Source organism: Bradyrhizobium ferriligni (genome assembly GCF_056837965.1).
The window spans coordinates 171,778-224,794 of sequence record NZ_JBXEJO010000001.1 but is presented as its reverse complement, the minus strand read 5'-3'; the positions used below and the strand labels follow the sequence as shown (position 1 = coordinate 224,794).

Sequence of the window (53,017 nt, the reverse complement as noted above, 5' to 3'; positions counted from 1 at the left end):
GGGGGCTCTCCCCGCGAGTCACGCTGGAGAGAGCCCCCACCCGGATCGCATCATTCGATGCGATCCGACCTCCCCCGCAAGCAGGAGAGGTGAAGCAAGTCAGGAGAAGCCTCATGGACCAGTCGATCGGCGCGCAGGAGCAGCCCCGCTACATCAAGCTCAACGAGCGCGACAATGTCGCGATCGTCGTGAATGATTTCGGCCTGCCCGCCGGCTCCCGCTTCGCCTCGGGCCTGACGCTGCGCGCCTTCGTGCCGCAGGGCCACAAGACCGCGCTGGAAGACATCGCCGAGGGCGCACCCATTATCCGCTATGGCGAGGTGATCGGCACGGCGCTGTTGCCGATCCTGGCCGGCGAATGGGTCGACGAGGCACGCATCCGCATGCCCGACGCGCCGCCGCTCGATCAGCTCGAGATCGCGACCGCGGTGCCGCCGGCGCTGCCGCCGCTCGAAGGTTTTACCTTCGAGGGCTATCGCAATCCCGACGGCTCGGTCGGCACCAAGAACATCCTCGGCATCTCCTCCTCCGTGCAATGCGTCAAGGGCACGATGGAATACGCGGTCAAGCGCATCCGCGCCGAGCTCTTGCCGAAATATCCCAATGTCGACGACGTCGTGCCGCTGACCCACGCCTACGGCTGCGGCGTCGCGATCACGGCGCCCGACGCCGTGGTGCCGATCCGCACCCTGCAGAATCTCGCGCTCAATCCGAATTTCGGCGGCGAGATCCTCGTCGTCGGCCTCGGCTGCGAGAAGCTCGCGCCGGAACGGCTGGTGCCGGAAGGCGTCGGCGATGCCATCGTGCGGATGCAGGACGAAGCCTTTGACGGCTTCGGCGCCATCGTCGACGCCATCATGACCCAGGCCGAAGCCCGGCTGAAGGTGCTCAACACCCGCAAGCGCGAGACCTGCCCGGCCGCCGACCTTGTGATCGGCCTGCAATGCGGCGGCAGCGACGCGTTCTCCGGCGTGACCGCGAACCCCGCGGTGGGCTTTGCCGCCGACCTGCTGGTGCGCGCCGGCGCGACCGTGATGTTCTCGGAAGTGACCGAGGTGCGCGACGCGATCCAGCTGCTGACCCGCCGCGCCGTCAACGAGGATGTCGGCCGCGCGCTGATCCGCGAGATGGAATGGTACGACGCTTATCTTGCCCGCGGCGGCGCCGACCGCAGCGCCAACACCACGCCGGGCAACAAGAAGGGTGGTCTCGCCAACATCGTCGAGAAGTCGCTCGGCTCGATCGTCAAGTCCGGCTCAGGTCCGATCGCGGGCGTGCTGTCGCCGGGCGAGAAGGCGCGGCAGAAGGGCATGCTGTTTGCCGCGACGCCGGCGAGCGACTTCATCTGCGGCACGCTGCAGCTCGCCTCCGGCATGACCTTGCAGGTGTTCACCACCGGCCGCGGCACGCCCTATGGCCTGGCCGCCGCGCCCGTCATCAAGGTCGCGACCCGCAGCGAGCTGGCACGACGCTGGAAGGACCTAATCGATTTCGACGCCGGCTGCATCGCCACCGGCGAGAAGACAATCGAGGAAACCGGCTGGGACCTGTTCCGCCTGATCCTCGACGTCGCGAGCGGGCGCACCAAGCCGTGGTCGGATCGCTGGGGCATCCACAACGATCTGACGCTGTTCAACCCGGCGCCGGTGACCTGAGCATTCGCGCCTCCTTAACCACCCGTTAGCCACGTCCTGATCGGCCGGGGAACGTCGCAATTCGATTCAAATTGTCCGGGCATGGAGGCACACATGACCCGGACCATCAATGAGCTCAGAGATCAGGCCGACCGCGCCGAGCGGCTGGCACGCACCGGCATGGACTCGTTGACGGCCGAGCGCCTGCGTGCCTACGCGGAGGAATGTCGCAGCCAGATCGCAGCCGCTGAGCGGGAGAGGCAATCGGGGGCATCACCAGCGGTATAGATGTCCGGGGGTTCGCCGCCACACGCTCATCAAAATTTCTCGAGTCCTCGCACTTCCCTGGCGGCGATCTTGATCAGCGGCTTGACCGCCTGTTCCTCGCGGCCGAGCACAACGCCCGAGGCAAAGGCGCTGGCGCGCTCCTTCCGATGCGGGGCCTTCAGCGCCGCATCGACCGCCAGCTTGCGGTGCGCGACAAAATCGTTGAGCGAGCCGAGCGCATCCTGGACCCGCTTCAGGTGCCTGGACAGCCGCGCGAGTTGCCCGCGCTCACCCTTGCGCGGAAACAGGCTTTCGAAAAAATCGATCGCGTATCTGAGCTTCTTGGCCTTGATGCGCACCTTGTGCCGCCGCCGGGCCGACAGCTCGTCGAGACGCCGGCCATCCTTGCGCAGCTTCCTGATGCGGCGATGCAGCAGCGCGGCCGCGAATTCCTCGATCGGACCGCCTTCGTCCTCCGCGGCAATGGTCTGCTTTGCCTCGATCCATTGCAATGTGTCGATCAGCATGGACCGATAGCGCCGCGAATTGACCGCCTGCCGCGCGCCGGCAAAGGCGCGGTCGCGGCGGTCGGAGAATTCCTGCCGGATCGCTTTGCCGCCTCGCCGCAGCAGCGCGTCATGCGATGCAGGCTCGATATCTTCCCTGACGAATACATCAAGCTCGCGCGCCGGCGCGAGCGCGTTGGTGAGCCACTTCAGCTGGGTCTTGATGTCTTCCGTCGGGGCTACGATGAGGATCTTCGAGAACAGCGAGATCGCGGCGCGCAGCCGCCGCAACCCGACCCGCATCTGGTGAATGCCTTCCGCCTCACCCTCGCGGACGGCATCGGCATTCGACGAGAAGTGACGAAGCGCGGCGCGCGCGATCACCCGGAACGCCGCGCCGGCGGTAAGCCCGGCGTCGAGCACGATGTTCCCGGCGGAGACGACGACATGCTCCTCGCCATCGGCAAGTTCATAGCCATGTTCGGCTTTCGAGCGCAGATCGAGCTCCGCCGCCGCCTTCCGCTCCAGCGCCCTGGCAACCCGGAACAGGTCGAGCCGGCGGCCGCTCTTGAGTTCGAGTTCGACCTCGTCGATTCGGCGCGAACGGTGCCCGGCCGTGGTGTAGCCGCGATCGATCGCGAGCTCGATCTCGCTGCGTTTCGTCCGCAGCGGCACGGTGATACGCCGGACCGACGTCGCGAACATCGGCTTCAGCTTGTGACGCAGCCTGTCGGACGCGAGCTTTTCGAGCGGTGTACCTTCGGCCTTGTCGAGGTCGAGGTGTCCATCCGCAAGGTCGGTCTCCCATTCGCCCCGTTCAAACTGTGGCCCCGCCCCGGACTTGATCGTCTGAACATAGCTGGCGCCATCCCGCCGCACGCGCAACGTCAGTCCGTGCCGCTTCAGCTTGTGCTTCGCGGTGTCGAAATAGGTCGAGACGAGATCGCTCTCGGACGGCGCTCCGCTTTTGCTGCCGGCGATCCGCGGTTTCTTCAGTCCCTTGAGCTTGCGCGCGGGAACGCGGAATTTGAGCTCCGTCTCGGCCGCCATCGTCGCTCCGTGGCCTGGGGCACCAAGCAAACGTCCGCCGTGACGAGGTCAGCGACGGACTTTCATGTTAACACAAGATCGCTTGAAGTTGGCGTCAATCGTCGTCGTTATGGATGACGGTCTTGCTGCGATTGCCGAATTCGTCCCGCTTCTTGATGACCGTGGTCCGGTCACGGCGCGGCTCACGCTCCCTGATCACGGTGGTGCGATCACGATCGCGGTCGCGATACTCGGGCGCCCGACCAACCGTTACGCCCGCGCCGACGGGACCTGCGCGGACACCGATATCATCGGCGAACACGGGCGATGCGATCGCGGTCACCATGGCCGCAGCCAACAGATACGTCCTCATGCCGTCTCTCCTCCTCCAGTTGCGATGTGAAGGAGGAACGTCGAGTGCGACGGACCGTTCCTGTATCGAACGTGCTGCATTTGCTCACGCGCCGGTGCGAAACATCGCGCGGGAACTCGCTGAACAGGCATTCATCTGTGTGGCGAAATACCCATGTTCCACGCGTTGAATAGCCTGAATTGATGTCCCACGTCCTTAACTAACAGGAGGACGTTCCATGAAACAGTCACAGCACTTCCTCGACAATGCGGAGAACTGCGCGCAGCTTGCCGAGCGTGCCGACGACGAGCCGACCCACAAGCGCTTCAAGCGAATGGAAGCGGCCTGGCGCGCTCTGGCAAAGGAACAGGATTGGCTCGACGGCGAGACTTCGCCAGCGGAAAATGCAGCCTAGATCCAGCCCGGCCGTGGCGACAAATGCGACATCGCCACGGCCCGCGGCCTACTCGGCGCCGCGCTGCCGCTGCCAGCGCAACAGATAGGCCTGCAGCCGCCAGATGATCGCCGACAGCACCACGCCGACCAGCATCAGCACCACGACAGCAACCATCATGCCCGAGGCCTCGCCGCGCGCCTCCGATTCGATGATGAGGCGGCCGATGCCGCGCTCGGCGCCGATGAACTCGCCGACGATCACGCCGATCAGTGCGAAGGAGATCGCAGGCGTCAGCGAGGCGAACACCCAGGCCATCGTCGAGGGGATCACCACCGTCCGGGTGATCTGCCATTCGCTGGCGCCGAGCAGCCGCGCGGCATTGGTGAAGCCCTCGTCGATCGAGCGCGCGCCCTCGAAAGTGTTGAAGAACACCAGGAACACGACGACGATCCAGGACGTCACGATCTTCGACATGTCGCCGATCCCGAATGCCAGCACGATGATCGGCGCCAGCGCGATCCGCGGGATCGAATTGACAGCGGTGATGAAGGGCTGAAAGATCGCGCTCAGGCCGTCGGATCGTCCCAGGATCAGCCCCGCGACGAAGCCGCTGACCACGCCGGTGACGAAGCCGAAGAAGGTATTCTTCAGGGTGATGGCGGTCGCGGCCCAGAGGTTGTTCTCGTTGCGCGCCAGGCACTTTCCGAAGTCGCCGTTGAACCAGCTGTTGAAGACGCCGAGCTTCGAGGTCAGGCAGCTCTGGATCAGGAAGTTGTCGAAGATCATCGACGGCTTCGAGATGAAGTAGGGATCGAGCAGGTCGGGCACCAGCCAAGGCAGTCTGGTGCGGAGGTCGTAGCCCCATTGCCAGACCGACAGCACGATGGCGCAGATCAGGACCTGCCAGCCGACCGTGCCGAGCGTGCCGTACCTCTTCATGCGCTGCGGCCCTTGACGAATTCCTCGCCGAGCGAATGCCAGATGTGCTGGAACAGCTCGGCATAATGCGGGGTCTCGCGCACCTTCACCGCGTCGCGCGGGCGCACGAAGTCGACCTCGAACATGTCCTTGATGCGGCCCGGCCGCGCCGAGAACAGGATGATGCGGTCGGCGAGCGTCAGTGCCTCGCCGAGGTCGTGGGTCACGAACAGCACGGTCTGCTGCTCGCGTTCCCAGATCCGCAGCAGCACCTCGTGCATGTCGATCTTGGTGTGGGTGTCGAGCGCGCCGAACGGCTCGTCCATCAGGAGAATCTGCGGCTCGACGATCAAAGTGCGCATCAACGCCGCGCGCTGCCGCATGCCGCCCGACAGCGCCGATGGATAGGCGTTCTCGAATCCCTTCAGGCCCGCTTGCGCGACGCATTCCGCGATGCGCTCTTTCCGTTCGCCGACGGGAACGCCTGACAGCTCCAGCCCGTAGCCGATATTGTCGCCGACGGTCCGCCATGGAAACAGCGTGTCGCGCTGGAAGACGTAGCCGACATTGGGCGTCGCCTTGCCGGCGACGACGCGCTTGCCGTCGATCAGGATCTCGCCGCCGGTCGGGCGGATCAGCGAGGCGATCATGTTGAGCACCGTGCTCTTGCCGGAGCCCGACGGCCCGAGCAACGCGACGAACTCGCCGCGGCGGACGTCGAAGGTCACGTCGCGGACCGCCTCGATCGTGGTCCTGGCAAGCTGGAACGACTTGCTCAAACCCTTGACCTCGACGCGACGATCGGCCGAGGCGCGCGGCGACACGGTTGCGCTTGTCTCGAGCGCACTCAACCCGGATAGGCCTTTCGCGCCGCTTCGATCAGGTTGGAATTGACCACGTCGGCGATCTTGAGCGGCTTGATGCCGGTCATCTCGCGGAACCAGACTTTCTCGCCGCGCGCGAAGCTCGCGGCGTCGATCGAGCCCTCATAATCCGCGACCTTCTGGATCGACGTGATCTCCAGCAGATTGGCCTCGCGCGAGGTGCTGCCGACATAGGGCTCGATGGCGTCGTAGACCTCGGTCGGCTTGTGGGTCTTGATCCATTGCGACGCCCGCCACAGCGCGGTGACGTAGGCCTGCATCTTGGCCGGGTCCTTGTCGATGGTGGCTTGCAGTGTGAAATGCGCGGTCACCGGCACCTTGCCGCCGATATGCTTGTTCCAGATCGCCTCATCGGTACCGTCGAACAGCAACTCGCCCCAGCCCTGCTGCTGTGCCTCGTTCAACAGCGACAGCGAGCTGACGAGGATATCGACCTGCTTCGACTTCAGCGATCCCAGCATGGTATCGACATTGCCGGTGCCGATCCAGGTCACTTTGTCATCGAGCCCCATGGTTTCCATATAGTATGACGACCAGACATGGTTGGTGCCGCCGAGCGAGGAGACCGAGACGATCGGCTTGCGGCCGTCGGGCCGCTTCCATTGCGCGAAGGCCTCCAGCGAGTTGATGCCCTGGTCCTTCAAATCCTTGCGGATAATGAACATCACCGAGTTCGATCGCGTGTCGACCGGCAACAGCACGCGCGCGGCACGGCCGTGGTTGGTCAGCTGCATCGGATGGGTGACGTCGCCGATGCCGATATCGCCCTGCGACGAGGCGATGATCTCGCGGGTCTTCACGCCGCTGCCGCCCTGCACCAGCTTGCAGTCGAGCCCGGCCTCCTTGAAGTAGCCGATACGGTCGGCGACGAACTGCGTCTGATAGACCGGCACCGCGACCGGATAGATTGCGCGACCCGCGGCCGCCTGCGCCCACGCACGCCCGGTCGCCAGCGCGGCGCCGCCGGCGGCGATGACCGTCAGGGCCGATCTCCTTGAAATGTGGGGCACGGCGAGGCGCGCCATCACGCGTGCTCCTTCGCGGAAATCTTGTCGAGCGCGCCGAGCACCGCATCGCCCATCTGCACGGTCGACAGCTTTTTCGCCCCGGCCTCGGCGATATCGGCCGTGCGCGCGCCGGAGGCCAGCGCGGTCTGCACCGCTTTCTCCAGCAGGTCGGCGTCCTCAGGCCGGTTCAGCGTCAGGCGCAGCAGCATCGCGACGCTGAGGATCGAACCGAGCGGATTGGCGATGCCCTTGCCCGCGATATCGGGCGCGCTGCCATGCACCGGCTCATAGAGCGCCTTGCGCCGGCCGAAGCGATCGACCGGGCCGAGCGAGGCCGACGGCAGCATGCCGAGCGAACCCGAAGCCATCGCCGCGCAGTCGGACAGGATGTCGCCGAAGATATTGCCGGTCACCATCACGTCGAACTGCCGCGGCTCGCGCACGATCTGCATCGCGGCGTTGTCGACATAGAGATGGGTCAGCTCGACATCGGAGAACTCCTCCTTGTGCAGCTTGATCATCTCCTCGCGCCAGACCACGCTGGTCTCGAGCACATTGGCCTTGTCGACCGAGCAGACCTTGTTGCGCCGGGTCCGCGCCAGCTCGAAGGCCGAGCGCGCGACGCGGCGGATCTGGTTCGTGGTGTATTGCTCGGTGTTGAAGCCGCGGCGCTGGCCGTCGGGCAGCGTCTCGATGCCGCGCGGCTCGCCGAAATAGATGCCGCTGGTCAGTTCGCGAATGATGACGAAGTCGACGCCGTCGAGCACCTCGGGCTTGAGCGGCGCGGACGCCGACAGCGCCGGGCTCGCCACGATCGGCCGCAAATTGGCGTAGAGATCGTATTTGCTGCGCAGGCCCAGCAGACTGCCGGCCTTGCGTGCCGCGGCCGGCACCTCGGTGGTCTCCGGCCCACCGGTCGCACCCCACAGGATGGCGTCAGCCTCGTCCATCGCCTCGGCGGTATCCTCGGGCAGCACCTTGCCGGTCGCCAGATACGGGATCAGGCCGTATTGCGCCTCGCGCAGCGTCATCGGCACGTTACGCTTCGCCGCGAACCAGTCGAGCACGCGGCGCGACTGCGCGGTGACCTCGGGGCCGATGCCCTCGCCGCCGACGACGGCAACCTTGACCATGTTGGATTGCGTGCTCATGCGGATGTCCTTGAAGCGGGTGTCCTAGTCGAATGAATCCATGGCCGCGCCGCGCGGTCGGAAGCCTGGAAAGCGAGGATCTCGTCGTCGCGCCGCAGCGTCAGTGCCACCTCGTCGAGGCCCTTCAGCAGCCCCTCGCGCCGCCGCGGATCGATCTCGAAGGAATGCCGCGCGCCCGACGGCGAGACGATGGTCTGGGCCTCGAGGTCGATCGAGACCTTGCCCGCGCCTTGCGTCGCCTCGATGTCGGCGGCAAGCTGATCGACCACCACCTTGTCGACGATGACGGGAAGGATTCCGTTCTGGAAGCAGTTGGCGAAGAAGATGTCGCCGAAGCCGGACCCGATGATGGCGCGGATGCCGCGCTCCTGCAGCGACCACACCGCGCCCTCACGCGAGGAGCCGCAGCCGAAATTCGGCCCGGTCACCAGGATCTCCGCCTCGCGATACGGCTCGCGGTTCAGGATGAATTCCGGATTTTCCGAGCCGTCGGGCAGATAGCGCAGCGAGCCGAACGCCCATTTGCCGAGCGTGCCGCGGATCGAATTGCCCACCAGCCGCTCGATGCGGATGATGACATCGGTATCGATATTGCCGCGCATGATCGGCGCAGCGGTTGCGGTGAGCTTGTCGAACGGTTTTGGCATGCTCTAGCGTCCCATCATCCTGACATCGGCGATCGCGCCGGCAATGGCGGATGCTGCGGCACTCGCGGGGCTCGCCAGATGCGTCCGCGCGCGCGGCCCTTGCCGGCCGACGAAATTGCGGTTCGAGGTCGAGACCGAGCGCTGCCCGGGCGCCACCACCTCGCCATTGGCGGCAAGGCACATCGAGCAGCCCGGCTCGCGCCACTCGAAGCCGGCGTCGATGAAGATCTTGTCGAGCCCTTCGGCGACCGCCTCGCGCTTGACGTTCTCCGAGCCCGGCACCACCCAGGCGCGGACCCCGGCCGCGACCTTGCGGCCGCGGGCGACCTCGGCCGCGGCGCGCAAATCGCTGAGCCGGCTGTTGGTGCAGGAGCCGATGAACACCCAATCGACCGGCGTGCCCGCGATCGGCGCCCCGCCTTGCAGGCCCATATACTCCAGCGCGGTCTCGATCGCGGCGCGCCGCAAGGGATCGTCGACCGCCTTCGGATCGGGAATCACGCCGTCGACGCCGACGACGTGCTCGGGGCTGATGCCCCAGGTCACTTGCGGAATGATCTTCTCGACGTCGATCACGACCTCGCGGTCGAACACCGCGTCGGGATCGCTCGGCAGTTCGCGCCACGCTTTCACTGCGAGATCCCACATCTCGCCTTGCGGCGCGTAGGGACGGCCGCGGAGGAATTCGAACGTCTTCTCGTCCGGCGCAATCATGCCCATCTTGGCACCGAGCTCGATCGAGAGATTGCAGATCGTCAGCCGGCCCTCGATCGGCAGCGCGCGGATCGCACTGCCGGCATATTCGACCGCATAGCCGGTGCCGCCGGCAGCGCCGATATGGCCGATCAGCGCCAGGATCATGTCCTTGGCGGTGACGCCGAGCGGCAGCTTGCCCTCGAAGCGCGCGCGCATCGTCTTCGGACGGCGCTGGATCAGCGCCTGCGTCGCCAGCACATGGGTGAGCTCGCTCGATCCGATGCCGAAGGCGAGCGCCCCCAAGCCGCCATGGGTGCAGGTGTGGCTGTCGCCGCAAACGATGGTCGCGCCCGGCAGGCTCAAGCCGAGTTCCGGACCGATGACGTGGACGATACCCTGGCCGGGCTGATCGACATCGAACAGGGTGATGCCGCTCGCCGCCGTCTCGACTCGCAGCGCAGCCAGCAATTCCATGCCGATCTTGCTGGTTCCGGCGCGGCCGGGCGCTGTCGACAGCGCGTGATCCGGCGTCGCGAAGGTCAGTTCGGGATTGTGGACCTTGAGGCCCCTGCTCTTGAGATCGAGCAGGCCGCGCGACCCGCCGAGATCGTGCAGCAGATGGCGGTCGATATGAAGGAGGTCAGTGTCCTCGCTGAGGCGCGCAATGACATGCTGGTCCCAGATCTTCTCGAGCAAACTTCGGCCGGGCATCCGCCTTCCCCTGCTCTCTGCGTTTCCATGGCTTGGTCTTGTTGGGCGCCAATCTGTGCCAAACTTGTCGTCAAGTGAAGCAGTTTTGCCCTAACATCACATATGTGATGGAGGTGCGGTACTTGACCCGCCGAGGAGCCAGCCATGCCGAATCCGAATAAGACGGCCATCGTCAAATCGGCCATGCGGACGTTTGCAGTTCTGGAGTTCTTCCGGAAAACCAAGCGGGCTGCTTCCGTGACTGAAATATCGTCCGCGTTGGAGATGCCGCAATCGAGCACGTCGGTGTTGCTTCGATGTCTCGTCGAATTGAACTACCTGGAATACGAGCGAAAGACCCGGCTTTTCATCCCGAGCTACCGGGTCAATCTGCTCGGTGACTGGATTCGTCGTTCCCCGTTCCGTGATACCAAGCTCACCGATCTGATGGAGGAACTCTGGACCGCGACGGGCGGCGAAACCGTCATGCTCGGACAACAGGCCGGCGCCGCCGGGATGCAGTATCTGCACGTTGTCCCCGGCGGCTCTCAGCTTCAGTACACGGCACAAGCCGGTCAAATACGACCGATGGTGCGGACCGCGCTCGGACATGTGCTGCTGAGCCAAATGCCGAACACCAAAATTCGCGGCATTATCCGCCGCAACAATGCCGAGGAGCCGAGTCAATCGGCGCGCGTTCGCGAATCCGCCTTTCTCGAGGAGGTCGAGCGCATTCGCCGCCGCGGCTATTCCGAGTCAGGCGGCCGCACGACGCCGGGCGCAAACACGATAGGCATGCTCATTCCCCGACCAAGGCGACGCGCTCCGCTCGCGATCGGCATCGGCGGACCGATCGAACGCATCGCGGCAAAGCGCGCGCACATCATCGAGGTGATGCAGAGCCGGCTGAAAGAACTGACAAGTGAAGCGCCGTAGCCCGGATGAAGCGAAGCGAAATTCGGGGGGCAGTCTCCCTCCACGGAGAGATCAGCCCCGGATTTCGCTTCGCTTCATCCGGGCTACGGATACTGAATGTCTGTCTTCTCCTTCCCCCTGGAAGGGGGAAGGTCGGGATGGGGGTCCGCCACAGGCGGCGCTCTATGTGGAGAGAGCAGATCCCCACCCGCTTTGCTCTGGCGAGCAAAGCGACCTCCCCTTTTCAAGGGGAGGTTGGACCCGCTGCAATTAGAGCTTTCGGATTTCGCCTTACGACGCCAGTGCTTCCTCCGGCATCACGGATGACAGATGCTGGCTCTCGGCGACGGCGCGGTTGGTGATGCGGCCGCGATGCACGTTAAGGCCTGCGCGCAGATGCGGATCCTCGACCAGCGCGCGCAGCCCCTTCGCGGCCAGCGCCAGGCCGAACGGCAAGGTGGCATGATTGAGCGCGTGGCTCGAGGTGACCGGCACCGCGCCCGGCATGTTGGCGACGCAATAATGCACGATGTCGTCGACCAGATAGGTCGGCGCCTGATGCGTGGTCGGCTTCGAGGTCTCGAAGCAGCCGCCCTGGTCGATCGCGACGTCGACCAGCACCGCGCGGCGTTTCATGCCTGCAAGCTGCGCGCGCGACACCAGCTTTGGCGCGCTGGCGCCCGGCACCAGCACCGCGCCGATCACAACGTCGGCCGCGAAGACCTCCTGCTCGATCGCTTCCAGCGTCGCGTAACGGGTGCGGACGCGGCCGAGGAAGAGATCGTCGAGCGCGCGCAGCCGCGGCAATGAGCGGTCGAGAATGGTGACGTCGCTGCCGAGGCCTGCGGCCATCCGCGCCGCATGAGTGCCGACCACACCGCCGCCGATGATCGCAACCCGCGCCGGCGGAACGCCGGGCACGCCACCGAGCAGCTTGCCCATGCCGTCGGCAGATTTGCGCAGCGCGGCGCCCGCGGCCTCGATCGCGAGCCGGCCGGCGACTTCGCTCATCGGCGCCAGCAATGGCAGTCCGCCATGCACATCCGTGACGGTCTCATAGGCCACCGCCGTGCAGCCGGAAGCGATCAGCCCCGCGGTCTGCGGCACGTCGGGCGCGAGATGCAGATAGGTGAACAGGATCTGTCCCTCGCGCAGCCTGATCCATTCGGACGGCTGCGGCTCCTTCACCTTCACGATCATCTCGGCGACGGAGAACACCTCTTCGGCGGTGTCGGCGATCCGGGCGCCGGCCTGGCTGTAGACGTCATCGCCGGCACCGATGCCGTCACCGGCGCCGCGCTGGACCACGACCTCGTGGCCGTGCGCCGCATATTCCCGCACCGAGGCAGGCGTCAGCCCGACCCGATATTCCTCGACCTTGATTTCCTTGGGCACGCCGATGCGCATGGTCCGCTCCTTGAAGGATTCGTTTCCGCCACCATCAAGGCTATGCCCCGTCACACGGCGTTTCTCAGCGATTTCCGGCTTGCTCACAGCCAAATACGCCCATATCCTTCGCTTTCAGCTCAGCTCTTGAAGGAAATCTGCGTGGACGGTCTCGATCGTATCGACCTCAGAATCCTCGCCGAGCTGGTCGCTGATGCCCGCGCGAGCCAGATCGAGCTTGCCGAGAAGGTCGGGCTATCGCCGACCGCCTGCGCGCGGCGCATCCGCCATCTCGAGGAGATCGGCGTGATCCGCGGCTACCGCGTCGACCTCGAACCATCAGCGCTCGGCCTCGTGACGACCGTCGTCGTCACCATCACGCTGGAGAAGCAGAGCGAGGATTATCTCGCAGCCTTCGAGGCCGCGATCGCGCGCTGCCCCGACGTCGTGTCCTGCCATCTGATGTCGGGCAGCGACGATTATCATCTGCAGGTGATCGCCCGCGACATCGCCGACTTCGAGCGCATCCACAAGCAGCATCTGTCGCGGATGCCGGGCGTCGCTCGCATCCATTCCAGCTTCGCGATGCGCGAGGTGGTCCGCCGCACCATTCCCGAGACTGCGCTGCGCGGCTGACGGTCACGCACCACCGCGCACTGTCACAATCGCACACTGTCACAATCTGGCGCTGTCATAATCGGGCACTGTCACAATCGGATCTGCCCGGCTCGCTCCCACACGCAATTTTTAGTTCGTGATTCGCTGCCTTCTATGACAGAATTGCTACAGTTCAATATCAATTCGGTTACACGCGGAGCGGTGAATGAGCATGGAGTGGCGGGCACGGCCGGTTTCGCTGGCTTGGTCAAATCCAGTGGTCCGGTGGTGGGGCTTCCTGAGCCTCGTCAGCGCCGCCAACATCGCGGTCTGGTTCGCGCTTTACCGCCAGTTCAATGAACAGGCCAATGGCAGCTTCAGCAACACCTCGGGCATCGGCCTGATGATGCTGCTGTGCGCGGCCTATGTGTTCGGCTGCGCCTTCCGCTCGGTCCTGCCGCGCGCCGACGTGCAGCGCATCTGCCTGTTCGACACCTGGCTGTCGAGCGTCATAGTCGGCCGCACCGTCGCCACCGTCGCCGAGGTCTGCTTCGCCGCGCAATGGGCGATCATCCTGCATCAACTCGGCACCATGACCGGCGCCGAGACCACCGTGACCATCGCCTGGATCATCGTGCCGCTGATCGTGATCGCGGAATGCTTTTCCTGGTATGCGGTGCTGACCACCCATTATCTCTGCAACGCGATCGAGAACTCGATCTGGGCCGTGGTGTTCTTCCTGGTCGGGATTGCGCTGTGCCGGCTGCTGCCGGAGTTTCATGGCCCGGTGCGCTGGGCCTTCATCGTCGCGATCGTCGGCATCGCCGCCTTCCTTGCCTTCCTGATGACCGTCGACGTCCCGATGTATCTGAATCGCTGGCGCGCCAACCTCGCCGCCGGCGGCACGCTGCTGCATCCGCTGGAAGGCCTGCGCGATGTCAGCCGGCGCTGGGTCGTGACCCATGACATCGCGGAATGGCGCGAGGAGATCGCCTGGATGTCGCTGTATTTCAGCATGGCGGTCTGGTCGAGCCTCGCGCTCTGCGTCGGCTATTCGCTCGAGGATCAGCTGCCGCGCTACCGCACCGAGCCTGCGATCGTTGCAACGACGCCGGCGCCGACAGCGCAGCACACCGCCACGATCGACGCGGCGGCGCCGTCGCGGAATTGACCGGCGACCGCCGCGCGCGGCTTGTCGCCGCCGGTGCTTTCGGAGTAAAGGCTGAGACGCCCCGCTCATCCGTCAGCGTTCCATGCCCCGCATCACCATCATCGAAACCGGGCTCGTCAGTCCGCAATTCCGCGATCGCCACGGCAGCTATCCGCAGATGTTTCAGCGGATGGTAGCCACCGCCGATCCGTCTGTTGCCTGCGACGTCGTCAGCCTCGCCAATGGCGAGACACTGCCGGATCCGGTGACATTGGATGCGATCCTGATCACGGGATCGGCCGCGGGCGTCTACGACGACGTCGCGTGGATCGCGCCGCTCGAAGCCTTCGTGCGCACGGCCCATGACAAGCACATTCCAACCGTCGGCGTCTGCTTCGGCCATCAGCTGATCGCGCAAGCGCTCGGCGGCACGGTGCGCAAATCCGAGAAAGGCTGGGGCATCGGGCGTCATGTCTATCGGATCGCGCCGGACAACGGGCTGATCGACGGCGAGACGATCGCCGTCGCCTGCTCGCATCAGGACCAGGTGATCACCCCGCCCGCCTCCGCACGCACCATCCTGTCGTCCGGGTTCACGCCGCATGCCGGCCTGCTCTATGCCAACGGCACGACGCTGTCGGTGCAGCCGCATCCGGAATTCACCGCCGACTATGCCGGCGCGCTGTGCGACCTGCGCCGCGGCCTCGCGCCCGATAGCGTGGTCGAGACCGCCAAGACTTCGCTCGCCGAGCCGCTCGACCACGCCACGCTTGGCGGCGTGGTCACGCGCTTCCTCACGCACAGGTGCAGCTAGCCCTTGCGCCACTGCGCGGCGGCGTCGCGGGCGAAGTCGCGATAGGCCCGCGGCGCGCGGCCGAGCAGCTTCGTCAGGCGTGCCAGCTCGTCGGCCGTCGCGACCGCGCCGTCGCTCTGGTACCGGCCAAACATGAGGCGCATGTCGAGCGCGAGCCATGCCGGCATCGCCGCCTTGAAACGCTGCTCCATCGCCGCGAGATCGTCGCCGCCATAGCTGACCGCGCGGCCAAGTTCATCGCGCCAGATCGCAGCCGCGCCCGCACCGGTCACGACGTCGGGGCCGACCAGCGCGTAAGTCTCGCGGCCCAGCGGGGCGGACGCGCGCTCGCGGCGCAGCAGCTCGATCGCGGCCGCCTCGCCGATGTCGCGGATGTCGACCATCGAGATGCCCTTCGCGCCGATCGGCATGCCGTAAGCGCCGAAGTTCAGCAGCGGCTCCTTCAGCCGAAGATCGTTCTGGATGAAATAGGCCGGACGCAGGATGGTCGCGGGAAGATCGAGCGCCTCGATCATCCGCTCGACCGTGTGCTTGCCGGCGAAATGCGGCACGTCGGCGTAGGCCTCGCCCTTGAACACCGACAGATAGACGATGCCCTTGACGCCGGCCTCGCGTGCGGCGGTCAGCGTCAGCATCGCCTGGGTCAGTTCGTCGGCGGCGTTCGGCACCAGCAGGAACAGCGTGCTGACGCCAATGAGCGCCGCGCGAGCCGAATCCACGTCAGCAAGATCGCCGCGAACGGCCGTCACGTGCTGCGGAAATTGAGCCTTGCCGGGCGAGCGCGTCAGGGCGCGAACCTCGACGCCGTGACCGGCGAGATGGTTCAGAACCTGGGTCCCGATGGTGCCTGTGCTGCCTGTCACCAGAATAGCCATGTCGAATACTCCTTCACTTCGGCAGACCGTCTGCCGCCGCCGAGAAGCTATCCGTTCCAATTCCTCTTTGGAGATGCCATTATTTGGACATACCGTCTCGAATATGGAACAGAACCGATGGACCTTCAGGCGCTCACCGATTTCAACCTGGTGGCCGCGCATGGCGGGTTCGGGCGCGCCAGCCGCGCCTCCGGACGGGCCAAGGCGACGCTGTCCCGCCGTGTCGCCGAACTCGAACAGAGTCTCGGCGTCCGCTTGATCGAGCGGGGTTCGCAGAGTCTGCGATTGACCGATGAGGGCCGCGCGCTGCACGAGCGCACCAGCGGTCCGCTGTCCGACATCGCCGAGGCCGGCGAAGCCGTGGTGCTCGGCGCGTCGACGCCGCGCGGCCGCTTGCGGGTCAGTGCGCCGGTCTTGCTCGCCCATGTCGCGTTCGGCCGGATCGGTGCGCGCTTTGCGCACGCCTATCCCGACGTCCAGCTCGAGATCGTCGCCGAGGATCGCCTGGTCGATCCGGTGGAAGACGGCTATGACCTTGTCATCCGCATCAACCCGTCACCGGATGAACGTCTCGTCGGCCGCCGCTTCCTGCATGACGAGCTGCTGGTCGTGGCGCATCCCGATCGGCAACGACCGGCGACCTCCGCGCGCGATCCGGATGGCGTCTCCGTCGATGCCGTTGTGATGTCGCCGACGCCACCGGACACGGTCTGGCGCATCCGACATGAACGCGAAGAGATTACACTCAGGCCGCGGCCAATGCTGCGTCTCTCATCGATGCTGATGATGCGCGATGCGGTGCTCGCAGGCGCCGGCGCGGCCCTGCTGCCCAAGCTGCTGGTCGACGACGACATTGCCGCGGGGCGGCTTGCCTATTGGGGAACGGATGCGCGACCTCCGGTCGAGATCTGGGCGCTGCAGAGCTCGCGACGGCTGGTCGGCGCAAAGGTTCGCGCGTTTCTCGACGTCGTCGAGCAGGCGTTCCCGAACCGGGTCTTCGTTCCGCCGGCCTGAGTTGCGGCCCGGACGATGCGCCTCAGGTCATGCTGCCCGGCATGAAGCAGCGCACGCGCGGATGGCCGTCGATATAGTGCTTCCACACCATGGTGCGCCCGACCTTGTTCGGCTCGGTGATCACGGCCTCGTTCGGCACGACAACCCATTCATTGTCGATAAGCACGCGATAGTGGCCGTGATCCGACCCCCAGTCGGGATCGGCGACCACATAGCCGTCGGCATCCGAGCAGCATTGTCCATAGCCGCTGCGCAGGCTCTCGAACCAGGGCTTTAGCGGTGAATTGGCGTAGCGGCCGTCGTCGCGCGCCAGGGCCGGTGATGCGAGCCAAATCGTCCCAAGCAGCAGTGCCGCACGTGTGATGACGTGCATGTCGTCTCGTCTCCGCAGATTTTGATCCAGCTGCGGGCGCGCGTCACGCATTGTTCGCCCGCGACATGGCCGTCGCGGGCGAGAACACGGCACAACCGCGCCCCAGCACCTGACGCTGAACGATGCAAGAGCAAGGCCAGACTGGATGCCGGAAGACTACGGCCGACGAAAGTATAGGGCGTGCAGCACGATCAACGACTCACTGCTGCGACCTCGGGGACGAGTGGCGGTGCGCTGCGCGACGCCGCCTGCAGCGCGCATTCGACGAACCGGCGCGGCAGCAGCGAGGCGTTGGAGCGCATCGCCACCAGCATGCGGCTCTCCGCATCCGGCGTGTCCAGCGGCTTCGCCACCACATTCATCACGCCGGCCTGCTGGTAGCACGACGGCAGGATCGAAAGCCCGATCCCGGCCGCAACGAGGCTGAGCACGGTGCGCAGCTCATGCGCCTCCTGCACCACGCGCGGGGCAAAGCCCGCCCGCCGGCACAGCATCGCGGCCTGATCGCCGACGCCGCAGCCACTCTCGGCCATGCCGACGAATTCGTGCTCGGCAAGGTCGGCCATCTCGAGCGCACCCTTCGCGCCGGCCAACGGATGATCCAGCGGCAGGAACACCATCAGCCGGTCGCGCCACACCACATGCACCTGCAGATCGGCCGCCGGCCTGAAATCGAGTGGCGGGCGCATGATCGCAACATCGAGTTCGGCGTCGGCGAGCGCGCGCAGCTGCGTTGCCGTCGACATGTGCCGGAGCTCGATCTTCACCCGCGGATAGCTGGCGCGAAAGCTGCGGAACAGCTCGGCGAACATGTCGAGCATCGGGACCGAGCCGGTGAAGCCGACGCGGATCATGCCGGCCTCGCCGCGTGCCGCACGGCGCACCGTTTCCGACGCCAGATCAAGCTCGCTGACCGCGCGCCGCGCATGTTCCAGCAGCAATTGTCCGGCCTGCGTGAGTTCCACCGCGCGCCGCGTCCGCGCCAACAGGCGCGTGCCGAGTTCTTCCTCCATCGCCTTGATCTGCGTGCTCAGCGGCGGCTGGCTGACATGCAAACGTTTCGCTGCGCGGCTGAAGCTGAGCTCTTCGGCCACCGCGATGAAATAACGAAGTTGCCTGTAATCCATCGCTTATTCCGATTCCCTATAAGTCGGGGGTCAACAAGGTATTTGACCTCACGGGGCCGTTTCCCGATCTTCGCGCGAAATCACCTGTCCTCCAAGGGAGAAGAAGGGAGAAGCGCGCGAAATGCGTCAGGTTCAGGCAGAATGGCGCGGCGCGCGCAGCGGGTCAGCCATGCAATATCGCAGCGGACGATAGAAGATGACCGCTCCGTTTCGCGTTCTGGTCACCGGCGACAGCCTCGCGCCGGCCGCCGTCAATGTCCTCAGCGAGATCGGTGCAGATGTCGTGCTGATGCGCGATGCCGTCACGCCCGAACGTCTCACGCACGAGATGGCGCGGGCGCCGACGCAGGCGATCCTGATGCGCGGCAATCCGGTGTTCTCCGCCGCCACCATCGCCGGCAATCCGCATTTGCGCGTGATCGCAAAGCACGGCGCCGGCGTCGACAGCGTCGATATCGATGCCGCAACCGTGAGGCGCGTGCTGGTGATGGTCGCGGGCGACGCGAATGCGCCTGCGGTTGCCGAGCACACCATCGCGCTGATCCTCGCGCTCGGGCGCGACGTCGTCAGCCTGAACGCGCGAACCCATTCCGGCGCCTGGGACCGTGCCACCTATCGCGGCCGCGAAATCCGCGGCCGCACAATCGGCCTGGTCGGCTTCGGCCGCATCGCCCGGCATGTCGCGCGCGCGGCGGCCGCGCTCGGCATGAGCGTCGTCGCGTTCGGCCGGAGCAAGGGCCGCGTCGATCCGGCACTCGCGCGCGAAGCCGCCGATCTCGCCGAGCTGCTCGCGGTCTCCGACATCGTCAGCCTGCACGCACCGCTGACCGATGCGACGCGCGGCATGATCGATGCCGGGCGGCTCGACGCCATGAAGCCCGGCTCCCTCCTGATCAACACCGCGCGCGGCGCGCTGGTCGACGAGGACGCGCTGTGCGCGGCGCTGAGTAGCGGCCATCTCGCCGGCGCCGGCCTCGACACGCTGGCGGAGGAGCCGCCGGCCAAGGACCGGCCGATCCTGCAGGCGCCGAACCTGATCGTGACGCCGCATATCGCAGCCCAAACCGGCGCATCGATCACGCGGACCGGCGTCGAGGCCGCGCGCAACATCGTAGCGGTCCTCACGCAACGCGACATCGATCGCGCCAATGTGGTCAATCCGGCCGCGCTGGACCCGCCTTAAGGCTCACGGAAACGGCCCGGCAAGAGGCCTCGATCAACAGGGGAAACGAACATGAATCTGGGGTGGCTGTCCAAGCTGTCCGCCGTCGAACGCAAGACCTTCTTCGCCGCCTTCGGCGGCCTTGCGCTCGATTCGATGGACACGACGATCTACGCGCTGGTCACGCCGGCGCTGATCGCAACGCTGAGCCTGTCGCGGCCTGACGCGGGCATTCTGGCTTCCAGCTCGTTGATCGGCACCGCGCTGGGCGGCTGGGTCGCCGGAATTGCCGCGGACCGGTTCGGCCGGGTGCGCGTGCTGCAATTCACCATCCTCTTGGTCGCGGTCTCGACCTTTGCCGCCGCCTTTGCCGACGGCTTCTGGTATCTCTTGGTCGCACGCGCCGTCCAGGGCATGGGCTATGGCGGCGAGGCCGCGGTCGGCGCCGTGCTGGTCGCCGAAGTGGTTTCAGCCGGCATGCGCGGCCGCGTCGCCGCAGCGATCCAGAGCGGATACGCTGTCGGCAATGCGCTATCGGTGGCGCTGTTTCCCGTCATCTTCGGCTGGCTGTCGCAGGACATGGCCTGGCGCGTGTTCTTCGCGATCGGAATCCTCCCCGCGCTGCTGGTGTTCTTCGTCCGCCGCTTCGTGCCGGAATCCGCGATCTTCGTCGAGGAGAAGGCACAGCGCGCCGCCTCGGCGGCGCACAGCTTCTGGACCATCTTCACCGGCGAGCATCTGTTCAAGACGCTGGTCGCGACCTTCTTCACCACGGGCACGCTCGGCGCGGCCTATGTGATGATCACCTGGCTGCCGACCTATCTGCAAACCGGGCTGCATCTGCCGGTCACGCACACCGCCGGCTATCTCGCCGTCAACATCTTCGGATCGTTCGTCGGACCGATCGCCTTCGGCCTGATCGCCGACCGCATCGGCCGCCGCAAGGGTTTCATGCTGTTCCTGGTCTGCCAGGCGCTGAATGTCGTCGTCTACACCCAGGCGCCGATCGGCCAGGGCATCACCGTCATCCTCGGATTCTTCCTCGGCGCGCTGCAGGCCGGGCTCGCCTCCGGCCTGATGCCGACCTTTGCCGAGCTGTTTCCGACCAGCATCCGCGCCAACGGCGCCGGCTTTGCGCTGAGCGCTGGGCGCGGCCTTGGCTCGATCGTGCCGGCGACCGTCGGCATTCTCTCGACGCGGATGCATCTCGGCGACGCAATGGCGATCTGCGCGATCTGCGGTTACACCGCCGCCTTCTGCGCGGCATTGCTGCTGCCCGAGCAGCAGGGCATCGACCTCAGAACGATGGCGACAGGCGCAGCTTCGGACGGCGCCGAACGGCTGCCTGCCGAACGAGAGGTGGAGCACCCCAACAACATCCGAAATGGCGTCGCGACCCAATGAACGCCATCACAATGAACGGGAGGATTGCAATGACTGGTGCGTCCGTCACTGAGCTCGAACAGCAGACCATCCGCCGCGTCTATTGGCGGCTGATCCCGATCCTGTTCGTGATGATGCTTTTCAACTATCTCGACCGCATCAATCTCGGCTATGCCGGGTTGACGATGAACCAGGACCTCGGCCTCAGCCCCGCGATCTTCGGCTTCGCGGCCAGCATCTTCTTCCTCGGCTACATGGTGCTCGAGGTGCCGAGCAACCTGATGCTGCACCTGCTCGGGGCGCGGATCTGGCTGGCGCGGATCCTGATCACCTGGGGCCTCGTCGCCGCGCTGACAGCCTTTGTCTGGAATCCGCTCAGCCTCTACGTCATGCGGTTCGGCCTCGGCGTCGCGGAGGCCGGCTTCATGCCCGGCGTGGTGCTTTACCTCACCTACTGGTTCCCGGCGCGCTATCGCGCCCGCGCGGTGGCGGGATACATCATCGCCGGCTCGTTCTCGGCGGTTTTGGGCGGGCCGATCTCGACCAGCATCATGACCCGGTTCGATGGCACTGCCGGTCTCCACGGCTGGCAATGGATGTTCCTCGCCGAGGGTGTGCCGACCATTCTGCTCGGCCTGTTCACGCTCTATTATCTCACCGACCGCCCGGCCAAGGCGAGCTGGCTCACCAAGGAACAGGCGGCCTGGCTGGAAGGCGAACTTGCCGCCGAGCGGGCCGAGATCGAACAACAGGGGCAGCACAGGTTGATCGAATGCGTGCTCGATATCCGGGTCTGGCTGCTGGCGGCGCTGTTCGGCTGCGCATTGGTCGGGATCTACGGCCTCTTGCTGTGGCTGCCGCAGATCATCAAGGGCATGGGCAATCTCAGCAACATCCAGGTCGGCTTCCTCTCGGCGATCCCGCCGCTGCTCGGCGTCATCGGCACCATCGTGGTCAGCCGCAGCTCGGACAAGACCGGCGATCGCAAGTTTCATCTCGCGGCGGTCTATCTGCTGGCCGCCGTTGCGATGCTCGGCAGCGCCTATGTCGCGAGCCCGGTGCTGGCCTTCGTGTTCCTCTGCATCGTCGGCTTCAGCCTCAATGCCGGCAACCCGCTGTTCTGGAGCATCAACGCCTCGCTGCTGACCGGCGCGGCCGGTGCCGCCTCGATCGCGCTGGTCAACACGCTGGCGCAGTTCGGCGGGCTGATCGGGCCGTGGTGCATCGGGCTGATCAAGGACTCCACCGGAAGCTTCTCCTGGGCTCTGGTCGGCATCGCCGGCTTCCTGCTCGCCGCCTCCGCCATCGCCGCCACCATGCGCGTCAAGCCGCGCGAGACGGAATTGACGGGCGCGATCCCGTCATCCGTCGCCCACTGATACCCCTGCCAAGGAAGCAACCATGATCATCGATTGTCACGGCCATTACACCACCGAGCCGGCCAAGCTGCAGATCTTCCGCGACAAGCAGCTCGCCGGCCTCGCCGACAAGTCGCGCCGTCCGCTCACCACCAATCTCGGAATCACCGATGACGAGATCCGCTCCAGCGTCGAGGGCGCGCAGCTCCGCCTGCAAAGGGAGCGCGGCACCGACGTCACCATCTTCTCGCCGCGCGCCGCCGGCATGGCGCATCACGTCGGCAAGGAAGCGACCAGCCGCGAATGGACCACGATCTGCAACGACCTCGTGCACCGGGTCTGCACGCTGTTCCCGCAGAACTTCGTCCCCGTCTGCCAGCTGCCGCAGAGCCCGGGCGTCAAGCCCGCGAACTGCATCGAGGAGCTGGAGCGCTGCGTGACGCAGCTCGGCTTCGTCGGCTGCAACCTCAACCCCGATCCCGCCGGCGGCTACTGGTGCGATCCGCCGCTGACCGACGAATGGTGGTATCCGCTGTATGAGAAGATGGTCGAGCTCGACGTGCCGGCGATGGTCCATGTCTCCTCGTCCTGCAATCCCTGCTTCCACGGCACCGGCGCGCATTACCTCAACGGCGACACCACCGCCTTCATGCAGTTCCTGACCTCGGATCTGTTCAAGCGATTCCCGACCCTGCGGTTCATCATCCCGCATGGCGGCGGCGCCGTGCCCTACCACTGGGGCCGCTACCGCGGCTTGGCGCAGGACATGAAGCTGCCGCCGCTGTCGGAGCATCTCTTGAAGAACGTGTTCTTCGACACCTGCGTGTATCATCTGCCCGGCATCGAGCTGCTGACCAGGGTGATCCCGGTCGAGAACATCCTGTTCGCGTCCGAGATGGTCGGCGCGGTGCGCGGCATCGACCCTGAAACGGGTCATCACTTCGACGACACTCGCCGCTACATCGACGCGCTGCCGCTGAGCGCTGCGGACAAGGCCAAGATCTTTGAAGGCAATGCCCGCCGCGTCTATCCTCGCCTCAGCGCCCATCTCGACCGCCGCGCGCATTGAACGTTGCCGAGACAACCACTCCAACTCCTCATCCTGAGGAGCCCGCGAAGCGGGCGTCTCGAAGGATGCAGGCCCCAACCGGGCCACATGGTTCGAGACGCGCGTTCCGCGCTCCTCACCATGAGGGTCCAACCAAGCAGCAAGACCGACAATCGACTTCAACCAATCAATCTCGGAGAAACCGATGGCCATAGGATTTGCTATTCACAAGGCGAAGCGGAAAGTGTCGCCCGATCTGGTCGCGCGCTACCGTACCCTGCCGGTCGCCAATATCAGCGATTCGATGTCGCGGATCGCGGGCACCAACCGGCTGCGGCCAATGCACGCGGGCGGCTGGCTCGGCGGCCCGGCGCTGACGGTCAAGACCCGGCCCGGCGACAATCTGATGGTCCACAAGGCGATCGACCTGGCCCAGCCCGGCGACGTCATCGTGGTCGATGCCGGCGGCGTCCTCGTCAACGCCATCATCGGCGAGATCATGTCGACCTTGGCCGAGAAGAAGGGCGTCGCGGGCTTCGTGATCGACGGCTCGATCCGCGATGCCGGCGCCATCCGCGCCGGATCATTCCCGGTGTTCGCCGCCGGCGTTGCCCATCGCGGCCCCTACAAGGACGGCCCGGGCGAGATCAATAGCGCCATCTCGATCGACGGCATGATCGTCGAGCCCGGCGATCTCATCGTGGCCGACGACGACGGCGTGCTTTGCGTGCCCTATGACGACGCCGAGGCGATCTGCAAGCTGACCGAGGCCAAGAAGGCCACCGAGGAAAAGGCGATCCAGCAAATCCTCGCCGGCACCAGCGACCGCCGCTGGGTCGACGAGGCGCTGCAGCGCCTCGGCTGCGAGTTCAAGGACTGAGAGGGACGCTGATGCGGGACGCTGCTCCGGCGTCCCGCAACCGAATGCGACAAGCGCAGTCGAGATCGCGCATCGTGCCATGCCGGTTCCCTGCCGGATCGGTTCCCGGCGAACGGCCAGCCTCTCCTGACAATCCCCTCACACCGTAATATCCTTCCGGTTTGCGGGAGAATGAGGTGGCTCGATGGAAGATATCGAAGCCTTTCTCGCGGTCATCGAGGCCGGCAGCCAGACGGCGGCCGCACGTCGGCTGGGCCGCTCATTGCAATCGGTCAATCGATCGCTGATGACGCTCGAACGCAGCGTCGGCGTCGAGTTGGTGCGACGTACAACCCGGCAGTCGTTCCCGACCGAAGCGGGATTGGCGTTCTATCGGCGCGTCAAGCCTGCCGTTGCGGAGATCAGCGAGGCACGTCTCGAAGCGGCAAGCCAGCGCGCCGAGCCGTCGGGCCTGCTTCGCATCGCCGCGCCGGTCCAGTTCGCCTCCGCGTTTATCGTGCCCGTCATCGCGGACTTCATTGCCCGCTACCCCCTGATCAAGGCTGAACTCAAGGCCTCGGATCGAGCCATCGATGTTGTCGGCGACGGCTTCGACATCGCCATCCGGATCAGGGAGCTGCCGGATTCGTCGCTCAAGGCCCGACGGCTTGGTGAGATTCGTACCGTGGTCTACGGCGCGCCGCGCTACTTCGCCCGTTACGGACGCCCGGATCATCCCGACGATCTCTCCCGGCATCAATGCGTCCTGCGCACCACCAGCGAGGGCGAGCCCGCGATATGGCGGTTTCAGATCGATGGCGGCATCAGGACGGTCCGGGTGAATGGCTGCTTCGAGACCGACAACACCGCGGCGCTCTGCACAGCGGCACGTGACGGCCTCGGCCTCGGATACGGGCCGTTCTGGCAGATCCGTGATCTCGTCAACGATGGCGCGATCGAAATTGTACTTGAGGAGTTCGAAGCACCGCGGATGCCGATCCATGCGGTGTTCCCGCCAAGCGGCATGCCGGCGGCAAAGACGCGCCTGTTCGCCGATAGCCTGGTCGATCGACTGAAGCACGAGCAGCTTTAGACACTGGCGCGCGCCATCGCCATTCTCTCGGCAAACGGGAAGGTGCTTCCCGCCAGGCGCTGATTGTCCGGCAAGCGGGCCGAACCCATTGTGCGGGTGAGCGGCAACGAAGCCTGCCGCATCATGCAGTTGAGGAGGCCCCATGACCAACAGGCGTACCCTGCTCGGCGCAGGATTTTGCGTGGCCGCAACGTTGGCGTCTCGCGCCACCCACGCGACGACGCTCGCGCAGGCCCAGGGCTGCGACGGGTCCGCGGCCGACGGCGAGCTCAGCCAATATGCGTGCGACCTGCTCCCGGCGGCTGTTGCGCTCAGCGACGACAACAACGACCGCGCCGCCGCTTCCCGCGATTTCGGCAACATCGTTCAAGGCCAACCTCGTGCGGTGCTGAAGCCCGCCTCCGCCACCGATGTCGCCCGCCTGGTTCGTTGGGCCGGCAAGTCAGGGCACAAGATAGCGGCACGCGGGCAGGGCCATTCGACCTATGGCCGCGCGCTGACAGAAGGTGGGGTCGTCATCGAGATGACCTCGCTCAACGCGATCCACCACATTGCGGCCGATCGTATCGTCGTCGATGCCGGCACGACGTGGGAACGCGTCCTCGAAGCGACGCTGGCGCAAGGCCTCACGCCCCCGGTGCTCACCAACTATCTCGGCCTTTCCGTCGGCGGCACGATCTCTGTCGGCGGAATCGGCGGCAGCTCGTCGCGCCATGGCATGCAGACAGACCATGTTCTCGCGCTGGACATGGTTACGGGAACCGGCGAGCAATTGACCTGTTCGCCGCAGTCGCACGCCGATCTGTTCGACGCCGCCCGGGCCGGGCTTGCACAGTGCGGTCTGATCACGCGGGCCACCCTGAAGCTGGTGCGCGCGCCCGAGCGAGTCCGCCGATACCAGCTTTTGTACCGGGACCTTGCCTCGCTGGCCGCGGATCAGCGCCGCGCGCTTCAAGACGATCGCTTCGATCAATTGCAGGGCGCCATTCTCCCGGCCGGCCCCGGACGCTGGCGCTACCAGCTCGAAGGCGCCGTATTCTACGACAAGGGTTCGCCGCCAAACGACGGCGCCGTGCTTGGATCGCTGTCCCACGACCGCAATACGGCAGTCATCACCGATCTTGCCTATCACGACGACGCGCTTGCCTTCGCGAAATTGGAAGCGCTGCTCAGGTCGAAGGGGCTGTGGTCGAGCCCGCACCCCTGGTTGTTCACGTTTCTGCCCGACGGCAACGCCGAGCATCAGGCCGACGAGATGATCGGCCGCCTCTCGGTTGAGGAGATCGGACCGCTCGGGCGAGTGACCTTTTATCCCCTGAACACGCGCGCGTCGGGCACGCCGCTGGTGCGATGGCCCGATGGCAACATCGCCTTCTGCTTCAACATCGTTCACATGCCGGCGTCGGCAGATGCGGCAGGGGTTGGTCTGACGCTGTCGAAGAACCGCCTGCTTTACGAGCAGATCCGCGGTGCGGGCGGCGTCCAATATCCCGTCAGCGCGCTGCCCATGGCGCCGGAGGATTGGGAACGTCACTTTGGCTCGGCCTGGCCGAAGCTGCGCGACGCCAAGCGGCGTTACGATCCGGCCAATCTGCTGACCCCCGGCTACAATCTGTTCTGATCCCGGCGCCGCGTGAACAGAAGCAGCACGCCCGACCGAAACCGGCCGGCGTGCAGCCGGCTGGCCCCGCGAGGGACGGAATCGGGAATTTTTCCCGATTCCAGATGGAAAAGAATCCCGGTCCCCCGGGATTGATCTTGTTTGCCAAAGCCACGCCCCTCCCGCAGTCTCCGAGCCAGGGTTCGTCGGGGATCAAGCCGAACCGCGGCTTGGGGGTGGGCGTCATGGCTGGTGCGTTGTTGCGTACGGCAACACGTTTTTTGTCTTCTTCGGTCTATACGCACGGCGCTGCGGCCGTGCTGGCTGTGATTGGCTGTGCACTGCCATCGACTGTCCTGCACGCTCAGACGGCCGATCCGGCCCCCACTGAACTGCCGCCCGTCAATGTGATTGCGCCCACACCTCTGGCCGGCACCCGCAGCGCAAGGCCGGCGGCACGGCCGGTGGTTCGGACCACGCGAACCGCGCGAACCCGAACCGGACCTGTTACTCCGGCAGCGGGACCCGATGTCGGCACCGCTGCACCCGGCCCCTCCGACCGCGACTCCACCCTGATTGATCGCGACAAGGTCCCGTCCAACACCGCGGTGATGACGACGCAGGATTTCAGCCACAACTACTCGACCAACTTCCTCGATGCTGTGAACCGCAAGCTGCCCGGCGTCACGCTCGGCGACCAGACCGGCAATCCGTTCCAGCGCAATCTCGACTACCGCGGCTTTACCGCCTCGCCGGTCCAGGGCACGCCGCAGGGCATCGCGGTCTATCAGAACGGCGTGCGCATCAACGAATCCTGGGGCGACGTGGTCAACTGGGATTTCATCCCGGAAAAGGCCATCGACAGCGTCGCATTGTTTCCCAACAATCCGGTGTTCGGCCTCAACGCGATCGGCGGCGCGCTGAGCATCCAGATGAAGAACGGCTTCACCTATCAGGGCTCCGAGGCTGAACTGTTCGGCGGCTCTTACGGGCGCGTGCAGGGCAGCGTGCAGGCCGGCGGCCACAGGGACAACATCTCCGCCTACGCTGCGTTCGAATCCGCGTATGATCGCGGCTGGCGCGACTACGCCAATTCGTCGCACATCAACCGCATGTATGTGGACGTTGGCGCACGCAACGACGACACCGAATTTCACGTCAATTTCACCGGCGCCAGCAACCTGCTCGGCAATGTCGCGGCAACGCCGGTGCAGATGCTCAATCAGCGCTGGTCGAGCGTCTACACCTGGCCGCAGACGACGCTGCTTCAGCTCGCCTTCGTCAACGCGACGCTGAACCACAATTTCTCCGACACCTGGTCCTTCCAGGGCAATGCCTATTTCCGCGGCTTCCGGCAGACCCATGTCGACGGCAACGGCACCGACGTGCATGCCTGCGACGGGGGAGACAGTTTGTGCATCGGCGACGACCTGCCGATTTTCGGTCCGGCGGGAGGTCCCTCGGTTCCGAACACGCTTGGCAACGCCTTCCTTGGCGAAGTCGACCGCAACCGGGCCGCGACCAACAGCTTCGGCGGCACGGCCCAGCTGACCAATTCGGACAAGCTGTTCGGGCACGACAACCACGTCGTGATGGGCGTCAGCGTCGACCACGGCAACACGAAATTCACGGCGACCAGCGAGCTCGGAACGATCGATCCGAACAACCTGTTCGTGACCGGCACCGGCATCTTCATCAACCAGCCCGATGCCGGTCTCGCGCCGGTCGACCTGCGCGCCACCAACACCTACACCGGCGTCTATCTCACCGATACCTTCGACGTGACGAACAGGTTCTCGGTCACTGCTGGTGGACGATTCAACTATGCCCAGATCGATCTGCAGGACCAGACCGGGACAAATGACCAGCTCAACAGCAACAACCGATTCCAGCGCCTCAACCCGGTGATCGGCGGCACCTACAAGATCACCCCGAACCTCACCTTCTATGCCGGCTATTCAGAGGCCAACCGCGCGCCGACGCCGCTCGAGCTCGGCTGCTCCGATCCGGCCCGCCCCTGCGTCATCGATTCCTTCCTGGTGTCCGATCCGCCGCTCAAGCAGGTGGTGTCGCACACCGTCGAGGCCGGCTTCCGCGGCACCTGGGGCAACGACGCCAGGACCGGCGTGCTGAGCTGGGGCCTCGGCGCGTTCTACACTCTGTCCGACGACGACATCATCCGGGTGCAGAGCCCGATCGGCACAGGCAATTTCGGCTATTTCCAGAATGCGGGGCAGACCCTGCGGCAGGGCATCGAAGCCAAGCTCGATTACCGCGTCAATCGCTGGAACGCCTATGCCAACTACACCTTCATCGACGCGACCTATCGAAGCGCAAATACGTTGCCGGCTCCCGACAACCCGAACGCCCTGACCGACCCGAACAACGATGACGTCCGGTTCATCAACGTCAAGCCGGGCGACCATATCCCGGGCATTCCGGCGCACCGCTTCAAGGCCGGTGTCGAGTACCTCGCCACCGACGCATGGAAGATCGGCGCCGACGTCAACGTGGTCGGCAGTCAATGGCTGATCGGCGACGACACCAACCAGAGCCAGAAGGTCCCGGCCTACGCGGTCGTGAACCTGCACACCTCCTACAAGATCACGCCGAATATCGAGGTGTTCGGCCTGATCAACAACGTCTTCAACCAGCATTATTATCTCGGCGGCGCGTTCTACGAGACCGGCGGCTTTGCCAGCGCCGGAGCTGCGCCCAACCTGATGGCCCAGCTGACCGATCCGCGCACCTTCGTCCCCGGCATGCCGCTCGCGGCCTATGCGGGCATCAGGGCGAAGTTCTGAAGTGCGAAGAAGTCAGGTTGAAGCGGCCCGCCGACGCGAACGGGCTGCCCCCCTCCCGCTTGGGGTAGAGCAAACGCATATGCGTCTTCGCCGGCCGCGCAGCGGCTTGGCCTCGTGGTTCGAGACGCGCCGCAAGCGGCGCTCCTCACCATGAGGGTTTAGAGTTTAGCCGCGAAACAAGACGCCATCCCGAGCCCGCGAACGCCGGGCGTCTCGAAGGATGGCCACAGGGACGTGACGCGCCAGGGTTTTCCCGCATGTGATGCGACCTCCCCTGCAAGCGCAGGGCGATAGCCCCGTGGCGAGGGGCGTCTGCACGATTTCTGAATAATGGAAGAATGCCGCTGATTTGCCCGACGAGTCAAGTGGCCATGTCAGCCGGCAGCCGCCGGCTACTTTGCATGGGGTTGTTTTCGATATTTTGGCAGTGCGCCCCTGCGATGCCAGGCTATAGCATCCGGCTAGGCCTCAGTTCATCAGCGCCTTACGCCACCGTCCCGCCGTCGACCGGCATCGCGATGCCGGTGACGAACGACGCCTTGTCCGACAGCAGGAACACCGCGACCTCCGCGATCTCCTCGGGGCGCGCCGCGCGGCCCATCGGATTGCGGGTGACCGCGGCCTTGATCAGCTCCTCCGGATCGGCCTCGTTGTGGCCGGGCTGGTCCGGCCGGTTGACGAACACCCGCAGCATCGGGGTGTCGATCGCACCGGGGCAGATCGCGTTGACGCGGACGCCGTCCTTGGCGTGGCGCTTGGCGAGCGCGCGCGCAAGACCAATCACGCCGGCCTTGGCCGCGGAATAGGTCGGGCTCCACGGCGAGCCGACCAGGCCCGAGGTCGATGCGGTGAACAGGATGCTGCCCTGGCGCCGCGCGGTCATCTGGCCGAGCGCGGCGTTGGTGGTGATCAGCTGCGAGCGCAGATTGAGATCGACGCTGAGATCCCAGCCTTCCAGATCGTCGATCACGGACGGACCGGGAATGCCGAGATGATTCCACACGCAGTCGAGCGCGCCGAATTCCTTCACCGTCGCAGTGACGATATCGCGCGCGAAGCCGTCGTCGCGCAGATCGCCGGTCAGCGCCAGCGCGCGTCCGCCGCCCTTTTTGATCTCGTCGACCACCGCCTTCGCGCCGGCCTCGTTCTGGTCGACCACCGCGACCGCCGCGCCCTCGCGCGCGAGGATACGTGCCCCGGCGCGGCCGGCGCCCGATGCCGCCGCGGTGACGAGTGCGATCTTGCCCTGCATGTCCATGTTTCGATCCTGATTGTGCCCGTGACTTCGAGCCTTCTTGGGTTCTGAAGTTTTGGTTGAATCAGGACCGCAGCGCTGCCGTCTTGCGCTGACGCGCTAAACCATGATCCGGAAAAGTGCGAAGCGGTTTTCCCTCGCGACAAACGCGGGACGCGTTTGCGCGGAGATCATGCTCAAACAAAGAGCTAAAGCGCGATGACGATTCTCATCGCGCTTTACCGGCCGCCGAACAGGACCGGAGACTGGCCGGGCAGCAGCTGCGAATGGATGTCGCTGTCCATGCGCTCCGCCCCTTGCTGGGTAAAGCTCGCGCCGAATGACAGGCTGAGATTCGAAGTCGGCCGGAACTCGAGGCCCGCGCGCGCCGAATAGCCGGCGTTGACGCCGGGATTGCCGCTGAACGGCGCCAGCGGTCCGCCGGCCCCGGGCGGATTGTATTTCAGGGTGTCGAAGCCGGCGAAGAAGGTCACGGGCGTATTGCCGACGCCCCTGAAATTGTAGCCGAACTGCGCGCCCTGATATTCCAGCGAGCCGAACGCCGCCGATTGGCCGAGCGCGTTCCAGCCGACGCGACCGCCTTCGCTGTCGGCGAACCAGCCGTCGGGCCGGCCGTTCAGGTATGAAAAGTCGCCGCCTTGCGCGCCGGCGGCGTCAAAGCTCGGAAAGTTTCCGTAGGTATCCGCCTTCTGGCCGTCGGCAAGACTGCTGCCGAAGCCGAACAGCGAGCCCGGCGTCCAGTAGCGCACCGGGCCGGCCTGGGCACTGGCCTGCTGGCCGCTCATGCACAGCGCCAACACTGCGATTGCGAGGCCGAGTTTACTTACCAAGGTGGTCATCAGGTTACCGTCACGAGCGCCCGGATTATACGTCCCACCGACCGGGAACGCCAGCCTGTGCCCCTACTCCGCCGCGAGCAGCTTCTGCTTCAGCAAATCCGTCAGCCAGTCGGCAAACACCTGCAGCCGCCGCGACAGATGCTGACGGTGCGGATAGAGCAAGGTCATCGGCATCGGCGCGGCGCGGTGCCGCGGCATCAGCTCAACGAGCTCCCCTGCATCGATATGCCGCTTCACGTCGTAGGCGGGAATCTGGATCAGGCCGAGGCCGGCGAGGCAGCAGGCGATATAGGCCTCGGCGCTGTTGACGGTGACGCGGCCGCGCATCGCGATGCTGCGCGACGCGCCCTGCTCGCTCCACTCCCACTCCTCGACGCGGCCGGTGGAGGGCGAGGCGTAGTTGACCGCCCAATGCGCGCCGAGATCGTCGGGCATGCGCGGCGTGCCGTGGCGCGCGAGATATCCGGGGCTTGCGACATTGATCAGCGTCAGATTGCCGAGCGGCCGCGCGATCAGACCGGAATCGCTGAGCGGGCCGACGCGCACGACGCAATCGGCGGAATCTTCGATCAGGTTGATGGCGCGGTCGGTGACACCGAGATCGATGTCGATCTGCGGATAACGATCAAGGAGAGCCGGCAACGCCGGCGCGATGATCAGGCGGCCGATCCGCCCGGGCACGTCGACCCTGAGCCTGCCCGACGGTTCGGCGGCGGCGTGGCGGAACAGGGTCTCGGCCTCCTCGACATCGGCGACGACTCGCAAGGCTCGTTCGTAGAAGGCCGCGCCGTCATGCGTGGGCGACACCTTTCGCGTCGTGCGATGCAGCAGCCGCGCGCCGACGCGCTGCTCCAATTCCGCGACCGCTGAGGAGACCGACGAGCGCGGCAGGCCCAGCGTGTCGGCCGCCCGCGTAAAACTCGCGCACTCGACGACGCGGGCGAAAATGCGGAACAGGTCGATGCGGTCCAATATCGTCCCCGATTGTTCGCCATTCCCGACAAGTGAGATCAGAATGCATGGCTTTATCGGCAAATCCTAGACGATATCGTCGTCTCCAGAAAGCGGCCGCAGGGCGCGGCCGCGAGACCTGGAGAGGCGAATGCCATGACCGACCACAGCATCAAGGACAAGACCGTCATCATCGCCGGCGGCGCCAAGAATCTCGGCGGCCTGATCGCGCGCGATCTCGCCGCCCACGGCGCGAAGGCAATCGCGATCCACTACAACAGCGCGGCCACCAAGGCCGATGCCGACGCGACGGTGGCGGCGCTGCAGGCCGCAGGCAGCAAGGCGGTCGCCTTCCAGGCCAACCTCACGACATCGGGCGCGATGGAAAAGCTGTTCACCGACGCGGTCGCCGCGATCGGCCGTCCCGACATCGCGATCAACACCGTCGGCAAGGTGCTGAAGAAGCCGATGGTCGAGATCTCGGAGGCCGAATATGACGCGATGAGCGCGGTCAACGCCAAGTCCGCGTTCTTCTTCCTCAAGGAGGCCGGCCGCCACGTCAACGACAACGGCAAGATCTGCACGCTGGTGACCTCGCTGCTCGGCGCCTACACGCCGTTCTATGCGGCCTATGCCGGCACCAAGGCGCCGGTCGAGCACTTCACCCGTGCGGCATCGAAGGAGTTCGGCGCGCGCGGCATCTCGGTCACCGCGATCGGCCCGGGTCCGATGGACACGCCGTTCTTCTATCCGGCCGAAGGCGCGGACGCGGTCGCCTATCACAAATCGGCGGCGGCGCTGTCGGGCTTCTCCAGGACCGGGCTCACTGACATCAAGGACATCGTGCCGTGGATCCGCCTGCTGGTGTCGGACGGCTGGTGGATGACCGGCCAGACCATCCTGGTCAACGGCGGCTACACCACGAAGTGAGGCGCGATCTCGGTCGCCCTTACCATTCGAATCGCGTGCCGACTCCGACGGATGTCGAGCCTTTCGCATCGACATCCGACTCGACGCGGATATGGCGCGTCACGTCGACATTGGCCGACACTCCTGACTGGCTGGCGCTCGCGCCCGTCCGCACGCCTACGCTCAGCCTGTCGCCGATCGCGCGCGAGGCACCGACCATCGGCCCCCCCGCCCCGGCGCCGACGTCCAGATTGTCGACCCCGAGCGAACGGCGCATGCGGTCCACCGTTCCCTCGCCACCGCTTGCGAACTGAGCGGCGGCCCCTGCGAGTTGCACGGCCTGCGAGGTCGTCAGGCTGCCCGAAGCTTTCTGAAAGAGAATGCGCGACAGGATCTCGTCCTGCGGCAACTCGGGCTGCGAGTGGAAGGCGAAGACCGGCGCGGCCGCCGCGCCCGAGATACCGACCTGCGCGGTGATGTCGGAGGCCTGTATCTCTGCCGCGAAATCGAGCTCGGGCGCGAGATCGCCATTGAAGGAGAGATTGCCCTTGGTGAAGGTCAGCGTCTTTCCGAGCACCACCAGCTTGCCCTGGTAGAGCGAGAAGGCTCCCTTCGGAACCGGCGCGTTGCTCGTGCCGCCGACATGAACGGAGCCGCCGAGTTCCGCGGTTACCCCGCGGCCATGGATGAAGACGTGGTTCGGCGCCGAAACTGTCACGTCGAGCGCGGCGTTGAAGAGCGCCGGACGCTTTTTGCTGCCTTTCGGCGTCTCGGCCTTGCGCGCAGCTGCGAGCCGTGCAGCGGCCTGTCCCGAGGCGTTCACATGGTTGATGCCCTCGATCGGCTTCAGCGTCGACGGCAGGCGATCCGGAATGTCGACGTTGACGCGGGTCAAGTCGACGCGACCGACGATCCGCGGATCGCGTGCCAGGGCGCCTGTGACGTCAATGGCGAGATTGGCCTGCGCGGTCGCCAGCGCGCTGGAGGCAAGCGTCGCCTGCTGACCGCGAATCGAGACCGTGCCTGGAAAGCCTGCATCCGGGGCGACCCGTACCTGACCGGAGCCGGACAAGGTGCCGCCGTTGGGCGTCACCGCGGCTAGGCGCTCCACCACGATGCGCTCTCCTTCGGCGGTGATTTTCGCCTCGACGGCATCGAGGCGCGTGCCGAGCATGCTGTCGCGGAAGGTACCCCCGCTCATGGTCGCGACACCGCCGATCTGGGGCCTGGTGCGCGTGCCGCTGACATGCGCATCGAGCGCGACGCTGCCGGATACGGTACGACCGGAAGCGGAAAGCGTGGCATTGGCGATGGCGGCATCGAGGCGGCCCTTCGCGGACAGCGCGATCGGACCTGTGGCGTCGAGCGGCACCGTGCCCGACGCCGTGATCGCGCCGGCTCTTCCCGCGGCAATTGTGGTATTCAGGCTCGCGCGGCTGCCATCGAGTCGTCCGTCCGCAGCAACGTCGACCGGCGGCAGGCCGGCGCTTCTGGTCTGCGGAGCGGTGAGCTGCTTGACCGCGACCTTGTACTGGCCGATCGGCGCGCTCATGGAGCCCGCAATCGCGGCTGACGCGTCGAGGGTCCCGCTCAGGCCCAAACCGGGTATCGCGACATCGGCTTCGCCGAGCGGGATCGCGCTTGCCACGGCCTTGAGGTCGAGCACCTGGCCGGCTTTGCCGTCCACCGTGAAGCGGCCACGTCCAATCGCGAGCGCCAGATGCTCGATCAGCACCGTGCCATCGTCGAGCGTGAAGCCCGCGGGACCCTGCAGCGCGATTCCCTTGGCGCCACGCCGCGCGGTGAAGCGCTTGAGATCGAACCGCACCCGCTCCCTGGTGGTCAGTGCACCCGCGGCATCGAGATCGAATCCGGCAGCCTTGGCGGACAAGCCGATCGTGCTCGCATCGGCATTGCCCGTGGCCGCTAGCGTGACGTTGGAGACTGTCTGACCGCTGAACTCGGCACCGTTGACCTGCGCATCAGCATTGAGCACCGGATGGCCGTAGAGATCGGCGCCATCGGCGCGCAGATCGAAACTGCGGATCGCCGCACCCGCGGCGCGGATTCCGGCGCCCTTGCCGGCAAGCCGGACCGACTGCTGGCCGCCATCGGCCGAAGCGGCAAGGTCGAGTGAAGCCGAACCGGCGAGCTCTGTGAGGGCAAGCGGCGAGAGATCGGCGAGCGCCCCGGCTGCGAAGCGAATCTGCCCGCTGGCGAATCTCTGTGCGTCGATCGTTGCTGCACCCTTCAGGGATACCGATCCGATCGCGATGTCGATGGTCTTTGCGCGCCATCCCGCAAAGGCGGGAGCTGCGCGATCGTCGGGCTCCGACGATCGACGGCTCACCTGAACAATCCCGCGCGCTGGCTTGCCGTCGACGGAGCCGTCGAGCCTGGCCTCGACAGCACAGACTCCGTTGATGTCATTGACCGTCGCGACGAGCGCCAGATGCGGAATCGGGCGCCGCATGGCGGTGGCGCGATCCACCGAGGCCGCGAACGAAACGCCGGGATGCGCGAGCCCGCCGGTCAGGCCGACGTCGAGAACTCCCGCACCGGTGAGGCGCGCATCGGCTGCCGAGAGATCCGGCAGATCCACGCGCGCCGACAGGTTGCTCGAGTCGCGCGTCACTGTTCCTTTGGCGCGAACCGCAACATGGGCTCCGTCGATCGACGCGCCGCGGACCGTGTAAGTGTCGCGGCCATCGCCAGAGATGTCGGCTGCGAGTGCGAGCCGCGCCCCCGCGAGCCCGTCGAGCGCCGCAAGTCCCGTCGCAAGCTTCTCGCCGGCCCCTGACATCCTGATATCAAAGCTGCCACGCTGGAGGTCCGAATCGAGGTCGAGGCCGAACGCCGCCGAGCCCGCAAGCCTCAGCCCGGCAAGGTCGGCAAAGGCGCCGAGGTCGGGCACCGTTCCGGTTGCCCGGCCATTCAGGCGATCGGCGCTGACATCACCTGCATAGGTTGCCTGAACCGTTGATGTGCCGATCTCGAGACGCTCGATCCTGGCGCGGCCGCCGAGGTCCGTATCGCCGTGGAGCACGAGCGACGCGGTATTGCCGATCGCGGCCGCCAAACTGGCATCGCGTGGCGCGATGCCGGAAGCGCGCAGGTTCGCGTCAAGGATGATGCGCGTTGCGGGATCGCCGGCCTCGGCACGAGGAACGGCCGTGATCGAAGCATCAAGCGTCTCGACGTCCCCGTCCGGCAGATGAGCGCCGGACAGCGCGAGCTTGACCGATGCTGTGGGAGCCTTGATTGGGCCGTTGACGCGGCTGTCGAAGACGAGACTGCGGATCGAGCCTTGGTCAGTCTCGGTCACGTCGCCGTTGCTTGGCAAGGCACGGATGGAAGCCGCGAAATCCACGACCTTGTCCGCTCCGAGCAGACCTTTCGCATCGAGCCGCGCGAGACGGCTCGTAAGCGTCAGCACGTCCAGGGCGACGCTGCCGTCGTCACCAAAATGCGTCGTACTGTCGAGATTGGTTTCACCGGCGAAGACCGGCGCGGCGATCGCCGGCAACAACGGTTCGAGATGGCTGGCAAGGCGCGTTGCGAGCACTCGGCCCGCCCCGTTTCGGTCAAGCGTAATCGTGCCGGTCGCATCGATCGTGGGGCCGGCCTGCAACTTCAGGGCACCACGAAAGCTGTCGAGCGTGCCCTTGCCGCCCAATGCGAATGTGACGGGCGGCTCGCCCGGCAGATGGCCGAGCTTCGACATGAGTCCGTGGGCCGGCTCGTCGAGCGTGACGTCGAGGGTAAGCGCATTTCCCTGCGGAACGTAGACGAGAGCAGCCTTGAAGTGGCCCGGGAAATCCTTGCGGGTGGCATCAAGATTGAAGACGAGCCCTTCCGAGGGCGAACCGAGCTCGGTATTGCCGGTCGCCGCGACACTCAAGGCTTCACCCAGAATCGACTGTCCCAGCGTCAGGGCCCGCAGGTCGAAAGCCTTCACCTGCACCTTCACTGGAAGGTCGGGCAGGATCGGCTGATCGGACTCGGCGGCAGGCTGGTCGGACGGAAGCGGTTTTCGCTTGATCTCAAGCGTGCCGATCTCGAGGCGGTCGATTTCCAGCCGCCCCAGCAACAGTGCGCTGCGTCGCCAGACGAGGCGCGCCTTGTCGAGCGTCAGCCAGACGCCGTCCTTGTCGGTGATGCTAACGTCGCGAACCGTGGCATCCGAGGACAGCACACCATCGACGGCGCCGACATGGACCTGGGTCGCCGGCGTCGAGAGCGTCCGCGAGACAAGACTGGCCAGCACATCCTGCTGGTTCTCGCCGCTCCCGCCCGCCATTCCGTAGAGAACGGCACCGAGCACCGCGGCAGCGATGAGGCCCAAGGCCGCGACGGCAGAACCGATAATGAACAGCCGTCGGACGCGCATCAGAAGGCCTGCCCAATGCTGACATAGATCGCGTAACGGCTGTCGCCGGGGCGAGGATTCAGCGGTGTCGCAACGTCAAGGCGGATCGGGCCGACTGGCGTGAGATAACGCAAGCCGAGTCCCGCGCCGTAGCCCACATAGTCGTCGAAGCCCGGCAGGGATGATCGGGAGGCGGTGCCAAAGTCGAAGAATGGCACGAGACCGATGGTGGGGGTGATCCTGACCCGCACCTCGGCGGAGCCCTCGATCAGGCCGCGACCACCGGTGATTTGGCCGAACATCATCGGCGAAATGGTGTTGAAGCCGTAACCGCGCACGGATCCGCCGCCGCCGGCGAAGAAGCGATGTGCATCCGGAATCTGGTCGAGTGGCGCGCCCGCAAGCGAGCCTGCGGCCAACCGACCCGCCAGCACGTAGTCGGCCTGCTCATCGAGCGCATAGTAGGCCGAGCCCGCAACCCGCGCTTCGAACAGATCGATCGTGGAACCCATCAGCTTCGGATAGGCATTGACGGTCGCCGAGAGGCGCACACCGCGCGTCGGGTCGAGCGGATTGTCTGTCGTGTCGTAGCGACCGGTCGCCGTGAAGCCGATCAATGTCGCATCGACCCGCCCCAGCACGTCCTGCGATTTCGATTGCTCGACCTGGAGACCGGCCTGCAGCGAAGCCGCTTCCGAAAAGCGATGGATCACGCCGAACGTGCCGCGCACCGTGTCGTCAGTGTAACCGCCAAGGTCGTTGTTGCCGACACGCTCGCGGAACGCAGTGGCCTCGATCAGAAGATCGTTGGCGGTACCGAACAAGCCTGGCTTGATGAAGGTGCCGGTAAACCGTGCGCCGAAATCCGAGGCGCTCAGATTATTGAAGCCGGTGAAGGACGTGCCGTCGATCCGTTGCAGGAGCGAGGCGGATGCTTCGAGCCTCAGGCGCTCGCCGCCGCCGAATATGTTCCGATCCTCGTAATAGCCAGCAATGCCGGGACCATCGACGGTGGAATATTTTGCCGAGAGGCCCACCGCGTGCCTGGGCCTCTCCGTCAAATCGATGAAGACCGGCAGGTTGCCGTTGCCATCGAGCTTGTCGGCCTCGCGGACGCGAATTCCCCCGATGGCCGGGATCTTTGCGATCGAGGTTTTCGCCAAGGCGAGCCGCTCTGGCGAATAGGGCTCGCCTTCCCTCAGGTAGACGTGCGTGGCCACCACTCGCGGATCGACGTCTCCGCCCGAGATCGTCACGGCGCCGATGCCGGCCTTGGGGCCCGCTTCGACCCGCAACCGGAGGTCCATCGCGGCGGCGGCATGATCGACGGTGGCCTTGACGTCGGCGACCTTCGCCAGCGGATGTCCGTTGCTGCGGAACCAGTCGACGAGTTTCACCTGCGCGGCACGTAGGTCGGCAGAGATCGCGGGATCGCCGGACTTCAGCGCAAACGCGCGGCGCGGCAATCCCTGCGGCGCTTGGTCGCGCGGATAGTCTACATCAACGGCGCGCAGCTTGAACAACGGACCAAGTCGCACGATGACCTTGACGGGCACGACGGTCCGATTGCGAAAGCTGTCGGCCCGTCGCGCCGCCGCGGCAAGCCCAGTCTCGTCGAGGGAGATTGGAACTCCATCTATCGTCACATCGATCTGGGCGTTGTAGCGGCCAAGCCCCCAGAGGGCATCGAGCAGCGGATTGATATCCGCCTGCAGCCGGCGCGCGAGACCTTCCCCGTCCGGCGGCGGTTCCTGTCGAAGGCGATAGGTGCCGGCGGCATCGCGCAATGCCTGTTCGGCGTCGCTATCGTTCCTGCCCTCCGGCGTCTTGGCTTCGATCTCCAACCGATAGGACAACGTCGTGGCGCTGACCGGCGGCGGATCGTCGGAGCCGAACAGACCAAAGAAGTCTAGCGCGTGAGCCTGCTCGCACAGCGAGCAACCGACGACAGCGACGCACGCCGAACGCAGAACGCGTCGCGCTGCAGCGATGAAATACCTTCGCCTTGCCCGCCCCGGCAAGGACGGCAGGCATCGTCGCACCACGATTTGCTTGATTGTTCCGCTCCGCCTGCCTGTTGACACGACCCGAGTCTGTGCACCTCGGGTTCCGGCGATCCCCTGTCTCCGCATTCAACAGGCACCACACGCGAAGTTGATAGACTCATGATGGACAATGTTTGGCAAACGCAAGGGAACCTCGATGTTCGTCGCAGTTATCCAATCTCCGGTGCGCGCCACCGTCGGTTCCGGAAACCACATCTTGCGAGCAATCCGCCACACGCGTCATCAGGATTGCGTGGCGCTGATGCTAGTCAAAAGCAGAACGCAAGCTCGGCCGATCCAGTCCGCAACTGCAGAGGAACAGGTTCTGGCCGAGCCAGCAGGTTGCTGCCGCGGCCGATCAACGCAGAGCTCGTCATCGGGCAACGCGTTGCGCAGGCGCATTAGCCAATCCGGGCCCTGCCACTGATTTGCCCGACGGCGTAAGTCCCCGCAGCTGTGGTCCTACCTCCCGCGTTTTTTATTACGCGGGACCCATGGGTGCGATCGGCACCCGGTTTTCTCTGCGCCCTCTGTTAACGGAGAGGCGAAACGAAGAGCAGAGCTCGAACAAATCATGTCGCGAGAACGCGCATGTATGACTCAGCGGATGTATGACCCAAAAATCGAGCCACACACTCAGTGTCGTCCCGGGCTTGACCCGGGACCCATAACCACAAATGACAGCAGTTGCGCGACGCTGGGGCCGCAGCACCCTTCAACAACACAACCCTGGGGTCCCTGCTTTCGCAGGGACGACGGGTGGAGGGGGCGCCCCTACCAACCCCATCACCGTCATTCCAAGGTGCGAGCGGAGCGAGCCTCGGGATGACGGAGCCAAGAGCAGCGCGTACTGAACGAGAACAAATCACATCATCCCTGCTCCCGTGCACAATCACGCACAAGGCAGGGACGACATCAACATATCAATCGCCTCACTCTCTTCCCCGGTGCAGCTCCGCGGCATTGCGCCGCGAGCCGCGCTGCGGCGCAACAATCAAAATGAGACTGCCCGTTAAGCCGGCCGGCGCTGACGACATCCGCGCCGCGCCCGCCTTCGGCTAGCTTTGCCGGCAACAACCGGACGCCCATCAGCCTTCGCACGCCAAGTGGACGCCGGCGACAACACAGAGGGAGGAGCGCGATGTTGAAAGGCAGTTTGGGACTGATTGCGTTGAGCAGCCTGTTGCTTTCGGGCACGGCGTTCGCTCAGGAGAAGATCAAGGTCGGCGTCACCGCGACGCTCGAGGGCACCTACACGGTGCTCGGCGAGGACGGCATGCGCGGCTTCCAGACGGCGCTCAATGTGCTCGGCAAGAAGATCGGCGACAAGGAGCTCGAATTCGTCGTCGCCTCGACCGACGCGACGCCCGACTCCGCGGTGCGCGCGGTGCGCAAGCTGATCGAACAGGACAAGGTGCAGATCCTGCTGTCGCCGCTGTCCGGGGACGAAGGCATCGCGGTCAAGAACTTCGCCAAGACCCATCCGGAGCTGACCTTCGTCAACGCCGCCTCCGGCGCGCAGGAGACGACCTATGTCGATCCGGCGCCGAACTTCTTCCGCTACAATATGGACGGCGCGCAGTGGCAGGTCGGCCTCGGCAAATACGCCTACGAGACCAAAGGCTATCGCAAGATCGCGACCGTCGGCGAGGACTACTCCTTCATCTACACCCAGGTGTTTGGCCTAGTGCTCGAGTTCTGCGGCGCCGGCGGCCAGGTCACCAACCGGCAATGGGTGCCGCTCGGCACCAAGGACTTTGCCTCGGTGATCGCCGCGCTGCCTGACGATGTCGACGCGATCTATCTCGGCCTCGGCGGCGCCGATGCCGTCAACTTCCTCAACCAGTATCAGCAGGCCGGCGGCAAGGCGCATCTGATGGGCGGCTCGATCATGATCGACCAGACCATCCTGTCGTCGAAGGGCAATGCCAAGAACGCGCTGATCGGCACCATCGCCGCGAGCGGCCAGGCCGATACCTGGGAGGATCCGGGCTGGCAGAAATTCGTGAAGGCCTATCAGGATGCCTTCCCGCCGGCCAAACGCTTCCCGAGCCCGTCGCTGCTCGCGACCAACTATTACGGCTCGACCATGGCGCTGATCCTGGCGCTGCGCCAGGTCAATGGCGACCTCTCCAACAACCAGGCCAAGCTCAAGGACGCGCTGGCCAAGATCGAGATCGACGCGCCGAACGGCAAGATCAAGCTCGATTCCAACCGCCAGGCGATCGGCACCAATTTCGTCACCGAGGTGGTCGATGACGGCAAGGGCGCGCTGTTCAGCAAGGTCGTGAAGGTGATCCCGAACGTCAACCAGACGCTGGGCTACGATCCGGCGGTGTTCGCCAAGATCGGCTTGCCGAGCCGCACGGTCCCGGAGTGCAAGAAGTACTGACGTATTTGTTGCAGTGCAGGCACGGCGGCCGTGACGAGGCGCGCGGTTGCATGATGTGCCCTGCTCGCCCTTGCTTTCCGCGGGCGGATGTTGAACGCTTGTCGAAAAGACAAGAACATCCCGCGGGAGGGGAGGCATGAGCAGGGCGCTTGCCGTCTTCCACGGCCGGTTCGGTCGCGCGACGGTCTATCAGTTGAACCGTCCCTTCAACGTGCATGCGCACCGCGAAGGGCATCTGATCTTTCATGTCGGCGGAACGCCGGCGCAGATAGACGTCTCGGAGCAGCGGCTGCTGCTCAAGGACGATACCGTGGTCGCGGTCAACCCGTGGGAACCGCACAATTTTCTGCCGACCGACATGGACCACGGCGCGATCTTCTTCGTGCTCTATGTCAACGCCGAATGGTTCGCGCCGCAGCCCGCGACGGCACAGGGCCTGCGGTTCGGCCGCACCTTCTTTCCGCGCACCGAAGCGCTCGACCGGCTCATCCGCCGCACCGCAGCACTGGTATGCGGCGCGCCGTCGCTGCGCAGCCTCGATTGCGAACTCCGGCAGCTGATCGACTCCTGCTACGAGGAGAGCTGGCAGGCGGCGAAGGACGCGCGCGCGGCGGCCGCGGTGACCGATTTCCGGGTGCGCAAATCGATCAAGCTGATGTCGGAAAGCCCCGGCGCCGAGATCGAGCTCGATGCGATCGCGCGCGAGGCCGGGCTGTCGCGGCCGCATTTCTACCGGCTGTTCCGCACCCAGACCGGCGTCACCCCTCACCTCTACATGAACACGCTGATCATGGAGCAGGCGCTGGATGCGCTGGTGGCGACCGAGACGCCGATCGCCGATATCGGCTTCGACCTCGGCTTCTCCTCGCAGAGCGGCTTCACCCGCTTCTTCGCCGCCAATGTCGGCATGGCGCCGACCGACTATCGCCGCGCCGCCAAGGTGTTGCGGCCGTGAAGCAGTTCCGGAGCACACGATAAAAGATACTGTCGATCAAATCCCGAGCTTCCGCCCTCGGTAGGATATTGGACACGCGGCCCGGCAGACGGTCGCGACCACTGAGGGAACGCGACGGAGATGGCCAGGTTCATCGAACGCCATCCGGCCTGGGCGCTGATCGTGATCATCGCGGTCGCGATGCTCGCGTGGCTGGTGTTCGCGATCTGGCCGCCTGGGCTGGAGGCCGCGATCGGCCGCAAGCGCGTGTTCCTCAACGCGGTGCTGAACGGCATCACGCTCGGCGGGCTGTATTTCCTCGTGGCCAGCGGCTTCACGCTGATCTTCGGCCTGATGCGCAACGTCAACCTCGCGCACGGCTCGCTCTATCTGTTCGGCGGCTATGTCGGCTACGCGATCAGCAGCTGGACCGGATCGTGGCTCCTCAGCTTCATCATCGCCTTCGTCGCGGTGGCGCTGGTCGGCGTGATCCTGCAGCTCGTGGTGTTCCGGCGCATGGAGGGTCAGGACCTCAGGCAGACCATGGTGACGATCGGGCTCTCGATCGTGTTCGCCGACCTGATGCTCTGGGTGTTCGGCGGCGACTTCTACCAGGTCCAGACCCCGAGCTGGCTGATCGGCCCGATCCAACTGCCGCTGCTGACCGCGATCAAATCATCGGGCGAGCCGGTCTATCTGCAATACCCGCTGGTGCGGCTGGTGATCTTCGCGGCCTCCGTCGTGATCGGAATCGCGATGTGGCTGGCGCTCAACCGCACGCGGATCGGCATGATCGTGCGCGCCGGCGTCGACGACCGCGACATCCTGGCCGCGACCGGGGTGCGGATCCAGCTGGTGTTCGTCCTGGTGTTCGCGCTCGGCGCGGGCCTTGCCGGCATTGCCGGCGTGGTCGGCGGCACCTTCCAGTCGCTGTCGCCGGGCGAGGATACGCGGTTCCTGCTCGCTTCCCTCGTGGTCGTGATTGTCGGCGGCATGGGCTCGATCCCGGGAGCGGCGCTCGGCGCCGTCATCATCGGCCTCGCCGAGCAGCTCGGCTCGGTCTACATCCCGACCTACGCCATCGTCGTCACCTTCCTGATCATGGTGCTGGTGCTGGCGCTGCGGCCGCAGGGCCTGCTCGCGAGGCGATGACCGATGTCGCTGCTCCAGAGCACCCAGTTCCGCCCCGATCCATCCGCCAACGCGACCCGCCGCGCCTTTGTCCGCGCCTGGCCGGAATTCCAGAATCCGGCGGCCTGGCTGGTCGCGCTGATCCTCGTGATCATGCCGCTGATCGCCAACGGCTTCTTCCTGATCGAGATCTTCGCCACCACGCTGATCCTCGGCATCATCGCGCTCAGCCTGATGTTCCTCGCCGGCTATGGCGGCATGGTCAGCCTGATGCAGCTCACCATTGCGGGCTTCGCCGGCTATATGGTCGCGGTGTTCGGCATGAGCGGCAACGCCAATATCAGCCTCGGCTGGCCGTGGTGGCTGGCAACCCCGATGGCGCTGGCGCTGGCGACGCTGTTCGGCACGCTCGGCGGCGCGCTCGCGGTGCGCACCGAGGGCATCTACACCATCATGATTACGCTCGCGATCGGCGCCGCGTTCTACTACTTCACCAACCAGAACTGGGCGATCTTCAACGGCCATACCGGCATCAACACCGTCGCGACGCCGCATTTCTGGAGCGTCGACTGGCGCGCCGATATCGCCTTCTATTATGTCACGCTCGGTGTCGCCGCGATCTGCTACTTCGCCGTCCAGTATGTCTCGCGCGCGCCGTTCGGCCTCGCACTGCAGGGTGTCCGCGACAATTCCCGCCGCATGGCGGCGCTCGGCTTCAACCCCAATGCACACCGCATCGCGGCCTACGCCTTCGCCGCCTTCATCGCCGCACTCGGCGGCGTGCTGCAGGTCTGGAACTACCGGCAGATCTCGCCCGGCTCGGTCAGCGTCGGCGCCTGCATCGACGTCCTGATCATCGCCGTGGTCGGCGGCATCACGCGGCCGATCGGCCCGTTCATCGGCGCGCTGATCTTCGTGCTGCTGCGCACCTTCGCGCTCGACGTACTGATCAAGTTCGGCCTCGACGGCAACCGCTTCCGGCTTCTGATCGGGCTCGGCTTCCTCGCCATCGTGTTCTGGTCGTCCGACGGCGTGATCGGCCTGTGGGAACGCTGGCGGCGGCGCAATGCATCCTCGACGCAACGTTCAGGCGGAGGCCGCCATGGATAGCGTCGCGCAGCGGCTGTCCGTGGTCGGCGCCGGCGCGGCGCTCGAGCTGCGCGGCGTGACGCGGCTGTTCGGCGCGCTGGCGGCGCTGACCGACGTCACCATCACGGTGCGGCCCGGCGAACGCCGCGCGGTGCTCGGCTCGAACGGCGCCGGCAAGACGACGCTGTTCAACTGCATCACCGGCGACTTTCCGCCCTCCTCCGGCACGATCCGCTTCTTCGGCGAGGACATCACCCAATTCCCACCCTATGAGCGCATCCGCCGGGGCTTACGCCGCACCTACCAGATCTCGGCACTGTTCCCCGGCCTGACCGTGCAGGACAATGTCTACCTCGCCTGTCGCGGCGTCTCGCGCGGCCGGTTCTCGTTCCTGCGCCCGGGGCAGAACGATGCGCTGATGCACGCGACCGAAACGCTGGTCCAGGCCGTGCACCTCGCGAACGTGAAGGACCAGCGCGTCGCCGAGCTCGCGCATGGCCAGCAGCGCCAGCTCGAGATCGCGCTGGCGCTCGCCGGCGCGCCGCGCTTCATCCTGTTCGACGAGCCGGCGGCCGGACTGTCGCCGACCGAGCGGCACGAGCTGATCGAGATCCTGACCTCGCTGCCGGCCCATATCGGCTACATCATCATCGAGCACGACATGGACGTCGCGCTGCGCGTCGTCGAGAGCGTGACGATGATGCACAACGGTCGCATCTTCAAGGAAGGCCTGCCGCGCGAGATCGAATCCGATCCCGAGGTGCAGGAGCTTTATCTCGGAGGCGGCCATGAATGACCGCCGTGCCGTGCCCGCACTCGAGGTGAAGGGCCTCGACGTCTATTATGGCCATTCGCATGCGCTGCAGGGCGTCGATCTCACGCTCGAGTCCGGCGTGTTCTCGGTGGTCGGCCGCAACGGCATGGGCAAGACCACGCTGTGCAAAGCGATCATGGGCCTCGTGCGTGCCAGCGGCGGCTCGATCCGGATCCGCGGCGAGGAGGTCACGCGGCTCAATCCGGCGCGGATCGCGCGGCTCGGCGTCGGCTATGTGCCGCAAGGCCGCCGCCTGTGGCGCTCGCTGACCGTCGACGAGCACCTGGCGCTTGCCGGCGGCCTGCGGCGCGGCGCCTGGACCATCGAGCGGATCTACGACACCTTCCCGCGCCTCGCCGAGCGCAAGAACAACGGCGGCAACCAGCTGTCCGGCGGCGAGCAGCAGATGCTCGCGATCGCGCGCGCGCTGCTGACCAATCCGCATCTCTTGATCATGGACGAGCCAACCGAAGGCCTCGCGCCCGTGATCGTCGCCCAGGTCGAGGACATGCTGCTGCGCCTCGGCGACGAGGGCGACATCTCCGTTCTCGTCATCGAGCAGAACATCGGCGTCGCGACGGCGGTGTCGCGCAACGTCGCCATCATGGTCAATGGCCGCATCAACCGCATCATCGATTCCGCGCGCCTTGCGACCGACCGCGAGCTGCAGCAGCGGTTGCTGGGTGTCGGCACCCATGGCGCCGATGAGACCGACGCCGAGCCGGCGCCGGCAAGGGCTGAAACGGCCGGTGCCCCGCAGCCGGAACGCAAGGGGCCGACCCGCATCTACGTCTCCAATCCGGTGCTGCCGACCCGCTGGTCGCAGCCGGTGCCGATCGCCCGCATCGAGGCCGCCGCGCGGACGCAATCCGCCGGAGTCACGCGGCTCGAGGAGGCAACGCGCCAGCGACGCGAACCGACGGCCTCCCGAACGTCCGGGCCACCGGTCGTCCTCATCGTCGGCACGCTCGACACCAAGGGTGCCGAGCTGCGCTTCATCCGCGATATCATCGCCGGCAGCGGCCTGCGCACGCGACTGGTCGACGTCTCGACCAGCGGCAAGGCGGCGAGCTGCGACGTCACCGCACAGGAGATCGCACTGAACCACGGCCGCGGCGGCTCCGGCGTGTTCGGCACCGATCGCGGCGCCTCGGTGACGGCGATGGCGGACGCTTTCGAGCGATGGCTGCGTCGCCAGGGCAATGTCGCCGGGATCATCTCCGCGGGCGGCTCGGGCGGCGCGTCGCTGGTCGCGCCGGGCATGCGCGCGCTGCCGGTCGGCGTGCCGAAGCTGATCATCTCCTCGGTCGCGTCCGGCGACGTCGGTCCCTATGTCGGTCCCGCCGACATCACCATGATGTATTCGGTGACCGACGTGCAGGGCCTGAACTCGATTTCGCGCACGGTGCTCGGCAACGGCGCTCATGCGCTGGTCGGCATGGTCAAGGCGCGGCTCGATGAGCAGGCCGGCAAGCAACGCGATGCAGGCGCGAGCCTTCCGGCGATCGGCATCACCATGTTCGGCGTCACCACGCCGGCCGTGCAGAAGATCGCCGCCGACCTGCGCGAGGATTTCGAGTGCCTCGTCTTCCACGCCACCGGCGTCGGCGGCCGCTCGATGGAGAAGCTCGTCGAGTCCGGCCAACTCGCCGGCGTGATCGACCTCACCACGACCGAGGTCTGCGACCTCCTGATGGGCGGCGTGTTCCCGGCGACCGAGGATCGCTTCGGCGCCATCATCCGCAGCCGCGTGCCCTTTGTCGGCTCAGTCGGCGCGCTCGACATGGTGAACTTCGGCGCACCCGACACGATCCCGGAGCGCTATCGGCAGCGCAAGTTCCACATCCACAATCCGCAGGTCACCTTGATGCGGACCACGCCGGAAGAGAACGAGCGCATGGGCCGCTGGATTGGCGAACGGCTCAACCAGATGGACGGGCCGGTGCGCTTCTTCCTGGCCGAGGGCGGCGTCTCCGCGCTCGATGCACCCGGCCAACCGTTCTGGGACCCGGAGGCCGACGCGGCGTTGTTCCGCGCGCTGGAGCGCACCGTGCGCCAGACCGGCAACCGGCAGATCATCCGCATCAAGCGCAACATCAACGATCCCGAGTTCACCGCCGCCATCGTCAGCGCGTTCCGCCCCTTGCTCGGACGCGCCGGTGGCCGGCGGAGAGTGGCGAGGTGACCCATGGCCAGGTTTGAACGCACGGCGCTGTTGAAGAAGTTTCACGCCATGATCGCACGCGGCGAGCCGATCGTCGGCGGCGGCGCCGGCACGGGACTGTCGGCGAAATGCGAGGAGGCCGGCGGCGTCGACCTGATCGTGATCTACAATTCCGGCCGCTACCGCATGGCCGGCCGCGGCTCGCTCGCCGGCCTGATGGCCTATGGCGATGCCAACGCGATCGTCGTCGAGATGGCCGGCGAGGTGCTGCCGGTCGTGACCAAGACGCCGGTGCTCGCCGGCGTCAACGGCACCGATCCGTTCCGCGACATGGATGTGTTCCTCGACCAGCTCAAGGCGCTCGGCTTTGCCGGCGTGCAAAATTTTCCGACCGTCGGCCTGATCGACGGCACGTTCCGCGCCAACCTCGAAGAGACCGGGATGTCCTATGCGCTCGAGATCGACATGATCGCAAAGGCGCATGAGAAGAACATGCTGACCACGCCCTATGTGTTCAGCGAGCAGGAGGCCGCCGCGATGGCAATCGCCGGCGCCGACATCATCGTCTGCCATATGGGTCTGACCACCGGCGGCACGATCGGCGCGCAGACCGCGCCAAAGCTCGCCGACTGCCCTGCCCGCATCGAGACCTGGGCCGAGGCCGCGCTCAGCGTCAATTCGAACATCATCGTGCTCGCGCATGGCGGTCCGATCGCGGACCCCGCCGACGCCGATTTCATCATGAAGCAGACCCGCAACTGCCACGGCTTCTACGGCGCCTCCTCGATGGAGCGCCTGCCGGTCGAGCGGGCGCTGACGGATCAGGTTCGCAAATTCAAGGCGATCGGCGCGCGCTAGCCGCCGTGACCAAGGGAGGAAGAGATGTCGGGGATGCTGGTCGGTGAATTGATCCTCTGGCTCATCGTCGCAATCGTCGCGATCGTCATCATCGTCTATGTCGTGAACTGGCTGTATCACCGCTCGTCGAAGGAGGTCTCCTTCGTCCGCACCGGTTTTCTCGGCGAACGCGTGGTGATCAACGGCGGCGCCTTCGTGCTGCCCTTCATCCACGACTACACGCCGGTCAACATGAACGTGCTGCCGATGGGGATCGTGCGTTCCCGGCAGGACGCGGTGATCACCCGCGACCGCATGCGCGTCGACATCGAGGCGGATTTCTACGTCCGGGTCCAGCCGACCCGCGAGGCGGTCTCGATCGCCGCCGCCACGCTCGGCCGCCGCACCATGGAGCCGCAGCAGCTGCACACCCTGCTCTCCGGCAAGTTCATCTCCGCGATCCGCTCGGTTGCCTCCGAGATGACGATGGAGCAGATGCATGAGCAGCGCGGCGACTACGTCGCGCGCGTCAAGGCCAATGCCGCCGAGGCGCTGGCGCAGAACGGCCTCGAGCTGGAGTCGGTCGCGATCACCGATCTCGACCAGACCGACCTCGAATATTTCAATCCCTCGAACCGCTTCGACGCCGAAGGCTTGACCCGCCTGATGGAGGACATCGAGGCCAAGCGCAAGCTGCGCAACGACATCGAGCAGGACTCGATGATCAAGATCCGTTCCCGCAATCTCGAGGCCGAGCGCCAGGCGCTGGAGATCGAGCGCGAGAGCGAGACCGCCCGTCTCGAGCAGGAACGCGACATCGAGATGCGCCGCGCCCTGCAGCGCACCGAAGTCGCTCGCGAGCGCGCGCTGCGCGAGACTGAGTCGGAGCAGGCCCAGATTACGGCGCGCGAAGCCATCGAGAAAGCGCGGATCGCCAACGAGCAGGCGATCACCGAAGCCCGAATCGCCTCGGAGCGCGAGACCCGGCACAAGGAGATCGAGCGGACCCGGGCGGTCGAGGAGAAGGAGCTGCTGGCCCGCGAGGAGATCGAGAAGGTCCGGATCGCCAACCAGCGTTCGGTCGACACCACCCGCATCGCCTCCGAGCGCGAGGTGCGCCAGCGTGAGATCGAGCGGATGCGCACGGTCGAGGAAGCCGAGATCGCCGCCCGCGAGGCGATCGAGAAGGCCCGCATTCAACAGGACCGCGTCGTCACCGATGCCCGCATCGCCAATGAGGAGGAGACCCGGCGCCGCGAGATCGAGCGCACCCGCGCGGTCGACGAGGCCGAGATCGCGGCCCGCGAGGCAACCGAGAAGGCGCGCATCGCCCAGACCATGACGGTCAATGTCGAGCGCATCTCCTCCGACGAGCGCACCCGCGCGCTGGAGATCCAGCAGGTGCGCACCATCCAGGAAGCCGAGATCGAGGCGCAGAAGGCGGTCGAGGCCGCCCGCATCGCCCGCGAGAAGATGCTGGCCGCCGAGCGCATCGCCGCCGACCACACCACGCGCAAGCTCGAGATCGAGCGCAACCAGGCGGTCGAAATCGCCGGGATCAGTGCCCGCGAAGCCACCGAAGCGTCGCGGATCGCCCAGGAAGAGCATGTCCGGGCACTTGAGATTGCCCGCACCCGTGCGATCGAGGAAGCCGATATCGCCTCCCGCGAGGCGATCGAGGCGGCGCGCATCTCGCAGGAGAGGTCGGTCGCCGCGCAGCGCATCCGCGCCGAGCGCGAGACCCGCGCGCTCGAGATCGAGCGCTCCGGGGCGATCGAGGCCGCCGAGCTGAAGCGCCGCGACGCGGTCGAGCGGCAGCGCATCGATGTCGAGCTGACGCTGGAGAGCGAGCGGATCGCCTCCTCCAGGACCCGCGAGGTGCTCAACATCGACCAGAAGAAGGCGATCGAGCTCGCCGACGAGGAGCGCGTGATCGCGCTCGCCGCCAAGCGATCCGAGCGGATCGATGCCGACCGGCAGGTCCGGCAGGCCGAGATTGTGGCGCGCAAGGACATCGACACCACAGACGTCTCGCGCGAGCAGGCGCTGGAGGCGGCCCGGATCGAGCGGCGCCGCGCGATCGAGCAGCTCGAGGTCGCCCGCAACCAGTCGCTGCAGGAGGCCGAGATCGTCGCCCGCGAGGAAGTCGAACGTGCACGGATTGCGTCGGACCGTGGCCTCGACGAGGCCCGCGTCGGCCGCGAGCGCGAGCTGCGCAAGCTCGAGGTCAACCGCGAGAAGGACGTCGAGACCGCGCTGATGGAAAAGGCCATCGCGCTGCATCAGAAATCGCTGGAAGAATCCGCGGCGCGCGCTGCCGCCGAGGACGCGCGGATCCGCGCGACCGAGGCCGCCGAGCGCGTCGTCACGGCGCGCGAAAGCGAGATCGCAAAGCGGCGCAAGACGGTCGAGGTGCTGCTGGCCGAGAAGCAGGCCGAGGAGACACGGATCGCCGCGGAAGCCGAACGCGTCCGCGCCGCGGTCGAGGCCGAGGCGCAACGCCTGCTCAACGAAGCCGAGAACGTGCTCACCGACCAGGCGCGCTACTCGCTGTTCCGCCGCAAACTGCTCGACCGGATCGAGGGCATCGTGCGCGAGAGCGTCAAGCCGATGGAGAAGATCGAAGGCATCCGCATCCTCCAGGTCGACGGCCTCAACGGCAATGGCCATGGCAACGGCACCGGCCGCAGCGCCACCGACGAGGTGATCGACTCGGCGCTACGCTACCGCGTGCAGGCGCCGCTGATCGACTCGATCCTGTCGGATATCGGCGTCGAGGGCGGCAGCCTCGCCAAGATGCCCGGCCTGATCCGCGAAGCTCGAGACATGCAAGGCATCAAGGACTCCGCGCGCAAGAGCGGTGGCGATGCCAAGCCGGCAGCGCCCGAGGGCGGCGGCGAGCCGGCGCGCCCCGAGCGCACGCCGCGCAAGAAGGACTGAGCTGAAGCCATGGCACGGGTTTACGTCTCCACCGTCGTCAACGCCCGCAACGACCGGGTCTGGGCCCGCGTCCGCGATTTCAACGGGCTGCCGAACTGGCATCCCGCGATCGCCGAGAGCCGGATCGAGGGCGGCGAGCCCTCCGACAAGATCGGCTGCGTCAGGGATTTCCGGCTGCGCAACGGCGATCGCATCCGCGAGAAGCTGCTCGGGCTGTCCGACTACGACATGTTCTGCACCTATTCGATCCTGGAATCGCCGATGGGCGTCGAGAACTATGTCGCGACACTGCGGCTCACGCCGGTCACCGACGGCGACCAGACCTTTCTGGAATGGACCGCCGAATTCGACTGCGCGCCGGAGCGAGAGACGGAGCTCGTCAACAATATCGGCAGCGGCGTGTTCCAGGGTGGCTTCGACGCGCTGAAGCGGGCGTTCGGGGGATAGCGGAATGCATAGATCAGATATCTCCGAGCGGACGGTCGACCTCTCCCCTTGTGGGAGAGGTCGGATCGCATCGCAAGATGCGATCCGGGTGAGGGGTCGCGGACCCTCGTGGGACCTGCGCCCCCTCACCCGGCGCTACGCGCCGACCTCTCCCCGCTGGGGAGA

At 66.0% G+C, this 53,017-nt stretch carries 43 protein-coding genes; 26 read left to right on the top strand and 17 right to left on the bottom strand.

Annotation, left to right across the window (positions count from 1 at the left end):
• Positions 1-113: 113 nt before the first annotated feature.
• Complete coding sequence (garD, locus tag AC1VNY_RS01030) at positions 114-1,655, top strand: galactarate dehydratase (RefSeq protein ID WP_482403762.1); 1,542 nt, start codon at positions 114-116, stop codon at positions 1,653-1,655.
• A 93-nt stretch (positions 1,656-1,748) separates the two neighbouring features.
• Positions 1,749-1,922 (top strand): hypothetical protein, encoded by a 174-nt coding sequence (locus tag AC1VNY_RS01025; protein WP_482403761.1) that lies wholly within the window; start codon positions 1,749-1,751, stop codon positions 1,920-1,922.
• 29 nt (positions 1,923-1,951) lie between these two features.
• Here AC1VNY_RS01025 and AC1VNY_RS01020 read toward each other — a convergent pair whose 3' ends face one another.
• Together AC1VNY_RS01020 and AC1VNY_RS01015 are read right to left on the bottom strand one after the other, a co-directional pair.
• Positions 1,952-3,457: a CYTH and CHAD domain-containing protein gene (locus tag AC1VNY_RS01020; protein ID WP_482403760.1), complete on the bottom strand. Its 1,506-nt coding sequence runs from the start codon at positions 3,455-3,457 to the stop codon at positions 1,952-1,954.
• 94 nt (positions 3,458-3,551) lie between these two features.
• Positions 3,552-3,809: a hypothetical protein gene (locus tag AC1VNY_RS01015; protein ID WP_304496987.1), complete on the bottom strand. Its 258-nt coding sequence runs from the start codon at positions 3,807-3,809 to the stop codon at positions 3,552-3,554.
• Between the two features lie 217 nt (positions 3,810-4,026).
• Here AC1VNY_RS01015 and AC1VNY_RS01010 point away from each other — a divergent pair, with 217 nt between their 5' ends.
• Positions 4,027-4,203, top strand: coding sequence for a hypothetical protein (locus tag AC1VNY_RS01010; protein ID WP_162832403.1), 177 nt, complete (start codon positions 4,027-4,029; stop codon positions 4,201-4,203).
• Positions 4,204-4,251: 48 nt separating this feature from the next.
• On the opposite strand, the gene AC1VNY_RS01005 is transcribed toward AC1VNY_RS01010, so the two are convergent.
• Genes AC1VNY_RS01005 through leuC form a run of 6 tightly spaced genes read right to left on the bottom strand, consistent with a single transcriptional unit; the run spans position 4,252 to position 10,199 of the window.
• Positions 4,252-5,124, bottom strand: coding sequence for an ABC transporter permease (locus tag AC1VNY_RS01005; RefSeq protein ID WP_482403759.1), 873 nt, complete (start codon positions 5,122-5,124; stop codon positions 4,252-4,254).
• The gene (locus AC1VNY_RS01000; protein WP_482403758.1) at positions 5,121-5,954 is read right to left on the bottom strand and encodes an ABC transporter ATP-binding protein; all 834 of its coding nucleotides are present in this window, start codon (positions 5,952-5,954) and stop codon (positions 5,121-5,123) included. The genes AC1VNY_RS01005 and AC1VNY_RS01000 overlap by 4 nt, the downstream gene beginning before the upstream one ends.
• Positions 5,951-7,012: an ABC transporter substrate-binding protein gene (locus AC1VNY_RS00995; protein ID WP_482403757.1), complete on the bottom strand. Its 1,062-nt coding sequence runs from the start codon at positions 7,010-7,012 to the stop codon at positions 5,951-5,953. The genes AC1VNY_RS01000 and AC1VNY_RS00995 overlap by 4 nt, the downstream gene beginning before the upstream one ends.
• The gene (gene leuB, locus AC1VNY_RS00990; protein WP_304500385.1) at positions 7,012-8,145 is read right to left on the bottom strand and encodes a 3-isopropylmalate dehydrogenase; all 1,134 of its coding nucleotides are present in this window, start codon (positions 8,143-8,145) and stop codon (positions 7,012-7,014) included. Before leuB ends, AC1VNY_RS00995 begins: the two co-directional genes overlap by 1 nt.
• Positions 8,142-8,792 (bottom strand): 3-isopropylmalate dehydratase small subunit, encoded by a 651-nt coding sequence (gene leuD / locus AC1VNY_RS00985; protein WP_482403756.1) that lies wholly within the window; start codon positions 8,790-8,792, stop codon positions 8,142-8,144. Before leuD ends, leuB begins: the two co-directional genes overlap by 4 nt.
• A 3-nt stretch (positions 8,793-8,795) precedes the next feature.
• The gene (gene leuC / locus AC1VNY_RS00980; protein ID WP_482403755.1) at positions 8,796-10,199 is read right to left on the bottom strand and encodes a 3-isopropylmalate dehydratase large subunit; all 1,404 of its coding nucleotides are present in this window, start codon (positions 10,197-10,199) and stop codon (positions 8,796-8,798) included.
• Positions 10,200-10,343: 144 nt separating this feature from the next.
• Between leuC and AC1VNY_RS00975 the strand changes: the two genes are divergently transcribed.
• Complete coding sequence (locus AC1VNY_RS00975; RefSeq protein WP_038382433.1) at positions 10,344-11,114, top strand: IclR family transcriptional regulator; 771 nt, start codon at positions 10,344-10,346, stop codon at positions 11,112-11,114.
• Between the two features lie 270 nt (positions 11,115-11,384).
• Here AC1VNY_RS00975 and ald read toward each other — a convergent pair whose 3' ends face one another.
• The gene (gene ald, locus AC1VNY_RS00970) at positions 11,385-12,500 is read right to left on the bottom strand and encodes an alanine dehydrogenase (RefSeq protein ID WP_482403754.1); all 1,116 of its coding nucleotides are present in this window, start codon (positions 12,498-12,500) and stop codon (positions 11,385-11,387) included.
• A 126-nt stretch (positions 12,501-12,626) separates the two neighbouring features.
• Here ald and AC1VNY_RS00965 point away from each other — a divergent pair, with 126 nt between their 5' ends.
• From AC1VNY_RS00965 to AC1VNY_RS00955, 3 genes are all read left to right on the top strand, one after another.
• Positions 12,627-13,115, top strand: coding sequence for an Lrp/AsnC family transcriptional regulator (locus tag AC1VNY_RS00965; RefSeq protein ID WP_016847653.1), 489 nt, complete (start codon positions 12,627-12,629; stop codon positions 13,113-13,115).
• Positions 13,116-13,308: 193 nt separating this feature from the next.
• The gene (locus AC1VNY_RS00960; protein ID WP_482403770.1) at positions 13,309-14,247 is read left to right on the top strand and encodes a hypothetical protein; all 939 of its coding nucleotides are present in this window, start codon (positions 13,309-13,311) and stop codon (positions 14,245-14,247) included.
• Positions 14,248-14,329: 82 nt separating this feature from the next.
• Positions 14,330-15,040, top strand: coding sequence for a type 1 glutamine amidotransferase (locus AC1VNY_RS00955; RefSeq protein ID WP_482403753.1), 711 nt, complete (start codon positions 14,330-14,332; stop codon positions 15,038-15,040).
• On the opposite strand, the gene AC1VNY_RS00950 is transcribed toward AC1VNY_RS00955, so the two are convergent.
• Positions 15,037-15,915 (bottom strand): NmrA/HSCARG family protein, encoded by an 879-nt coding sequence (locus AC1VNY_RS00950; protein ID WP_375763565.1) that lies wholly within the window; start codon positions 15,913-15,915, stop codon positions 15,037-15,039. The two genes, AC1VNY_RS00955 and AC1VNY_RS00950, sit on opposite strands and share 4 nt — an antisense overlap.
• Before the next feature lie 117 nt (positions 15,916-16,032).
• Between AC1VNY_RS00950 and AC1VNY_RS00945 the strand changes: the two genes are divergently transcribed.
• Positions 16,033-16,929, top strand: a complete 897-nt coding sequence (locus tag AC1VNY_RS00945) for a LysR family transcriptional regulator (RefSeq protein ID WP_482403752.1) — start codon at positions 16,033-16,035, stop codon at positions 16,927-16,929.
• 22 nt (positions 16,930-16,951) lie between these two features.
• Here AC1VNY_RS00945 and AC1VNY_RS00940 read toward each other — a convergent pair whose 3' ends face one another.
• Together AC1VNY_RS00940 and AC1VNY_RS00935 are read right to left on the bottom strand one after the other, a co-directional pair.
• Positions 16,952-17,302: a hypothetical protein gene (locus tag AC1VNY_RS00940; RefSeq protein WP_482403751.1), complete on the bottom strand. Its 351-nt coding sequence runs from the start codon at positions 17,300-17,302 to the stop codon at positions 16,952-16,954.
• A gap of 191 nt (positions 17,303-17,493) precedes the next feature.
• Positions 17,494-18,429, bottom strand: a complete 936-nt coding sequence (locus AC1VNY_RS00935; protein ID WP_057016894.1) for a LysR substrate-binding domain-containing protein — start codon at positions 18,427-18,429, stop codon at positions 17,494-17,496.
• Between the two features lie 196 nt (positions 18,430-18,625).
• Between AC1VNY_RS00935 and AC1VNY_RS00930 the strand changes: the two genes are divergently transcribed.
• From AC1VNY_RS00930 to AC1VNY_RS00895, 8 genes are all read left to right on the top strand, one after another.
• The gene (locus tag AC1VNY_RS00930) at positions 18,626-19,612 is read left to right on the top strand and encodes an NAD(P)-dependent oxidoreductase (RefSeq protein WP_482403750.1); all 987 of its coding nucleotides are present in this window, start codon (positions 18,626-18,628) and stop codon (positions 19,610-19,612) included.
• A 51-nt stretch (positions 19,613-19,663) separates the two neighbouring features.
• Positions 19,664-20,995, top strand: coding sequence for an MFS transporter (locus tag AC1VNY_RS00925; RefSeq protein WP_482403749.1), 1,332 nt, complete (start codon positions 19,664-19,666; stop codon positions 20,993-20,995).
• A 29-nt stretch (positions 20,996-21,024) separates the two neighbouring features.
• Complete coding sequence (locus AC1VNY_RS00920; RefSeq protein WP_482403748.1) at positions 21,025-22,353, top strand: MFS transporter; 1,329 nt, start codon at positions 21,025-21,027, stop codon at positions 22,351-22,353.
• 22 nt (positions 22,354-22,375) lie between these two features.
• Positions 22,376-23,401 (top strand): amidohydrolase family protein, encoded by a 1,026-nt coding sequence (locus tag AC1VNY_RS00915; protein ID WP_038382421.1) that lies wholly within the window; start codon positions 22,376-22,378, stop codon positions 23,399-23,401.
• A gap of 184 nt (positions 23,402-23,585) precedes the next feature.
• Positions 23,586-24,260 (top strand): RraA family protein, encoded by a 675-nt coding sequence (locus AC1VNY_RS00910; protein ID WP_482403747.1) that lies wholly within the window; start codon positions 23,586-23,588, stop codon positions 24,258-24,260.
• 184 nt (positions 24,261-24,444) lie between these two features.
• Positions 24,445-25,332: a LysR family transcriptional regulator gene (locus tag AC1VNY_RS00905; RefSeq protein ID WP_482403746.1), complete on the top strand. Its 888-nt coding sequence runs from the start codon at positions 24,445-24,447 to the stop codon at positions 25,330-25,332.
• Between the two features lie 142 nt (positions 25,333-25,474).
• Positions 25,475-26,953, top strand: a complete 1,479-nt coding sequence (locus AC1VNY_RS00900; RefSeq protein WP_482403745.1) for an FAD-binding protein — start codon at positions 25,475-25,477, stop codon at positions 26,951-26,953.
• A 296-nt stretch (positions 26,954-27,249) separates the two neighbouring features.
• Positions 27,250-29,736, top strand: coding sequence for a TonB-dependent receptor (locus AC1VNY_RS00895; protein ID WP_482403744.1), 2,487 nt, complete (start codon positions 27,250-27,252; stop codon positions 29,734-29,736).
• A 484-nt stretch (positions 29,737-30,220) separates the two neighbouring features.
• Here the strand turns inward: AC1VNY_RS00895 and AC1VNY_RS00890 are convergent, their stop codons facing one another.
• The 3 genes from AC1VNY_RS00890 to AC1VNY_RS00880 all read right to left on the bottom strand — a co-directional run bounded on the left by AC1VNY_RS00890 (position 30,221) and on the right by AC1VNY_RS00880 (position 32,802).
• Entirely contained in the window at positions 30,221-30,994 is a 774-nt protein-coding gene (locus AC1VNY_RS00890) for an SDR family NAD(P)-dependent oxidoreductase (RefSeq protein WP_253607047.1), read from the bottom strand.
• Between the two features lie 215 nt (positions 30,995-31,209).
• Complete coding sequence (locus AC1VNY_RS00885) at positions 31,210-31,830, bottom strand: hypothetical protein (RefSeq protein WP_482403743.1); 621 nt, start codon at positions 31,828-31,830, stop codon at positions 31,210-31,212.
• A 63-nt stretch (positions 31,831-31,893) separates the two neighbouring features.
• Positions 31,894-32,802: a LysR family transcriptional regulator gene (locus tag AC1VNY_RS00880; protein WP_482403742.1), complete on the bottom strand. Its 909-nt coding sequence runs from the start codon at positions 32,800-32,802 to the stop codon at positions 31,894-31,896.
• 135 nt (positions 32,803-32,937) lie between these two features.
• On the opposite strand from AC1VNY_RS00880, the gene AC1VNY_RS00875 reads away from it, so the two are divergent.
• A complete protein-coding gene (locus tag AC1VNY_RS00875) occupies positions 32,938-33,711 on the top strand; it encodes an SDR family oxidoreductase (protein WP_137481498.1) in 774 nt (257 codons plus the stop codon).
• 19 nt (positions 33,712-33,730) lie between these two features.
• Here the strand turns inward: AC1VNY_RS00875 and AC1VNY_RS00870 are convergent, their stop codons facing one another.
• Positions 33,731-38,080 (bottom strand): translocation/assembly module TamB domain-containing protein, encoded by a 4,350-nt coding sequence (locus AC1VNY_RS00870; protein ID WP_482403741.1) that lies wholly within the window; start codon positions 38,078-38,080, stop codon positions 33,731-33,733.
• The gene (locus AC1VNY_RS00865) at positions 38,080-39,915 is read right to left on the bottom strand and encodes an autotransporter assembly complex protein TamA (protein WP_482403740.1); all 1,836 of its coding nucleotides are present in this window, start codon (positions 39,913-39,915) and stop codon (positions 38,080-38,082) included. The genes AC1VNY_RS00870 and AC1VNY_RS00865 overlap by 1 nt, the downstream gene beginning before the upstream one ends.
• Before the next feature lie 1,330 nt (positions 39,916-41,245).
• Here AC1VNY_RS00865 and AC1VNY_RS00860 point away from each other — a divergent pair.
• From AC1VNY_RS00860 to AC1VNY_RS00820, 9 genes are all read left to right on the top strand, one after another.
• Positions 41,246-42,496 (top strand): ABC transporter substrate-binding protein, encoded by a 1,251-nt coding sequence (locus tag AC1VNY_RS00860; protein WP_028333311.1) that lies wholly within the window; start codon positions 41,246-41,248, stop codon positions 42,494-42,496.
• 136 nt (positions 42,497-42,632) lie between these two features.
• On the top strand, positions 42,633-43,451 hold the full coding sequence (locus AC1VNY_RS00855; protein ID WP_482403739.1) for a helix-turn-helix transcriptional regulator: 819 nt from the start codon (positions 42,633-42,635) through the stop codon (positions 43,449-43,451).
• A 120-nt stretch (positions 43,452-43,571) separates the two neighbouring features.
• Positions 43,572-44,582, top strand: a complete 1,011-nt coding sequence (locus tag AC1VNY_RS00850) for a branched-chain amino acid ABC transporter permease (RefSeq protein ID WP_482403738.1) — start codon at positions 43,572-43,574, stop codon at positions 44,580-44,582.
• 3 nt (positions 44,583-44,585) lie between these two features.
• Positions 44,586-45,671: a branched-chain amino acid ABC transporter permease gene (locus AC1VNY_RS00845; protein WP_482403737.1), complete on the top strand. Its 1,086-nt coding sequence runs from the start codon at positions 44,586-44,588 to the stop codon at positions 45,669-45,671.
• Positions 45,664-46,446 carry an ABC transporter ATP-binding protein gene (locus AC1VNY_RS00840; protein ID WP_482403736.1) on the top strand — a complete coding sequence of 261 codons (783 nt, stop codon included), beginning with the start codon at positions 45,664-45,666 and terminating at the stop codon, positions 46,444-46,446. Before AC1VNY_RS00845 ends, AC1VNY_RS00840 begins: the two co-directional genes overlap by 8 nt.
• Positions 46,439-48,649 carry a Tm-1-like ATP-binding domain-containing protein gene (locus AC1VNY_RS00835; RefSeq protein WP_482403735.1) on the top strand — a complete coding sequence of 737 codons (2,211 nt, stop codon included), beginning with the start codon at positions 46,439-46,441 and terminating at the stop codon, positions 48,647-48,649. The genes AC1VNY_RS00840 and AC1VNY_RS00835 overlap by 8 nt, the downstream gene beginning before the upstream one ends.
• Positions 48,650-48,652: 3 nt before the next feature.
• Entirely contained in the window at positions 48,653-49,486 is an 834-nt protein-coding gene (locus AC1VNY_RS00830) for a phosphoenolpyruvate hydrolase family protein (RefSeq protein WP_482403734.1), read from the top strand.
• A gap of 24 nt (positions 49,487-49,510) precedes the next feature.
• Positions 49,511-52,405, top strand: coding sequence for a flotillin family protein (locus tag AC1VNY_RS00825; protein ID WP_482403733.1), 2,895 nt, complete (start codon positions 49,511-49,513; stop codon positions 52,403-52,405).
• A gap of 9 nt (positions 52,406-52,414) precedes the next feature.
• A complete protein-coding gene (locus tag AC1VNY_RS00820; RefSeq protein WP_411783694.1) occupies positions 52,415-52,852 on the top strand; it encodes an SRPBCC family protein in 438 nt (145 codons plus the stop codon).
• The last annotated feature ends 165 nt before the right edge of the window (positions 52,853-53,017 follow it).

Coding starts and splice junctions, on each gene's coding strand:
- leuD (WP_482403756.1), bottom strand. CDS start 8,792: ATGCCAAAACCGTTCGACAAGCTCACCGCAACCGCTGCGCCGATCATG.
- AC1VNY_RS00910 (WP_482403747.1), top strand. CDS start 23,586: ATGGCCATAGGATTTGCTATTCACAAGGCGAAGCGGAAAGTGTCGCCC.
- AC1VNY_RS00905 (WP_482403746.1), top strand. CDS start 24,445: ATGGAAGATATCGAAGCCTTTCTCGCGGTCATCGAGGCCGGCAGCCAG.
- AC1VNY_RS00995 (WP_482403757.1), bottom strand. CDS start 7,012: ATGGCGCGCCTCGCCGTGCCCCACATTTCAAGGAGATCGGCCCTGACG.
- ald (WP_482403754.1), bottom strand. CDS start 12,500: ATGCGCATCGGCGTGCCCAAGGAAATCAAGGTCGAGGAATATCGGGTC.
- leuC (WP_482403755.1), bottom strand. CDS start 10,199: ATGCCCGGCCGAAGTTTGCTCGAGAAGATCTGGGACCAGCATGTCATT.
- AC1VNY_RS00900 (WP_482403745.1), top strand. CDS start 25,475: ATGACCAACAGGCGTACCCTGCTCGGCGCAGGATTTTGCGTGGCCGCA.
- AC1VNY_RS00885 (WP_482403743.1), bottom strand. CDS start 31,830: ATGACCACCTTGGTAAGTAAACTCGGCCTCGCAATCGCAGTGTTGGCG.
- AC1VNY_RS01010 (WP_162832403.1), top strand. CDS start 4,027: ATGAAACAGTCACAGCACTTCCTCGACAATGCGGAGAACTGCGCGCAG.
- AC1VNY_RS00955 (WP_482403753.1), top strand. CDS start 14,330: ATGCCCCGCATCACCATCATCGAAACCGGGCTCGTCAGTCCGCAATTC.
- AC1VNY_RS00890 (WP_253607047.1), bottom strand. CDS start 30,994: ATGGACATGCAGGGCAAGATCGCACTCGTCACCGCGGCGGCATCGGGC.
- AC1VNY_RS00855 (WP_482403739.1), top strand. CDS start 42,633: ATGAGCAGGGCGCTTGCCGTCTTCCACGGCCGGTTCGGTCGCGCGACG.
- AC1VNY_RS00875 (WP_137481498.1), top strand. CDS start 32,938: ATGACCGACCACAGCATCAAGGACAAGACCGTCATCATCGCCGGCGGC.
- AC1VNY_RS00940 (WP_482403751.1), bottom strand. CDS start 17,302: ATGCACGTCATCACACGTGCGGCACTGCTGCTTGGGACGATTTGGCTC.
- AC1VNY_RS01025 (WP_482403761.1), top strand. CDS start 1,749: ATGACCCGGACCATCAATGAGCTCAGAGATCAGGCCGACCGCGCCGAG.
- AC1VNY_RS00835 (WP_482403735.1), top strand. CDS start 46,439: ATGAATGACCGCCGTGCCGTGCCCGCACTCGAGGTGAAGGGCCTCGAC.
- AC1VNY_RS01015 (WP_304496987.1), bottom strand. CDS start 3,809: ATGAGGACGTATCTGTTGGCTGCGGCCATGGTGACCGCGATCGCATCG.
- AC1VNY_RS00840 (WP_482403736.1), top strand. CDS start 45,664: ATGGATAGCGTCGCGCAGCGGCTGTCCGTGGTCGGCGCCGGCGCGGCG.
- AC1VNY_RS00830 (WP_482403734.1), top strand. CDS start 48,653: ATGGCCAGGTTTGAACGCACGGCGCTGTTGAAGAAGTTTCACGCCATG.
- AC1VNY_RS00860 (WP_028333311.1), top strand. CDS start 41,246: ATGTTGAAAGGCAGTTTGGGACTGATTGCGTTGAGCAGCCTGTTGCTT.
- AC1VNY_RS00870 (WP_482403741.1), bottom strand. CDS start 38,080: ATGCGCGTCCGACGGCTGTTCATTATCGGTTCTGCCGTCGCGGCCTTG.
- leuB (WP_304500385.1), bottom strand. CDS start 8,145: ATGAGCACGCAATCCAACATGGTCAAGGTTGCCGTCGTCGGCGGCGAG.
- AC1VNY_RS00930 (WP_482403750.1), top strand. CDS start 18,626: ATGACCGCTCCGTTTCGCGTTCTGGTCACCGGCGACAGCCTCGCGCCG.
- garD (WP_482403762.1), top strand. CDS start 114: ATGGACCAGTCGATCGGCGCGCAGGAGCAGCCCCGCTACATCAAGCTC.
- AC1VNY_RS00920 (WP_482403748.1), top strand. CDS start 21,025: ATGACTGGTGCGTCCGTCACTGAGCTCGAACAGCAGACCATCCGCCGC.
- AC1VNY_RS00960 (WP_482403770.1), top strand. CDS start 13,309: ATGGAGTGGCGGGCACGGCCGGTTTCGCTGGCTTGGTCAAATCCAGTG.
- AC1VNY_RS00825 (WP_482403733.1), top strand. CDS start 49,511: ATGTCGGGGATGCTGGTCGGTGAATTGATCCTCTGGCTCATCGTCGCA.
- AC1VNY_RS00820 (WP_411783694.1), top strand. CDS start 52,415: ATGGCACGGGTTTACGTCTCCACCGTCGTCAACGCCCGCAACGACCGG.
- AC1VNY_RS01005 (WP_482403759.1), bottom strand. CDS start 5,124: ATGAAGAGGTACGGCACGCTCGGCACGGTCGGCTGGCAGGTCCTGATC.
- AC1VNY_RS00845 (WP_482403737.1), top strand. CDS start 44,586: ATGTCGCTGCTCCAGAGCACCCAGTTCCGCCCCGATCCATCCGCCAAC.
- AC1VNY_RS00925 (WP_482403749.1), top strand. CDS start 19,664: ATGAATCTGGGGTGGCTGTCCAAGCTGTCCGCCGTCGAACGCAAGACC.
- AC1VNY_RS00935 (WP_057016894.1), bottom strand. CDS start 18,429: ATGGATTACAGGCAACTTCGTTATTTCATCGCGGTGGCCGAAGAGCTC.
- AC1VNY_RS00950 (WP_375763565.1), bottom strand. CDS start 15,915: ATGGCTATTCTGGTGACAGGCAGCACAGGCACCATCGGGACCCAGGTT.
- AC1VNY_RS00850 (WP_482403738.1), top strand. CDS start 43,572: ATGGCCAGGTTCATCGAACGCCATCCGGCCTGGGCGCTGATCGTGATC.
- AC1VNY_RS00975 (WP_038382433.1), top strand. CDS start 10,344: ATGCCGAATCCGAATAAGACGGCCATCGTCAAATCGGCCATGCGGACG.
- AC1VNY_RS01020 (WP_482403760.1), bottom strand. CDS start 3,457: ATGGCGGCCGAGACGGAGCTCAAATTCCGCGTTCCCGCGCGCAAGCTC.
- AC1VNY_RS00945 (WP_482403752.1), top strand. CDS start 16,033: ATGGACCTTCAGGCGCTCACCGATTTCAACCTGGTGGCCGCGCATGGC.
- AC1VNY_RS00915 (WP_038382421.1), top strand. CDS start 22,376: ATGATCATCGATTGTCACGGCCATTACACCACCGAGCCGGCCAAGCTG.